The 57671-nt window shown below is 71.4% G+C and carries 46 protein-coding genes, 1 tRNA gene and 1 pseudogene (1 of these 48 running past the window's edge); 9 read left to right on the top strand and 39 right to left on the bottom strand.

Going from position 1 to position 57671, the window contains the following annotated elements; all coding sequences use genetic code 11:
- The 3 genes from RM446_RS15030 to RM446_RS15020 form a co-directional block, all read right to left on the bottom strand.
- Positions 1-83, bottom strand: partial view of a GNAT family N-acetyltransferase gene (locus tag RM446_RS15030; protein WP_311545914.1) — the 5' portion only. 913 nt of this gene lie to the left of the window's left edge; the window shows 83 of its 996 coding nt (coding positions 1-83); it begins with the start codon at positions 81-83; its stop codon lies off the left edge, out of view.
- Positions 84-424: 341 nt separating this feature from the next.
- Complete coding sequence (gene uvrB / locus RM446_RS15025) at positions 425-2521, bottom strand: excinuclease ABC subunit UvrB (RefSeq protein WP_311545913.1); 2097 nt, start codon at positions 2519-2521, stop codon at positions 425-427.
- Positions 2522-2664: 143 nt separating this feature from the next.
- Complete coding sequence (locus RM446_RS15020; RefSeq protein WP_311545912.1) at positions 2665-3291, bottom strand: transposase; 627 nt, start codon at positions 3289-3291, stop codon at positions 2665-2667.
- A 134-nt stretch (positions 3292-3425) separates the two neighbouring features.
- Between RM446_RS15020 and RM446_RS15015 the strand changes: the two genes are divergently transcribed.
- Positions 3426-4340 carry an ABC transporter ATP-binding protein gene (locus tag RM446_RS15015; protein ID WP_311545911.1) on the top strand — a complete coding sequence of 305 codons (915 nt, stop codon included), beginning with the start codon at positions 3426-3428 and terminating at the stop codon, positions 4338-4340.
- A gap of 4 nt (positions 4341-4344) precedes the next feature.
- Positions 4345-5160, top strand: coding sequence for a hypothetical protein (locus tag RM446_RS15010; RefSeq protein ID WP_311545910.1), 816 nt, complete (start codon positions 4345-4347; stop codon positions 5158-5160).
- 69 nt (positions 5161-5229) lie between these two features.
- On the opposite strand, the gene RM446_RS15005 is transcribed toward RM446_RS15010, so the two are convergent.
- The 9 genes from RM446_RS15005 to polA form a co-directional block, all read right to left on the bottom strand.
- The gene (locus RM446_RS15005; protein WP_311545909.1) at positions 5230-7437 is read right to left on the bottom strand and encodes a peptidase domain-containing ABC transporter; all 2208 of its coding nucleotides are present in this window, start codon (positions 7435-7437) and stop codon (positions 5230-5232) included.
- Positions 7437-10217 carry a type 2 lanthipeptide synthetase LanM gene (gene lanM, locus RM446_RS15000; protein ID WP_311545908.1) on the bottom strand — a complete coding sequence of 927 codons (2781 nt, stop codon included), beginning with the start codon at positions 10215-10217 and terminating at the stop codon, positions 7437-7439. Before lanM ends, RM446_RS15005 begins: the two co-directional genes overlap by 1 nt.
- Positions 10218-10632: 415 nt before the next feature.
- Positions 10633-10815 carry a plantaricin C family lantibiotic gene (locus RM446_RS14995; RefSeq protein ID WP_311545906.1) on the bottom strand — a complete coding sequence of 61 codons (183 nt, stop codon included), beginning with the start codon at positions 10813-10815 and terminating at the stop codon, positions 10633-10635.
- A gap of 284 nt (positions 10816-11099) precedes the next feature.
- Positions 11100-11819 (bottom strand): hypothetical protein, encoded by a 720-nt coding sequence (locus RM446_RS14990; protein ID WP_311545905.1) that lies wholly within the window; start codon positions 11817-11819, stop codon positions 11100-11102.
- A gap of 273 nt (positions 11820-12092) precedes the next feature.
- A complete protein-coding gene (gene coaE / locus RM446_RS14985) occupies positions 12093-12686 on the bottom strand; it encodes a dephospho-CoA kinase (RefSeq protein ID WP_311545904.1) in 594 nt (197 codons plus the stop codon).
- Positions 12687-12696: 10 nt separating this feature from the next.
- On the bottom strand, positions 12697-13212 hold the full coding sequence (locus tag RM446_RS14980; protein WP_311545903.1) for a GNAT family N-acetyltransferase: 516 nt from the start codon (positions 13210-13212) through the stop codon (positions 12697-12699).
- A 115-nt stretch (positions 13213-13327) separates the two neighbouring features.
- A complete protein-coding gene (gene rpsA, locus RM446_RS14975) occupies positions 13328-14815 on the bottom strand; it encodes a 30S ribosomal protein S1 (RefSeq protein WP_311545902.1) in 1488 nt (495 codons plus the stop codon).
- Between the two features lie 438 nt (positions 14816-15253).
- Positions 15254-15703: an alternative ribosome rescue aminoacyl-tRNA hydrolase ArfB gene (arfB, locus tag RM446_RS14970; protein WP_311545901.1), complete on the bottom strand. Its 450-nt coding sequence runs from the start codon at positions 15701-15703 to the stop codon at positions 15254-15256.
- A gap of 149 nt (positions 15704-15852) precedes the next feature.
- Positions 15853-18624, bottom strand: a complete 2772-nt coding sequence (polA, locus tag RM446_RS14965) for a DNA polymerase I (RefSeq protein WP_398695232.1) — start codon at positions 18622-18624, stop codon at positions 15853-15855.
- Positions 18625-18815: 191 nt separating this feature from the next.
- Here polA and RM446_RS14960 point away from each other — a divergent pair, with 191 nt between their 5' ends.
- On the top strand, positions 18816-19229 hold the full coding sequence (locus RM446_RS14960; protein ID WP_311545900.1) for a PaaI family thioesterase: 414 nt from the start codon (positions 18816-18818) through the stop codon (positions 19227-19229).
- A gap of 340 nt (positions 19230-19569) precedes the next feature.
- Positions 19570-20808 carry an ABC transporter substrate-binding protein gene (locus tag RM446_RS14955; RefSeq protein ID WP_311545899.1) on the top strand — a complete coding sequence of 413 codons (1239 nt, stop codon included), beginning with the start codon at positions 19570-19572 and terminating at the stop codon, positions 20806-20808.
- A gap of 340 nt (positions 20809-21148) precedes the next feature.
- Here RM446_RS14955 and RM446_RS14950 read toward each other — a convergent pair whose 3' ends face one another.
- The 5 genes from RM446_RS14950 to RM446_RS14930 form a co-directional block, all read right to left on the bottom strand.
- Positions 21149-21967, bottom strand: coding sequence for an ABC transporter ATP-binding protein (locus RM446_RS14950; RefSeq protein WP_311545982.1), 819 nt, complete (start codon positions 21965-21967; stop codon positions 21149-21151).
- A 110-nt stretch (positions 21968-22077) separates the two neighbouring features.
- Positions 22078-22965 (bottom strand): ABC transporter ATP-binding protein, encoded by an 888-nt coding sequence (locus tag RM446_RS14945; protein ID WP_398695230.1) that lies wholly within the window; start codon positions 22963-22965, stop codon positions 22078-22080.
- Complete coding sequence (locus tag RM446_RS14940; protein ID WP_311545898.1) at positions 22955-23941, bottom strand: branched-chain amino acid ABC transporter permease; 987 nt, start codon at positions 23939-23941, stop codon at positions 22955-22957. The genes RM446_RS14945 and RM446_RS14940 overlap by 11 nt, the downstream gene beginning before the upstream one ends.
- Before the next feature lie 12 nt (positions 23942-23953).
- Entirely contained in the window at positions 23954-25399 is a 1446-nt protein-coding gene (locus RM446_RS14935) for a branched-chain amino acid ABC transporter permease (protein ID WP_311545897.1), read from the bottom strand.
- Between the two features lie 463 nt (positions 25400-25862).
- Positions 25863-26435, bottom strand: coding sequence for an ANTAR domain-containing response regulator (locus tag RM446_RS14930; RefSeq protein WP_311545980.1), 573 nt, complete (start codon positions 26433-26435; stop codon positions 25863-25865).
- A 150-nt stretch (positions 26436-26585) separates the two neighbouring features.
- Between RM446_RS14930 and RM446_RS14925 the strand changes: the two genes are divergently transcribed.
- Together RM446_RS14925 and RM446_RS14920 are read left to right on the top strand one after the other, a co-directional pair.
- Positions 26586-26659, top strand: a tRNA-Leu gene (locus tag RM446_RS14925).
- 296 nt (positions 26660-26955) lie between these two features.
- Entirely contained in the window at positions 26956-27894 is a 939-nt protein-coding gene (locus RM446_RS14920) for a DUF1266 domain-containing protein (RefSeq protein ID WP_311545896.1), read from the top strand.
- A 106-nt stretch (positions 27895-28000) separates the two neighbouring features.
- Here RM446_RS14920 and pyk read toward each other — a convergent pair whose 3' ends face one another.
- From pyk to gltB, 6 genes are all read right to left on the bottom strand, one after another.
- Entirely contained in the window at positions 28001-29431 is a 1431-nt protein-coding gene (pyk, locus tag RM446_RS14915) for a pyruvate kinase (RefSeq protein WP_311545895.1), read from the bottom strand.
- Between the two features lie 71 nt (positions 29432-29502).
- A complete protein-coding gene (locus tag RM446_RS14910) occupies positions 29503-30057 on the bottom strand; it encodes a type 1 glutamine amidotransferase domain-containing protein (RefSeq protein ID WP_311545894.1) in 555 nt (184 codons plus the stop codon).
- Between the two features lie 122 nt (positions 30058-30179).
- The gene (locus RM446_RS14905; RefSeq protein ID WP_311545978.1) at positions 30180-31070 is read right to left on the bottom strand and encodes a prenyltransferase; all 891 of its coding nucleotides are present in this window, start codon (positions 31068-31070) and stop codon (positions 30180-30182) included.
- A gap of 150 nt (positions 31071-31220) precedes the next feature.
- Positions 31221-31619 (bottom strand): DUF2784 domain-containing protein, encoded by a 399-nt coding sequence (locus RM446_RS14900; protein WP_311545893.1) that lies wholly within the window; start codon positions 31617-31619, stop codon positions 31221-31223.
- A 139-nt stretch (positions 31620-31758) separates the two neighbouring features.
- Positions 31759-33222, bottom strand: coding sequence for a glutamate synthase subunit beta (locus RM446_RS14895; RefSeq protein WP_311545892.1), 1464 nt, complete (start codon positions 33220-33222; stop codon positions 31759-31761).
- A gap of 33 nt (positions 33223-33255) precedes the next feature.
- Positions 33256-37821: a glutamate synthase large subunit gene (gene gltB / locus RM446_RS14890; RefSeq protein WP_311545891.1), complete on the bottom strand. Its 4566-nt coding sequence runs from the start codon at positions 37819-37821 to the stop codon at positions 33256-33258.
- Between the two features lie 679 nt (positions 37822-38500).
- On the opposite strand from gltB, the gene RM446_RS14885 reads away from it, so the two are divergent.
- Positions 38501-40267 carry a bis-aminopropyl spermidine synthase family protein gene (locus tag RM446_RS14885; protein WP_311545890.1) on the top strand — a complete coding sequence of 589 codons (1767 nt, stop codon included), beginning with the start codon at positions 38501-38503 and terminating at the stop codon, positions 40265-40267.
- A gap of 186 nt (positions 40268-40453) precedes the next feature.
- On the opposite strand, the gene RM446_RS14880 is transcribed toward RM446_RS14885, so the two are convergent.
- From RM446_RS14880 to hisI, 13 genes are all read right to left on the bottom strand, one after another.
- On the bottom strand, positions 40454-41341 hold the full coding sequence (locus RM446_RS14880; protein ID WP_311545889.1) for a hypothetical protein: 888 nt from the start codon (positions 41339-41341) through the stop codon (positions 40454-40456).
- 200 nt (positions 41342-41541) lie between these two features.
- The gene (locus RM446_RS14875; protein WP_311545888.1) at positions 41542-42645 is read right to left on the bottom strand and encodes a hypothetical protein; all 1104 of its coding nucleotides are present in this window, start codon (positions 42643-42645) and stop codon (positions 41542-41544) included.
- A 9-nt stretch (positions 42646-42654) separates the two neighbouring features.
- A complete protein-coding gene (gene lgt / locus RM446_RS14870; RefSeq protein ID WP_311545887.1) occupies positions 42655-43731 on the bottom strand; it encodes a prolipoprotein diacylglyceryl transferase in 1077 nt (358 codons plus the stop codon).
- A 20-nt stretch (positions 43732-43751) separates the two neighbouring features.
- Positions 43752-44768, bottom strand: coding sequence for a DsbA family protein (locus RM446_RS14865; RefSeq protein ID WP_311545886.1), 1017 nt, complete (start codon positions 44766-44768; stop codon positions 43752-43754).
- A 148-nt stretch (positions 44769-44916) separates the two neighbouring features.
- Positions 44917-45432 carry a MauE/DoxX family redox-associated membrane protein gene (locus RM446_RS14860; protein ID WP_311545885.1) on the bottom strand — a complete coding sequence of 172 codons (516 nt, stop codon included), beginning with the start codon at positions 45430-45432 and terminating at the stop codon, positions 44917-44919.
- A 269-nt stretch (positions 45433-45701) separates the two neighbouring features.
- Positions 45702-46520 carry a tryptophan synthase subunit alpha gene (gene trpA, locus RM446_RS14855; RefSeq protein ID WP_311545884.1) on the bottom strand — a complete coding sequence of 273 codons (819 nt, stop codon included), beginning with the start codon at positions 46518-46520 and terminating at the stop codon, positions 45702-45704.
- A 38-nt stretch (positions 46521-46558) separates the two neighbouring features.
- Positions 46559-47794, bottom strand: coding sequence for a tryptophan synthase subunit beta (gene trpB / locus RM446_RS14850; RefSeq protein WP_311545883.1), 1236 nt, complete (start codon positions 47792-47794; stop codon positions 46559-46561).
- A gap of 189 nt (positions 47795-47983) precedes the next feature.
- Entirely contained in the window at positions 47984-48790 is an 807-nt protein-coding gene (gene trpC / locus RM446_RS14845) for an indole-3-glycerol phosphate synthase TrpC (protein WP_311545882.1), read from the bottom strand.
- Positions 48791-49048: 258 nt separating this feature from the next.
- Positions 49049-49489: a DUF2752 domain-containing protein gene (locus RM446_RS14840; protein ID WP_311545880.1), complete on the bottom strand. Its 441-nt coding sequence runs from the start codon at positions 49487-49489 to the stop codon at positions 49049-49051.
- A complete protein-coding gene (locus tag RM446_RS14835) occupies positions 49489-49836 on the bottom strand; it encodes a CD225/dispanin family protein (protein ID WP_311545879.1) in 348 nt (115 codons plus the stop codon). The genes RM446_RS14840 and RM446_RS14835 overlap by 1 nt, the downstream gene beginning before the upstream one ends.
- Positions 49837-49960: 124 nt before the next feature.
- Positions 49961-50317 carry an HGxxPAAW family protein gene (locus RM446_RS14830; RefSeq protein WP_311545878.1) on the bottom strand — a complete coding sequence of 119 codons (357 nt, stop codon included), beginning with the start codon at positions 50315-50317 and terminating at the stop codon, positions 49961-49963.
- Complete coding sequence (locus RM446_RS14825) at positions 50317-50964, bottom strand: Trp biosynthesis-associated membrane protein (protein ID WP_311545877.1); 648 nt, start codon at positions 50962-50964, stop codon at positions 50317-50319. The genes RM446_RS14830 and RM446_RS14825 overlap by 1 nt, the downstream gene beginning before the upstream one ends.
- Positions 50961-51362, bottom strand: a complete 402-nt coding sequence (gene hisI, locus RM446_RS14820) for a phosphoribosyl-AMP cyclohydrolase (RefSeq protein ID WP_311545876.1) — start codon at positions 51360-51362, stop codon at positions 50961-50963. The genes RM446_RS14825 and hisI overlap by 4 nt, the downstream gene beginning before the upstream one ends.
- Before the next feature lie 138 nt (positions 51363-51500).
- Between hisI and RM446_RS14815 the strand changes: the two genes are divergently transcribed.
- Positions 51501-52490, top strand: coding sequence for an SIS domain-containing protein (locus RM446_RS14815; RefSeq protein WP_311545875.1), 990 nt, complete (start codon positions 51501-51503; stop codon positions 52488-52490).
- Positions 52491-52583: 93 nt separating this feature from the next.
- On the opposite strand, the gene RM446_RS14810 is transcribed toward RM446_RS14815, so the two are convergent.
- On the bottom strand, positions 52584-54431 hold the full coding sequence (locus tag RM446_RS14810; protein ID WP_311545874.1) for an ABC transporter ATP-binding protein: 1848 nt from the start codon (positions 54429-54431) through the stop codon (positions 52584-52586).
- Positions 54428-56395 carry an ABC transporter ATP-binding protein gene (locus RM446_RS14805; RefSeq protein WP_311545873.1) on the bottom strand — a complete coding sequence of 656 codons (1968 nt, stop codon included), beginning with the start codon at positions 56393-56395 and terminating at the stop codon, positions 54428-54430. Before RM446_RS14805 ends, RM446_RS14810 begins: the two co-directional genes overlap by 4 nt.
- 233 nt (positions 56396-56628) lie before the next feature.
- Here RM446_RS14805 and RM446_RS14800 point away from each other — a divergent pair, with 233 nt between their 5' ends.
- Positions 56629-57438, top strand: a complete 810-nt coding sequence (locus RM446_RS14800; protein ID WP_311545872.1) for a maleylpyruvate isomerase family mycothiol-dependent enzyme — start codon at positions 56629-56631, stop codon at positions 57436-57438.
- A 29-nt stretch (positions 57439-57467) separates the two neighbouring features.
- Here RM446_RS14800 and RM446_RS14795 read toward each other — a convergent pair.
- Positions 57468-57671: pseudogene (locus RM446_RS14795) on the bottom strand (IS110 family transposase); the annotation flags it as partial.

Genomic DNA, 57671 nt, shown 5'->3' with positions numbered 1-57671 from the left:
GCGGCGGAATCGACGAGCAGGTCGAACTCCGCACCGCTGCCGGGCATCTCGTCGTTCCGCACCCGGGCGACATAACCGCCCATCCCACCTCCCAGGCCGCGCATCCCGCACTCACCCGCCCTCGGCTCTCCGGCGCGGCTGTCGGGAGCCGATCAGTGGTCACGTACCGTCGCAACACGGACACAATGACCGTAGCGCCTCAACAGTCACTTCGCTCGCGATTGCGTCAAGAGTTTCCCCGATCGTTTTGAAATTGACGCCATGCAATTTCACAGAGGCAAGCCCGGTAGGTCCAACGGTAACCGATTCGCGCCGGATCGGGCGTTGCGTTGGGGAGATCCTATGATCATCCGCTTGCCGCAATGCGACGGCATGCGGCGGCCCGCCGCCCCGCTGACGGGCGGCGGGCGCTGTGCGGGTTCGCTCAGCCGACCCCGGCGGCGTCCATCCCGCGCAGCTCGCGCTTGAGCTCCTTGACCTCGTCGCGCAACCGGGCGGCCAGCTCGAACTGCAGGTCGGCGGCCGCCTGGTGCATCTGCTCGCCGAGCTGGTCGATGAGCTGGGCGAGTTCGGCCCGCGGCAGCCGGGAGACCTCCTCGGAGCGCTCCGGGCCAGCCTGCTTGAGGGAGGGCACCGGCGCCTTGGACTGCCGGTAGCCGGAGCCGATCAGCTCCTCGGTGTCGACGTCCTCGCGCGCCAGCGAGTCGAGGATGTCGGCGATCTTCTTGCGCAGCGGCTGCGGGTCGATCCCGTTGGCCTCGTTGTAGGCCAGCTGCTTGGTGCGGCGCCGGTTGGTCTCGTCGATGGCGCTGCGCATCGAGTCGGTGACGTTGTCGGCGTACATGTGCACCTGGCCGGCGACGTTGCGCGCCGCCCGCCCGATGGTCTGGATCAGGGCGCTGGAGGAGCGCAGGAAGCCCTCCTTGTCGGCGTCGAGGATGGCCACCAGCGAGACCTCGGGCAAGTCGAGTCCCTCGCGCAGCAGGTTGATGCCCACCAGCACGTCGAACTCGCCCACCCGCAGCTCACGCAGCAGCTCCACCCGCCGCAGCGTGTCGACCTCGCTGTGCAGGTAGCGCACGCGGATGCCCATCTCGGCGAAGTAGTCGGTGAGGTCCTCGGCCATCTTCTTGGTCAGCGTGGTCACCAGCACGCGCTCCCGGCGCTCGGCGCGCTCGCGGATCTCGTGCACCAGGTCGTCGATCTGGCCCTCGGTGGGCTTGACGACCACCTCGGGGTCGACCAGTCCCGTGGGCCGGATGACCTGCTCGACGACGTCGCCGCCGCTCTGCCGCAGCTCGTAGTTGCCGGGCGTGGCCGAGAGGTAGACCGTCTGCCCGATGCGCTCGACGAACTCCTCCCACTTCAGCGGGCGGTTGTCCAGTGCCGAGGGCAGGCGGAAGCCGTGGTCGACCAGGGTGCGCTTGCGCGAGGCGTCGCCCTCGTACATGCCGCCGATCTGGGGCACCGTCACATGGGACTCGTCGACCACCAGCAGGAAGTCCTCGGGGAAGTAGTCCAGCAGGGTGTTGGGGGCACTGCCGGGATCGCGGCCGTCGAAGTGGCGCGAGTAGTTCTCGATGCCCGAGCAGCTGCCCACCTGCCGCAGCATCTCCAGGTCGTAGGTGGTGCGCATGCGCAGGCGCTGGGCCTCCAGCAGCCGGCCCTGGCCCTCCATCTCGGTGAGGCGCTCGGCGAGCTCGGCCTCGATCTGGGATACGGCGCGCTCCATGCGCTCGGGGCCGGCGACGTAGTGGGAGGCGGGGAACAGGTACACGTGGTCGTCCTCGCCCAGGACCTCACCGGTCAGCGGGTGCAGGGTCAGCAGCCGCTCGACCTCGTCGCCGAACATCTCGATGCGGATGGCCAGTTCCTCGTAGACCGGGATGACCTCGACGGTGTCGCCCCGCACGCGGAAGGTCCCCCGCGTGAAGGCCGTGTCGTTGCGCGAGTACTGCATCTCGACGAGCTTGCGCAGCAGGTCGTCGCGGTCGACCTGCATGCCGACCTCGAGCTCGGCCATGCGGTCGACGTACTCCTGCGGCGTGCCCAGGCCGTAGATGCAGGAGACGGAGGACACCACGATCGTGTCGCGCCGCGTGAGCAGCGAGTTGGTGGCCGAGTGCCGCAGCCGCTCGACCTCGTCGTTGATCGAGGAGTCCTTCTCGATGTAGGTGTCGGTCTGGGGGACGTAGGCCTCGGGCTGGTAGTAGTCGTAGTAGGAGACGAAGTACTCGACCGCGTTGTTGGGCAGCATCTCGCGGAGCTCGTTGGCGAACTGCGCGGCCAGGGTCTTGTTGGGCTGCATGACCAGCGTGGGCCGCTGCAGCTGCTCGACCATCCAGGCCACCGTGGCGGTCTTGCCGGTGCCCGTGGCGCCCAGCAGCACGGTGTCGCGGTCGCCGGCCCCGACCCTGCGGCTCAGCTCGGCGATGGCCGAGGGCTGGTCGCCCGCGGGGGTCATGTCCGACACGACCTCGAACGGCGTCTTCTTGCGCTGGATGTCGCTCACCGGCCGCACGTGGCCTCACTCCCCCGATTCGCCGCAGACTCCCGCCTACGCTCACCACGCTATACGCACCCCCCGACAACATGATTCGGCAGCGGAGGATTCCCACGTCGAAGGGGGCACGATGGACGACCGCGCCGCCGGACCGCCGCGCCTCAGGACGACGGCGCGGAGGTGCCGGCCCGGGTGGCGGCAGCGTTCGCGATCGCGCGGACCCATTCGAGTTCACCGGGGATCTCGACCGCCGCGGTGCGGAGCAGCCGCATCCACAGACCCGCCTTTGTCCATTCGGTGAACCTGCGGTGAGCAGTGGCCGGGGAGACGGCGAACTCCGCGGGCAGCCGGCGCCACACGCATCCGCTGGTCAATACATAAACGACCGCGGTGAACACGGTGCGGTCGTCCAATGGCGCGGTGCCTCCGCCCTGGCGGCGGTTTCCGAATGGAGGGACCAGGGGACCCGCCACGGCCCAGAGGGTGTCGGGCACCAGCCGGCGATACAGCGCCGGACTCCGGTGCGCCTCCTTTTCCGGCCGGTGGCCATCGCGCGACAACCCGCACCCCACGTAGAATAAACAGCATCGGAAACGGCCTCGCTGACCTGCTAATATTCTTCGGCCGACCGATATCCCGCTCTTCTCCCCGTTTTCCGGGCGACTTCCCGGTATATGTCCGCGCGGTCGCGGCACTCGACTGCTCACCCGCACAGGCGACGACTGTATTGGGCGACTGCGAAGCAGACAACATGGTTGGCCGATTTCGGTCAACCAGCTCCTGCGCATCGGACAGGACTAAAGTCGGGCCGCAGCGACCCGGGAATCATCATCCCGGTGGATACCGCACGCCCGCGGCACGTCTAACATGGCCGCGCGGTATTAGTTCGCCGATCGGCGGCCGCAACCCGAAGGAGCGTTGGTTGATCGGGATAGAGAACGTCAGCAAGAGCTACGGCAGCCATACCGCGGTCGACGGTGTTAATTTCCAGGTGCACCCGGGGCGGGTCACGGGGTTCCTCGGCCCGAACGGAGCGGGAAAGTCCACGACGATGCGGCTGATTCTCGGGCTGGACGAACCGTCGTCGGGCAGTATAACCGTCAACGGCCGAACCTACGCTGAGAGCCGCGCACCATTGACGGAGGTCGGGTCCCTGCTGAACGTGCAGGCCGCCCACCCGGGCCGGACGGCCGAAGCCCATCTGCGGGCGCTCGCCCTCACGCACGGTATCCCTCGGGCGCGCGTGCGCGAGGTCGCAGAGCAGACCGGCCTGGACAGCGTCATACGCAAACGTGTCGGCGGGTTCTCGCTGGGCATGAGCCAGCGCCTGGGAATCGCGGCGGCGCTGCTCGGCGATCCCCGCACACTCGTCCTGGACGAGCCCATCAACGGGCTCGACCCCGAAGGCGTGGTCTGGATACGCGAGCTGCTGAAGGATCTGGCCGCGGCCGGCCGGACCGTGTTCCTCTCCTCCCACCTCATGTCGGAGATGGCGCTGACGGCCGACCACCTCGTCATCATCGGCAAGGGGCGCATCATCGCCGACCGGCCGATCGGCGAGGTCCTCAGCGAGGAGGAAGCGCACACCGTGGCGCTGCGGACAGCCGAAACCGACCGGCTGGCCCGCCTGCTCACCGCAGACGGAGCCGAGGTCGAAGCGGAGGGGGGCGACCGGCTCGCGGTCCGCGGAACGGACGGCAGGCGGATCGCGGAGATCGCCCTGGAGAACCGGGTTCTCGTCTACGAACTGACTCCGCAGCGCACCACTCTCGAAGACGCCTACATCGACCTCACGCGGGAGTCGGTCGAATACCAAGCCGCGGGCAGGAACAGGTAAGAGGATGACATCCACAGAACACGGCGCACCTACCGCGCGCAAGGCCCCGGTACTCACGTTCCCCAATGTCGTACGTGCCGAATGGCTGAAGTTGTGGAGCGTTCCGTCGACGCGGATACTGGCGGGTGGCAGCCTGGTCCTGTTCGTTGCCATGGGCGTGCTGACCGCTGCTGGTGGCGTCGCGGGCCTGAACAGCGGCGACCCGATCCCCGAGAACTTCTTCTACGAGTACGCCACCAACGGAATCACCTTCGCCCAGCTTTTCGTAGCAGCATTCAGCGTCCTGTTCGCCACGTCGGAATGGGGATTCGGAACGATCCAGCTTTCCGCTGCCGCGGTGCCCAAGCGACTCCCGCTGTTGTGGAGCAAGGCCCTGGTCGCCGGCGCGGTGTCCTTCACCATCGGTGCGTTCTCCGCCCTGCTGGTCTATACGCTCAGCCGACCGGTCCTCGCGCGGGAGGGACTCGATTACCCGCTGACGACTCCCGGCATACCCATGATCATCGTGAGCACGGGAATCTACCTCGCTCTGGTCTCCTGGCTGTGCCTGGGGCTGGGATTTCTGATCCGACAGGGAGCGGGGGCCATGGTGGCGGCCTTCAGCGTCCTTCTCGTGCTCCCGATCGCCCTTGGAATCATTCCCTGGGAAAGCGTCGACCCGATCGCCGCGATGCTGCCCTCACGCGCCGGTGGGCAGATGCTGCTGATGGAGACGCCGCCGGACAGCCTCACCCGGCTGGAGGGAAGTATCGTCATGGCCGGCTGGGCGGCAGCCGCCCTCGTGCCCGCAGCCGTGCGGCTGCGGCGCCGGGCCGTCTGATCCGCGGCTCGGCCGCCCATGAGGGCGTCCCGCCGGCGGCAGCCGGCGGGACGCCCGGCGCCGCAGGGCTCAGACCCCCGCCTCTCGGGCGGCGACTCCGCCCTGGCGCCGGTGGAGCAGCGCGTACTCCCCTTCCGCGGCGATCAGCTCCCCGTGCGTACCCCGCTCGACGACCTGCCCGTCGCGCAGCACGTAGATGACGTCGGCGTCCTCGATCGTCGAAAGACGGTGGGCGATGACGATCCGCGTGGCGTCCCGCCCGCCGAACTGAGCGGCGACGGCCTGCTCGTTGACCGAGTCGAGCGAGCTGGTCGCCTCGTCGAGAACCACGATCCGCGGGTTCTTCAGCAGGGCGCGGGCGAGCAGAATACGCTGACGCTGGCCGCCCGATATGCCCTCTCCGAACTGGGTGATCAGCGTTTCGTAACCCATCGGCATGGCGACGATCTCGTCATGGATGCACGCACGTCGCGCCGCCTGCTCGACCGCCTGCCAGTCCGCCTCCCCTACGCCCCAGGAGATGTTCTCCCGGATCGTTCTGTTCTGCAGAACGACCTCCTGGTGCACGAAGGCAACCGCATCGAAGAAGGCACTCTTGCGATAGGCGCCTATCCGGTGTCCCGAGTAGCGGACCTCTCCGCCGGTGGGGTGGTACAGCCCCGCCAGCAGCCGGGCCAAGGTGCTCTTTCCCGAACCCGAGGCCCCGACGATTCCGATCTTCTGCCCCGAAGCGATGGTGAGCCCGACCCCCCGAAGCACGGGAGCGCTGTAACTCGAGTAGGAGAACCAGACGTCCCTCAACTCGATGTTCCCGTCCAGGTCGCCGAGCGTTCCCTCGGCGAACGTCGTGTCCTCGGGGGTGTCCAGGATGTCGCCGATGCGGTAAAGCAGAGCTTTGACCTCGAACACTTTGGTGGCCGTGGTGAATGTGGCCGAAGCCTGCGCGAAGAACGACGACGCCGCGACCTGGAAAGCGATGACCTCGCCGAGGGACATCCCCGAGGCGGGGGCGAGCTGCAGGCCCGCGGCGACGACCGCCAGGGGCCCGAACGTCTGGATCGCCTGTATACCCGAACTGGTGGCGCCCTGCCACCAGGCCCTGCTCTGATAGCGGTCGAGGATCCTGCGGTTGGCCGCATTCCAGGACGAGATGAACTCGTCCTCGGCTCCGCTGGTCTTGACCGTGGATATCGAGCCCACGGCCTCGACCTGAACTGCCTGGCCTTTCGCCTGCTCCTCCACTTCGGAAAGCGACGCGCGGGATATCCGGTGTCGAGTCGTGAACAGCAGCGCCAGGGCCATCGAGAACAGCAGGAATGCCATGGCCGCCAAGACGAGCGAGTTCACCAGCATGTAGCCGGCCAGAACGAACGTCAGCACCAGACTCAACACACCGGTGACCAGGTCGTTGGCGAGGAAGTCGCGGAGCTGGGTGACATTGTTCAAGCGGAACAGCAGGTCGCCGGAGGAGCGCATGGCGAAGAACTTGTAGGGCAGGCGGACCAAGTGCTCGAACACCGAGTCCGCCATGAAGCGCCCCATCTGCTTGACCGAGGTGATCGTCAGGAGCACTTTGGCCAGCAGCACCGACAGGTACCCCGCCGCCATGGCGGCGAGCACGACGGGGAGTGTTCCGGGCCCGCCGGCGTCGGAAACGTAGGCGTCAACCAGTAGCTGCGTCAGGATCGGGACCCCGAGGACCATACCGAACGCGGCCAGGGAAACGGCCAGGAGGAGCAGCAGTGGTTTCGCCGCGAAGCGTACATACGGCAGCAGCCGCCACCACTCGTTTCTCGGACGCCGAGAACTTGCGGTAAAATACTGGCCGGGCTCCGCGGTGATAGCGGTTCCGGAGAATTCGGCCGCGAATTCGGATCCGCTGATCCGGAGCCTGCCCCGCCCCGGATCGACGATGCGGACCCGTGCGTCCTCCACCTTTTCGACGACCACGAAGTGGCGCCGTCCCCAGAAGGCGATGAACGGGGTGTCGACCGCGCTCGCTCCTCCGGGCGCCACGCGCAGCGCGCGGACCCGCAGGCCGCTGTCTCGCAGGACGGTGACGATGTCGCGGATGGTCATCCCGTCGCGCCCGACCTCGTACGCCTGGCGAAACCGCGTCATCGAGAAGTTCTTGTCGTGCATCGCGATCAGCATGCCGCAGCAGCACAGCCCGCATTCGGTCTGCACATTCTGGTAGAACGGACGCACTCTCATCGGGCGCACTCGTCGAATCCGGTCGGCGATGCTGCGGAGACGCGCCCGGATCGCTTCCTCCATCACCGCAGAAACCACAGGACCGGCGGCACCGCGTCGGGATTCATCCGCCGCAGCAGAGTGAGGCCGATCCCCGCCCTGCCCGCCATGACGCTCTCGGCCAGCACATGCCGGTTGCCCTCGCTCCGGAGGAGGGCGGGAACCGTCCTGGCGGCGAATTCGTCCATGCGGCGGTCGGCCCGCTCCCGCAGGTCCCGATCGTCGAGCACCTCGGCCGCGAAGCCGACGATCTGGAGATTTCCGAGGTCGCCGTGGCACAGCGTCAGATTGTGGCCGAAGGACTCCCTCAGCACGGTGTCCAGGAGGATGCGGATCTCCGGGAGGAACCGGTCCGACAAGTCCGGCTGGAAAGTCGCGGCCAGGCATTTCGCCAGGAGCATGCCGGGGGCTCCGTGGCACCAGCCGTGCGCGGACTGGTCGGCGCCGCCGCCGATCGCCCACGTTCCCGTGCCGGCGTCGAACAGGCGCCGCTCGCGGTCCAGCAGGGACTCGACCAGATCCGCGCACACCGGGTCGCCGGTCTGCGCTCCGTACCTCAGCAGGTAGGGGTAGACGCCCGACACCCCGTGGGCGAAGCCCGAGTAGTACGTCGCATCCGGCCTGGCCCGCAGATCCTCGACGGCTCGGCGGATGCGTTCGTAGAACGCCGCGGCCGCCGCACGGTAGTGGGACTCGTGCTCCGTTCCCCGGGAGCGTTCCGCCAGAGCCAGGGACGCGCCCAGGAGCCCGCTCGCCCCGCCGAGGACGTCGAACTCGGCCTCGTCCGGGAGCGCGCCGGGGATGAGGTTCCAGATCCGGGCGGCGAGCCCGTGCAGCCCGGTGTCGCCGACCGTGTCCGCCAGGTTGTGCATCGCATAGGCGATACCCCCGGCACCGGTGTACATCCCCGGGAGCAGGTTCGGCACGTCCTGGATCCCGCGCTCGACGAGCTTCCCGCCGAGCCGCGTGAAGTACTGGAGTGCCGATTCCGTCCACTCCTCGCGGCCCAGCGCGGTGCCCGCTTGTCCGAGGAAGTACGCCAGGCCGGGAGAACCTGAATAGAAGTCGGTTCCCAGTTCGTCGACCTGCCAGTACTGGAGCGCGGTCGGCGAGATGCGCGCGCCGATCCAGGTCGGCGGAAGGGTGCCGGAGCCCTCGATGCGCTGGTGGACGATCTCGGACGCGATCCGCCCGACCGTCTCGCGCGCATCGCGCGCATCCGCCGCCCCGGCGCTTGCGCCGGTGCCGGGCTTCGGGTCGAACACGAACCCGGTCCGGTCGCTGGCGTGGCGCAGCTTGGAAACATAGGACAGGCGGATGATTGAGGCGTTCAACCGCCGATCCGCCGCCGAACTCGATTCGATCAGCTCACGGGCCGAGTCGATCGGTGTCTGCTTCAGGTACGACCCGAGCCGGTGCCCGCGGGAGTCGTAGATCTCCGTCCCCCGAGTCGAGAGTGCGAAGTAGGGGACGTCTCCGGCTACGAGGTCCTCGATCTCCGCGCGGAGGACGGGGGCGGGTGTGTGCGGACGCCCTATTCCCACGCGGTGGAAAAGCGTCCGCTTCGCATTGGTTCCGTCCTGGAGACGCGGATGTGTTCCCATCCGCAGCAGTTGGGTGTAGAAGTAGGTGTTCTCCGCGACGAACCTGACGGTGACGTTTCCGAATAGCTCGGACACCCAGCGGGAGAAGTCGTGCCTACGACCGGATATCCAGTCGTAGGCCGCCTCGAACCCGTCCACCACCATGGTGATCTCTTCTTCCGGCGTTTCCAGACGCGGCACCGGTTCGGAGTCGCCCACGGGGAGGTTCCGCAGTTCCAGGCGCATGGTGTCTCGTCCGGAGTCCACCACCACAAGTGATTTAAAGGGCGAGGTCTGCCCCTGAGTGTAGCCGAGCAGGCCGACGTCCATGACGCCCGACTCGTTCCTCGAGTTCTCGATCACCGACGGCAGCAGCCCGACCATCTTCACGGAACGGCTGAGGGCGTCCTTGGCACGGTTGTCCGCGTGCTCGTCCTCATCGGCGGAAGCGTTGACCGCGAGGAGGGTCTCCGCGTCGAGAAGGTAGGGCACCGACCCCCGGCGGACGATGTTCTGAAAATGGACGTCCATCGCGCGGAGAAAGTGCAGGAGGCAGAGGAGGACTCCGGTGTTCCGGTAAAATCCGGCGACCCCCGCGGCATCGTGGACGGCTTCTGGAGCGGCGTACTCCTCCCAGCCGCACCCTCTGCCCGGCACGACCTTCAGCGAGCCCACGGGCAGGCCCGATTCCGCGTGCATCCGGCGCGCCAGTTCGTGATACGCGCGCTCCACTTCCATGGGGCGCGGCTTGTACACGATCCGGGTTCCACCGCTGAATTCGAGGACCGAAACCGACTTCCCGCCCCGATGGGCGTCGCCTTTTCCGGTCTGTACGCCCGTGATCGAGGCGTCAGCGCCGAGACCGAACTCCCGGCGCAGATCGGGGAGCCGCTCCTCCGTGGCTGAAAGCAGGCTTTCCAGGTTGCGCACAAAGCGCTCGGCAGCCCGGTGGAGCTCCGGAAGAAGCCCGGGATACCGCTCTGTGAGCGAGTCCGCGTATGAGCGCGAGGCGATGATCCGTTCGAAGTGCGCATACCGCGCCCGGCTGTCGGCACCCTCCAGCAATGACCGTTCCCGGTACTCGTGCAGGTCGGTCACCAGCGTTCGCACGCAGAGGGCGCGTATCCGCTCCAGCAGTTGACCGGTCAGATCCTCGGCCAGTGCCGCCGCCGCCCCGGCGGTCAGCGGAGATGCGCCTACGATGCGCCCGAGCTCGGCCAACTCGCGTTCCAGGACGTGCGCAAGAAATCCGGCGAACAGACCGTCGACCGCGGGGGCCGCTTCGGTCCCCGCCTCGGAGCGGCTCGGTGCCCCGAGGCCGCTGGTCCCGGTCGCCGAGCCAAACGCCTCATCGACGCCCGAGCCCGAAATCCGACGGATAAGCGACTCCACTTCGTCGGCCGACGAAAGTTCGGGGAAAAAGATTCCCGCGTCGCGGGGGAAACGAAGCAACGTGACATTCTCCTAGCACCTGGAAAGGAGGCCCCTGCTCATGCAGAGGCCTCCCTGCCGCATGGCCGGGCCTCTTTCTCACGTGCGGACGGGTTTCCGGCGCGCACACGGCGCCTAGGATTCCCTGCCCCGCGAGATCAGCGGCCGTTCAGGCAAGCACTTCCTGCCGGCTGCCGAATCCGTCTTACCCGATACCGCAGACGGTTCCGCCGTTGCACTCCCACGACACCGTGCACACGGCGCCGATCGTCGAGGTTCCGGGAATGGTCCAGATGCCGCCAGCCTGGCTTCCTTCCTTTCCCGCGAGGTCCTGGTCGCTGAGTTCCTCGGTCATGCTGCCAGCCGGGTCGATGCCGTTGAGATTCACAGCTTCCTCCAAGCAGACTTCTTCTTACAGCGGCGCTGTCGGCGCCCCCAGGAATTAATCACACTTCTTCAGGCCACACAAGAGCGCAACCGCCGGCGCCGAACCATCGGGCGACTCCGAATCATTTTCCGCCTGACCTGGATAAACGGCGGACATCGAAGCCGCCACGTGAAATAGTCGCCCGATCGCGATCGGGACCCGCCTCCGACGTCGCACACAAGACGGACATTCCTGGACAAGGGCCTCATATGACGACTGTCGGTGACTAAGGGATTTGTCATCACCTAACGTGATCTATTGGTGCTGTCCGGACACCGGTAGTGGAGGGATGCCGTGCCAACAGCACCGCCGACCGTGCGGAGACCGAAGCCGTTGCTTCGTCCGCGGTGTCTCGCGTGGCCGACCGTGGCGCACGATCGCCGCGCCGGTGCGTGCGGTCCTCCGCCTGGTGGCGTGCTGTCGACGTTGCGGCAGTGCAGAACCGCAGACGACCGATCCGGCGGCCGGACGGACCACACGACGGAGCCCCCGGGACGGCGGTCGCGGCGATCCCGTGGCCGGGAGCGGCCATCGCAGGGATCCGAACGGATCGTCGCGACCTCTTCGGCGAACCGTCGTCCGACCACGCGGCGGGGCGGGCTGGAGGCTCCGCGGCGCCTGGTCGCCGACGCCGCGGGGGTCCGGATTCCGAGCGGCCGACCTGAGCCGCTGCTGCGTGCGCTGGCGCTCGGCGCGGCCACCGGTTCGCGGAAGGCGTTGACCTCGTCGGCCTCGACACGGTCGGGCACCTCGCCGTCGTCGCCCCTTTCCAGCTCGTCCCAGGCGTCCTTCTCCTCTTCGCTGAGGCCGTCGTAGCGGATGCCCTCGCGCTGGAACAGCAGCGGCACCGACACGGTCTTGGGCAGCATGACCGGGTAGCCGTCGGCGGCGGCGTCCTGAAGGCTGTAGACGTCGGTGGGCTCGCCCTCCTCCAGATCGAAGAGCCGATAGATGTTGCGGTCCACCTCGTCCCTGTGGGTGGCGGTCAGGCCCAGGAGCAGCGAGTCGAAGCAGGCGAAGATCTCGCCGTACTTGCGGTAGACGGACCGGTGCGCCTCGTCGCTGACTACCCGTTCCCGGAGTGGAGGCGGCCGATGTGATGGCGCGCCTGCCCGCGGTGGCGATCGCGACCGGGGCAGCCTGTATCGGCCCGAGGTGCTCTCGGGTCTCCTCGCTGACTTGCTAGACGGCCGCTCGGCCCACCCGGGAAGCCTCTGGCGGCGCCCGTCACGGGCACCTCACGCCTGCTTGCGCAGCCGCTCCCAGAGCTCGGCGGCCTTGGCGTCCAGCTCCGCGGGGGTGCCGGAGTTGTCGATGACGACGTCGGCGGCGGCCCGGCGCCGCTCGCGGGCGGCCTGGGCCCTGATGCGGGCGCGGACCTGCTCCTCGTCCATGCCGCGGTCGCGCGCGACCCGGGCCACCTGCTCCTGCTCCGGAACGTCGACGACCACGACGACGTCGTAGAGGCCGCCCAGATCGTTCTCCACCAGCAGCGGCACGTCGTAGACCACGACGGCGTCGGAGGAGGCGCCCGCCATCAGCTCCTCGGTGCGCCTGCCGACGCGCGGGTGGACGATGGCGTTGAGTCTGGCGAGCTTGGCGGAGTCGGAGAAGACGATCTCGCCGAGGCGGGGGCGGTCGAGCCTGCCGTCCTCGGTCAGCACGTCTGCGCCGAACTCCGCGACGATCTCCTCCAGCCCCGAGGTGCCCGGCTCGACGACCTCGCGGGCGATCCGGTCGGCGTCGACGACCAGCGCCCCGTGGCGGGCGAGGCGCTCGGCCACGGCGCTCTTGCCGGAGCCGATGCCTCCGGTGAGTCCCACACGCAGCATGGCGGCGACTCTAGACGGTGGCGGGCCGGGGCTCGCGGCCGGGGACCGCTTTGCGCATGTGCACCAGGGCGAGGTGGTCTGACATGCGTTCGCGGCTCGTCTCGGTGTATCCCAGGCTGCGGTAGAGGCGCAGGTTGGCCTCGTTCTGCTGGCCGATGAAGATCGTGAACGCGGCGAGGTGGGGATGGGTGTGGGCCATGCGCTCCTCCAGGGCCCGCATCAACGCACGGCCGATGCCGCGGCGGCGCCGGTCGGGTGCCACGCAGAGCCGGTTGACGAGTCCCGTGGCGTCCTCGGCCCGCCCGCGCACCGCGCCGACGATCCGGTGCCCCTCGACCGCTTTGAGGACGTGGCCGCCGCCCTCGACGGCACGTCGGACGTTGTCGGCGGTCTCGGCCAGCGGCAGGATGAACGGGTCCCCGTAGAGCTGGGCCTCGTCGACGAACGCCGCCCGCTGGAGCGTCCAGATCTCGCCGGCGTCCTCGGCCGCTGCTGCGCCGATGGCGGGCTCGGGCGGGATGGGCATCGCTGCTCCCCTTGAGGGGTCGGTGAAGGCGGCTGCGGTGAGCATAGCGAAGGGCCGCCCCCGTTTCCGGGAGCGGCCCTTGGCGATTCGCGTGCCGACCGTGCGGCCGAGGGCGTCAGCCCTCGGAGCCGCCGGCGAGCTTCTCGCGCAGCGCGGCCAGCGCCTCGTCGGAGGCGAGGGCGCCGCCGGTGTCCGGCTCCGCGGCGGGAGCGCTCGGGGCCGCAGCGGGGGCTTCGCCGCCCTCGTACGGTGCCTCGGTGCCGGCCTCGGCCTCAGCGGCCTGGGCCTCCTCGACCTGCTTGCGGTGCGCCTCGAAGCGGGACTGCGCCATGGCGTACTGGCGCTCCCACTCGTCGCGCTGGGCCTCGTAGCCGTCGAGCCACTCGCCGCTGTCGGGGTCGAAGCCCTCGGGGTACTTGTAGTTGCCCTGCTCGTCGTAGTCGGCCGCCATGCCGTAGAGCGTCGGGTCGAAGTCGACCTGGTCCGGCGAGACGCTCTCGTTGGCCTGCTTCAGCGAAAGGCTGATGCGGCGGCGGTCGAGATCGATGTCGATGATCTTGACGAAGATCTCGGTGCCGACCTGGACGACCTGCTCGGGGATCTCCACGTGGCGCTCGGCCAGCTCGGAGATGTGCACCAGGCCCTCGATGCCCTCCTCGACGCGGACGAACGCGCCGAAGGGAACCAGCTTGGTGACCTTGCCGGGAACGACCTGCCCGATCTGGTGCGTGCGGGCGAACTGCTGCCAGGGGTCTTCCTGCGTGGCCTTGAGGGACAGGGAGACGCGCTCGCGCTCCATGTCGACGTCGAGGACCTCGACGGTGACCTCCTGGCCGACCTCCACGACCTCGCTGGGGTGGTCGATGTGCTTCCAGGACAGCTCCGACACGTGGACGAGGCCGTCGACTCCGCCGAGATCGACGAAGGCGCCGAAGTTGACGATGGAAGACACGACACCCTTGCGGATCTGGCCCTTCTGCAGGGTGTTGAGGAAGGTCTGGCGGACCTCCGACTGGGTCTGCTCCAGCCAGGCGCGGCGCGAGAGCACGACGTTGTTGCGGTTCTTGTCGAGCTCGATGATCTTGGCCTCGAGCTCGCGGCCCACGTAGGGCTGGAGGTCGCGCACGCGGCGCATCTCCACAAGCGAGGCCGGGAGGAAGCCGCGGAGTCCGATGTCGAGGATCAGACCACCCTTGACGACCTCGATCACGGTGCCGGTGACGACGCCGTCCTCTTCCTTGATCTTCTCGATCGTGCCCCAGGCGCGCTCGTACTGCGCGCGCTTCTTGGACAGGATGAGGCGGCCTTCCTTGTCCTCCTTCTGGAGGACGAGGGCCTCGACGTGGTCGCCGACGGTCACGACCTCGCCCGGGTCGACGTCGTGCTTGATCGACAGTTCCCTGGACGGGATAACACCCTCGGTCTTGTAGCCGATGTCGAGCAAGACCTCGTCTCGATCGACCTTCACGATGGTGCCCTCGACAATGTCACCGTCGTTGAAGTACTTGATGGTCTCGTCGATCGCCGCGAGGAAGGCTTCCTCGGACCCGATGTCGTTGACCGCTACCTGGGGTGTCGAGGTTACCTCTGTGCTGCTCGTCATGTGTGGGTGGACTCCGGATACGGACATTGGCAGAATAGGTGCGCCGTGAAATCACACGGCCGGAACAGCACCTCCTGAGACGACCTCGGGATCCGAGCCGAAGCTCGGGTCACTCAGCGAATCCCTGGATGCCGACCAGCCGCCGCGCCCCCGATAGCCCCGGGGGGTCGAGTCGAGTATGCGATCTGGTCTGTCACACCGGCACGATCTCCGAGGTCGAGTTGCGCACGCGAGTCCACAACGCTCTTGCCACAATATGAGACGCGGCCCTCCAGGTCAATCGGAAGCGGCCCGACAAACCGGTCTCCGGGGCGATCTGCGCCTGCTACCCGCGCGGCGCGCTCCGCGCCCCCCCGGGGCCGACGAGCGGCCGGACTCGCCCGGACTCGGCTCCGCCGCCGGTCCGCGGTCCGCCCGAGCGGGCGCCCGTCGGGCGTGTCAGTCCTCGCCGCCGCGACCGCGCATCCGCTTGACCTGCGAGCGGCGCTTCTTCGCGGCGAGTCGGCGCTCAGTCGAGCCGCGGGTGGGGCGGGTGGGGCGCCGCGACCGAGGACCGGGGGCGGCGGCCGCGGCGAGCCGCGCGGCCAGCCGCTCGCGGGCGCGTTCGCGGTTGCGCAGCTGGGAGCGGTGGTCCTCGACGGTGACGGTCAGCACAGTTCCGTTCAGCTGTGCGGAGAGCCGGCTCATCACCCGCTCGCGCTGGACGTCGGTGAGCGACTCGGTGGCAGCGACGTCCAGCGAGACCGTGACGCGGGTGTCCGCGGTGTTGGCATGCTGGCCGCCCGGTCCGCCGGAGCGGGTGAAACGCCAGGCGAGCTCGGCCTCGCGCAGCTCGACGGGCGGCTCGCCGCGCTGCGCGCCGCGTGTACCGCCTCCGGGTGCCGACATCGTGCACGCCTCCTACGATCGGCGTCCCCGCTCGCGCGCCGGTGCGGCGACGGGTTCGCCTGCCTCTCTTCTGCTTCGGTCTTCGCCGCCACTCGGGACGCGCCTTCCCGCCCGCTCGGGGCGATCATGCGCCGGGCGCGGCCGCCGGCTCAGTGCGCGGCATCGTGCCAGTCGCGGCCCACGCCGATCGAGACGGCCAGCGGCACCCGGAGATCATAGGCGCCCGACATCTTCTCCGACACCAGTTTTCGGACGGATTCGAGCTCCTCCCCGGTGACTTCCAGAACAAGCTCGTCGTGCACCTGCAGCAGCGTCCGGGAGCGGTAGCCCTCTTCGCGCAAGCCCGCCTCGACGTCGAGCATGGCCACCTTGATGATGTCGGCGGCCGACCCCTGGATCGGCGCGTTCAGCGCCATGCGCTCGGCCATGTCGCGGCGGTGGCGGTTGTCGCTGGTGAGGTCGGGCAGGTAGCGGCGCCGCCCCAGCATGGTCTCGGTGTAGCCGTCGCGACGCGCGCGATCGACCACGGCGCGCAGGTAGTCGCGGACGCCGCCGAACTGGACGAAGTAGTCGTCCATCAGGCCCTTGGCCTCCTTGGGCGCGATCCCCAGCTGCTGGGAGAGACCGTACTCGCTGAGCCCGTAGGCCAGTCCGTAGTTCATCGCCTTGATGCGGGCCCGGGCCTGGCCGTCGACCTCGTCTACACCGATGCCGAAGACCCGCGAGGCGATCTCGGCGTGGAAGTCGTGGCCGGTCTGGAAGGCCTCGATGAGCGACGCGTCCTCGGAGAGGTGGGCCATGATCCGCAGTTCGATCTGGCTGTAGTCGGCGGTGAGGAGGTCGCTGTAACCGTCGCCGACCACGAAGGCGCGGCGGATCCGGCGTCCCGCGTCGGTGCGCACCGGGATGTTCTGCAGGTTGGGCTCGACCGAGCTGAGCCGGCCGGTGGCCGCGACGGTCTGGTTGTAGGTGGTGTGGATGCGCCCGTCCTCGGCGATGGTCTTGATCAGGCCTTCGACGGTGGTGCGCAGGCGGGTCTGGTCGCGGTGGCGCAGCAGGATGACGGGCAGCTCGTTGTCGGTGCGCTCGGCAAGCCACGCCAGCGCGTCGGCGTCGGTGGTGTAGCCGGTCTTGATCTTCTTCGTCTTCGGCAGGTCCAGCTCCTCGAAGAGGATCTGCTGGAGCTGCTTGGGCGAACCGGGGTTGAACTCGCGGCCGACCGCCCGGTGGGCCTCGTCGACCGCCTGGCGCGCGGCGGCGGCGAACTCCTCCTCCAGCGAGTCGAGGTACTCGCGGTCGGCGGAGATGCCGGTGCGCTCCATGCCCGCCAGTACCCGCAGCAGCGGGAGTTCGAGGTCGCGCAGCAGCGCGGCGCCGCCCCGCTTGTCGAGGTCGAGGTCGAGCCCGTCGGCGAGGTCGAGGGTGGCGCGGGCGCGGACGGCGAGCTCCAGCCGCTCGGCCGCGCGGTGGTCGCCGCCGGCGCCGCCGTCGCCCTCGATGTCGAGGGAGAGCTGGCCGGAGTCGCCCTGCCGCTCGCCGAGCTCGCGGTTGAGGAAGCGCCGGCACAGGTCGGGCAGCTCGAACCGGCGCCCGCCCGGCTGCACGATGTAGGCCGCCAGCGCGGTGTCGCTGGTGAGCCCGCGCAGTTCGAAGCCGTGGGCCCACAGAGCCAGCAGCGGACCCTTGGCGTCGTGCAGGGTCTTGGGGCGGTCGGGGTCGGCCAGCCACTCGGCCAGGGCGGAGGTGTCGTCGGGACCGAGGTCGGCGGGGTCGACGAACACGGCCGGGCCGCCCGCGGTCGCGACGGCCAGACCCGCGACGGTGCCGCTGCCCGCGCCCCAGGTTCCCGAGACGGCCACGCCGCAGCGCGAGCCGTCGGAGGCGTTGGCGGCCAGCCAGGCGCCGAGTCCGCCCGCCTCGGGCGCGGCGAGGTCGACGGTGAACTCCTCGTCGGCGGGCTCGGGTGCGCCCTCGCCGGTGTCGCCGAGCACGGCGAAGAGGCGATCGCGCAGGGTGGTGGCGAACTCCAGGTCATCGAAGAGCGTGTGCACGCCGGCGCGGTCGGACTCGCCCCGCGTGAGCTCGCCGACCCGGCGCTCCAGCTCGACGTCGGGGTCGAGGCGGTTCAGCTGCTGATTGCGCAGCACCTGGTCGAGGTGGTCGCGCAGGTTCTGCCCGGCCTTGCCGGTGAGCTCGTCGGCGCGGGCTACCAGCTCTTCGAGCGAACCGTACTTGGCGATCCACTTGGCGGCGGTCTTGGGACCCACGCCGGGCACGCCCGGGAGGTTGTCGGCCTTCTCGCCGACGAGCGCGGCGAGGTCGCGGTAGCGCTCGGGCGTCACGCTGTACTTCGCCTCGACGGCCTCGGGGGTCATGCGGGTGAGCTCGGAGATGCTGCGGCCCGGGTAGAGCACGGTGCACGCGTCGTCGACCAGCTGGAAGGCGTCGCGGTCGCCCGACGCGATCAGGATCTCCATGCCCTTCTCGCGGCCGCGCGCGGTGAGGGTGGCGATGACGTCGTCGGCCTCATAGCCCGGGGCGGAGACGCTGGTGATGCCGAGCATCTTCAGCAGTTCCTGGACGAACTCCACCTGCGAGGGGAGCTCCGGCGGCGTGTCGGCGCGCCCGGCCTTGTAGTCGGAGTAGGACTCGTGGCGGAACGTGGGGCCGGACAGGTCCCAGGCCACCGCGATGTGGGTGGGCTGCTCGTCGCGGAGCAGCTTGATCAGCATCGAGGTGAAACCGTAGACGGCGTTGGTGGACTGGCCGGTGCTGGTCGTGAACTTCTCGACGGGCAGCGCGAAGAACGCGCGGAAGGCCATGGAGTGGCCGTCGAGCAGCAGCAGGCGCCCGTTGCCGGGCGGGCCCTGCTCAGCCGTTGACGTGCCGTTCTGTCCGGGGGTCTGCTGTGTCGTCGCCACAGCCAAATCCTAGGATGCCGTGCGGACATTTGCGCGTTGCGCCATACAGGCGGGGTACCCGGACCCCGACCTGCGGTGCGCCGCCGGGGTCCGGACAGCACCCCCGGCGCCCGCGGCGCCGGCGGTGACGGCAGAGGGAACGGGGCGGACCGCCCCGGTTCTCGGGGTTCCTATGGAGGGCGGAAGAGAACATGGCGATCGACGCGGACGGGCCGGCCCGTCCGACCGGCGCGAACATGGGCGGCGACCTGGGTGAGCGCATGGGCCTGGAGATTCTGGAGGCGTCCTCCGAGCGGGTGGTCGGCCGGATGCCGGTCGCGGGCAACACGCAGCCTTACGGGCTGCTGCACGGCGGCGCCTCGTGTGTGCTCGCCGAGACCCTGGGCTCGGTGGGGTCGATGATCCACGCGGGCGAGGGGCGCATCGCCATGGGCATCGAGATCAACGCCACCCATCACCGCAGCGCGACGCAGGGCCACATCACCGGCGTGGCCGAGGCTGTGCACCTCGGCCGCACGCTGGCCACCTGGGACATCACCATCACCGACGACCAGGGCCGCCGAGTGTGCACCTCGCGGCTGACCTGCCTCATGCGCGACGCCTGAGCGTCCGCCCGGGGCAGGCCCACGGGGGCGCGGTGCCGACTCGGCGCCGCGCCCCCGCTCCGTGCCCGCCTGCGGCAGAGCCGCGCACACCGCGTGGTCACCGAGCGCGAATGTCACGGCGCAAATCGTGAATAACGCCTCTGAGCAGCGGATTTTCCATCAAGACATGACTACGGAGAGATAACGGCATGAACCCGACTCAGCACCGACATGAGATCCGGCCTACCGCAACGTGAACGGGTGTGATTAAGCTCCGCTAACGCCCGTGGTTAAGCGCGATCACCCTCGCCGCCGCCAGGGCGCACCAGCGCTACCCAGCCGGTTGAACGGAGAGACCTCGATGCCAAGCAAGAAGGCCCTCAGCCTCACCGCGGCGGCCGCGGCCCTCACACTTGGGTTGACCGCCTGCGGCGGCGGAGGCGGAGAAGGAGGCGGCGGCGAAGACCCGCTGCAGTTCGGATACGTCTTCCCCGAGACGGGGGACCTCTCCCACCTGGGCCCGCCGCAGATCCAGGCCGCCAAGTACGCGCTGTCGGAGATCAACGACGCCGGCGGTGTCGCGGGCAGCGAGGTACCCGACATCCTGACCGGCGACGAGGCCAACGACGCCGCTCAGGCCAACGACGCCGCCAAGCGCCTGGTCGACCAGGACGCCGACATCATCCTGGGCGCGGCCGCTTCGGGCATGACCCAGGCCATCATGGACACCGTCACCGGCGCCGAGGTCGTCGAGTGCTCCGGCTCCAACACCGCGCCGGGCCTGGCCGGCGAGGACGAGACGGGCTACTACTGGCGCACCGCGCCCAGCGACACCATGCAGGGCCCGGTCCTCGCGCAGAAGATCGCGGGCGACGGCCACCAGAGCGTCGCGATCACCTACCGCGCCGACGACTACGGCGAGGGCCTGGCCAACGCGACGGCCGAGGCGCTCAAGCAGAACGGCATCGAGGTCGCCTTCAACGAGGGCTACGACCCCAACTCCTCCAACTTCGACTCGATCGTCAGCGACGTCGCCGACGCCGACGCCGACGCGGTGGTGATGGTCTCCTTCGAGGAGGGCGTGCAGATCATCACCGGCCTGATCGAGTCCGGGGTCAAGGCCGACCAGATGTACGGCACCGACGGCCTCAACGACGAGACGCTGGCCGAGAAGGTGGACGCCGAGGACCCGGGCACCCTCGCGGGCTTCCAGGGCACCGCGCCCGACAACGGCGAGGACCAGTTCATCGAGGGCCTCACGGGCTTCTCCTCCGACCTCGAGGTCTTCCAGTTCTCCGGTCAGGTCTACGACTGCGCGATCGTCACCGCGCTCGCCGCCGAGCAGGCCGAGAGCACCGACCCCGCGGTCTTCGTGGACGAGGTCCGCGCGGTCTCCCGCGAGGGCACCGAGTGCAGCGGCTTCAAGGAGTGCAAGGACCTGATCGCCGACGGTGAGGACATCGACTACCAGGGCGTGAGCGGCCCGATCAACTTCGACGAGGACGGCAACGTCACCTCGGCGACCTTCCAGATCTACGGCTTCGACGACCAGGGCGCCCACAGCAAGCAGGACGAGATCACGGTGGACAGCGAGGCCTAGCTCCCCGCGTCCGCGCCTTCCCGCTCCCGCGGGCGTCGGCGCACACGCACACGGCCCCCGGCCGGTCCTCGGACCGCCGGGGGCCTTCGCACGGGCGGGGAGCGGGTCCGTCGTCAACGCGGACCGCGCCAGTCCGGGCCCGCGGGTGCGAGCGGGGGGCGCATGGGGCGAGCGTGCGGTGCGCGCGTCGGCCGCGTCCGAGGACGGGGCCCGCCGGGCCCCGGTCCCTTCCCCGGAGCCTCCCGAGCGCATGCAGAAGGGCGGCGCCTGGGCGCCGCCCTTTCGGATCCGTCGCGTGCGGCTCCCGCCGGTGCCGGGCGGCGTCCGCCCGGCGGGGAACCTAGCCCACCTGCGCCAGGGTGCCCAGGTAGAGCTCGATGACGTTGGGGTCGTCCAGCAGCTCCCGCCCGGTGCCGGTGTAGGCGTTGCGGCCCTGGTCCAGCACGTAGCCGCGGTCGCAGACCTGTAGGCAGCGGCGGGCGTTCTGCTCGACCATGACCACCGAGACGCCGGTCGCATTGATCTCGCGGACGCGCTGGAACACGTCGTCCTGGAAGATCGGCGAGAGCCCGGCGGTGGGCTCGTCCAGCAGCAGGACCGAGGGCTCCATCATCAGCGCGCGCCCCATGGCCACCATCTGGCGTTCGCCGCCGGAGAGCGCCCCCGCCTTCTGCTTGCGGCGCTCGGCCAGCAGCGGGAACAGCTCGGCCACGGACGCCAGGCGCCTCTGGAAGATCTTCGGGCGCAGGAACACGCCCATCTCCAGGTTCTCCTCGACGGTCAGGCTGGGGAAGACGTTCTGCGACTGGGGCACGTAGCCGACGCCGCTGGAGACCAGCTGGTGGGCGCTGCGGTCGACGATGCTCTCGCCGCGGAGCGTGATCGCGCCCCCGCGCACCGGCAGCAGGCCGAAGATCGTCTTGATCAGGGTGGACTTGCCGGCGCCGTTGGGCCCGATGATGCCCACGACCTCGCCTTCGCGCAGGGTCAGCGTGCACCCGTCGAGGATGTTGACCTCGGGGACGTATCCGGCCTTCACCCCGTCGGCGACCAGCAGGTACCGGGAGTAGTCCTCGACGCCTTCGGTCGGTCCGGCCTGTTCGAGCACCTCCTCGCGGTGCTCCTGCAGAACGGTCGCGTCCTCCGGGGGCTCCGGCAGGCGCGTTTCCCGGTCGTGCCGCTCGGCCGCGGAGCCGGCCTCCCGGCCGTCCTGGTCCTCGCGGCGCGGTTCGGCGCCGCCGCCGGACCCGCCGGCCTGCTCGGATGCACTCACGGCCCCTCCTCCTTCGCCTGCGCTCCACTACCCGGATCGTCGTGGCTCGCACCCAGGTAGGCGTCGATCACCTCGTTGTTGGAGCGGATGTCGGCAGGCCGCCCCTCGGCGATCACCCGCCCTTGGGCCAGCACCACGATCCAGTCGCTGATGCCCATGATCACGTCCATGTCGTGCTCGACGAACAGCACGGTGGTGCCCTCGTCGCGCAGCGCGGTGATGTGCTCCAGCAGGGACTGCACCAGCGCGGGGTTCACGCCGGCCATGGGCTCGTCGAGCATCACCATGGACGGGTCGACCATGAGCGAGCGGGCCATCTCCAGCAGCTTGCGCTGGCCGCCGGAGAGGCTTCCGGCGATGTCGTCCCGCTTCGTGTCGAGCTTGAAGCGCGCCAGCAGTTCCAGGGCGCGCTCGCGGTTGGCGGCCTCCTGGCCGGCCCACATCCACCGGGCGAAGGAGCCCGCGAAGCGCTCTCCGGTCTGCCCGGGCGCGGCCAGCAGCATGTTCTCCAGCACGGTCAGGCGGGTCAGCGCCTTGGTGAGCTGGAAGGTGCGCACCATTCCGCGCCGGGCGACCTTGTGGCCGGCGACGCCGTTCAGCTTGCGGCCCTGGAACGACCACCCGCCCGCGTCGGCCCGGTCGAACCCGGTGAGCAGGTTGAACAGGGTGGACTTGCCTGCGCCGTTGGGGCCGATGAGCGCGGTGATGGTGCCCCGCTGGACCTCCAGGTGCTCCACGTCCACGGCGGTCAGGCCGCCGAAGGAGCGGCGGATGCCGTCGGCCCGCAGGATCGGGTCGGCCTTGGCCGATCCGGGCACGGGCTCGGCGCCGGCCATCAGGTCCCGACCCGCCTCGGGCCCGCCGCGCGTCGCGTCACTTGACATTGACCAGCATCTCCTTGCGGTTGCCGACGAGGCCCTGCGGACGGTAGACGATCAGCAGCATCAGGACCACACCGACAAGGGCGTGGCGCAGCGGGCCGGAATCGGAGGTGGCCAGGAAGGGCAGCACCTCGTTGGAGGCCATGCCGCGCAGGGTCTCGTCGAAGAGCGTGAGCAGGAACCACATGATGACCGGGCCTACGACCGGGCCCCAGATCGTGCCGACGCCGCCCAGCAGCAGCATCGCCCACAGGTAGAAGGTGACCTGCGGCATGAACTGGTCGGGGGTGATGTTCTGCTGGTTGAGAGCGATCATCACGCCGGCGAGGCCGCCGAACACGCCGCCGAAGACCAGGCTCTGCAGCTTGTAGTTGAAGGCGTCCTTGCCAAGGCTGCGGACGGCGTCCTCGTCCTCGCGGATGCCCCTGATGACGCGGCCCCAGGGGCTGTGCATGAGCAGCGCAGTCATCACCAGCCCTGCGGCGGCAAGGCCCCAGCAGGCCAGCATCAGCCAGAGTTCGTCGGAGGAGAAGTCGACGTCGCCGATCCCGAAGGAGCCCTGCGGGAGGGGGTTGGCCTCGTAGAAGCCTTCGGCGAAGCTCTGCCGCCCGTAGACGCCGCCGGTGATCGGCCGGGCGAACTCGGCGCGGTAGACCAGTCGCAGCACCTCGGCCACGGCGATGGTGGAGATCGCCAGGTAGTCGGAGCGCAGCCGAAGGGTCGGGATGCCCAGCAGCAGCGCCAGCACCACCGAGCAGCCCAGGCTGGCCAGGAAACCCGCCCACAGCGAGAGCCCGAAGGTCGCGACGCTGATCGCGACGCCGTAGGCGCCCACGAGCATGAACCCGACCTGGCCGAAGTTGAGCAGGCCGGTGTAGCCGAAGTGCATGTTCAGCCCGATGGCCGCGAGCACGTAGATGGCCGCGATGGGCCCGATCGCCGTCTCCAGGGACAAGGAGAGGATCGTCATGATGTCCATCGTCCGTCTCCCCTAGCCGACCCGTTCACGACGGCCCAGGATGCCCTGCGGCCGTACCAACAACACGACGATCATGATGAGCAGCGCCCACACGTTCATCAGCTGCGGCGAGAACCACAGCGTCGAGAGCTGGGCGACCAGGCCGATCGCCAGGCCGCCGACCATCGCGCCGTAAGCGGTGCCGAGCCCGCCGAGGATCACCGCGGCGAACATCAGCAGCAGCAGGTGGAAGCCCATCTGCCAGTACACCGACTGGTTCAGGCCGAGGAGGACCCCGCCCAGGGCCGATAGGGCGCCGCCCATCACCCAGACGTAGACGGTGACGCGGTCGACGTCGATGCCGGACGACTCCGCGAGGTCGCGGTTGTCCGAGACCGCCCGCATCGCCTTCCCGATCCGGGTGAACTGCAGCATGCTCGCGACCAGGACCAGCACCACGACGGACAGCACCATGATCCCGAGGTCGCGGGGCGTGATGGCGACCGGGCCCCACTCGATCATGTCCTGGATGCGGAACTGCACGTACTTGCGCCGGTTGGCCTCGAAGACGACCAGCAGGGCGTGGCGGAGCAGCAGGGCGATGCCGATGGTCACGATGAACATCTGGATCATCGCCACGTGGCGGCGCCGCAGGGGGCGCCACAGGAACCGCTCCAGCAGCCCGCCGAGCAAGCCCCCGCAGACGACGGCGAGCACGGTGCCCACGACGAACGGGTTGGTCGCGAAGTCGAGGACGGGCACCCCCTCGAAGGGCTCGTGCAGCGAGGCCAGGGTCGCGGTCCCGCTGAAGATCATCGCCATGATCGCGCCGAAGGTGACCATGTCGCCGTGGGCGAAGTTGATCAGCCGGGTGGTGCCGAAGATGAGTGAGAGGCCGACCGACGAGATGGCGATGATCAGGCCGAAAAGCAGGCCCGCCATCGTCAGCGAGACGACCTGGCCGAACGCGCCGGAGCCCTCGGGGGCGGGCGGGGCCTCGACGGCACCCTCTTCCTCGCCGCCTCCCGCAGTGCCGTCGCCTTCGCCGTCCCCGGTGCTGTCCTCGGAGGACTCCGATTCGCTGGGCGGGGCAGGCTGGCCCTGCCCCTGCGGGACGAGCTGGTAGACGACGGCGAAGCGCTGGTCGTCGCGGACCTCGACGTCGCGCTCGGCCCCCGCGGGGAGCTGCAGGACGTCGTATTCCCCGGGTACCGACTCCTCGTCGAGCACCACGTGGTAGGTGCCTGCGCCGGGCAGGTCCACTTCCCAATCACCGCTGGAGTCGGTGGTCGCTTCGCCGATCCGCTCGCCGTCCTGGGAGACGGTGATGTCGAGGCCCTCGACACCCTCGTCGCTGTCCGGTTGACGGATCTGGCCGAATAGCGACGCACCGCCCTGGGTGTCTGCTGCCGCCGCACCCGGGATCGCCAAGGTGGCGGCGATCAGGGCGAGCAGCACCGTCACGAGGCGTGTGCGCACGCGCGCTCCTTGCGCATTCGTCAGAGGCCGGAACCGGTCTGTGTCCGCTTCCGACGGATTTGCTGTTCGGTGGCGTGAGTTTAGCCCGCTTTACCCTGTGCATTCAGCACCTCTAAAGCCACGTGATCCAAACGTCACTGCTTTGTGCGCATCCGTGATCGAACCGGGACGTTTCGCCTGTTGACGGGGGCCTCGTCGGAGCACCGGGCCACGAGGAAGCGACCGCGGGCGGGTTCGCCGTCACCCTGCGCAACCACAGGGCAGGGCCGCGGCGTTCGCTCCTGCGCCGCCGTCCGGCTGCCCCCCGAGGGCAATACCACCGTCGATCTTGTAGCCATCGTGAAGGAAAGCGATTTCCATTTGCGATGGCTACAAGATCGACGGGGTTGGGGTCCGCGGATCGGTGATCACCCGGTTGCCCAGCTGTCTGTCAGGCGGCGGGCGGCGGGTACCGCGCGTCGTCTCAGCCGCCGCCCTGCTCGCCCAGGGTCTCGATCACCGTCTCGGCGACCTTGCGCATGGTCAGCCGGCGGTCCATCGAGTTCTTCTGGATCCACCGGAAGGCCTCGGGCTCGCTGAGGCCGTGCCGGCTCTGCAGCAGCCCTTTGGCCCGCTCGACCAGCTTGCGGGTGTCCAACCGCTCCTGCAGGCCGCTGACCTCGGCCTCCAGCGCCGACAGCTCGGCGTAGCGGCTGACGGCCATCTCGATCGCCGGTACCAGGTCGGACTTGCTGAACGGCTTGACCAGGTAGGCCATCGCCCCTGCGTCGCGGGCGCGCTCGACCAGTTCACGTTGGGAGAAGGCGGTCAGGATGACGACGGGCGCGATGCGCTCGGCGGCGATGTGCTCGGCGGCCGACAGCCCGTCGAGGACCGGCATCTTGATATCGAGGATGACGAGGTCGGGCCGGTGCTCCCCGGCGAGGCGTATCGCGGTCTCGCCGTCGCCGGCCTCGCCCACAACGGCATAGCCGTCCTCCTCAAGCATCTCCTTGAGGTCCAGCCTGATCAGGGCCTCGTCTTCCGCGATCACCACGCGGCTCTGCGTCGTCGTCACGTACATGAGGGTACCGAGATCCGCTACGATACTGAGCAGCGGCCGCGGGAACTTAAGCCAAGGCGTGACCTCGCCAGCCGCGCCCCATCCGGGGTCTTCGGCTCGGTTCGCCCCCTTTCCCGCTGCGCAGCCCTGATACGCCAACCGGTAGAGCGAGCGAGCTCAAACCTCGTACAGTGTGGGTTCGAATCCCACTCAGGGCACCCTGTGCCTCTCGCGCCCCCGTCGGCGGCGCGGTCGAGGCGACCGGTCCCCTCACCGGCTTCTCCCGGCTTCCCGCGCCCGCCCACGTCCTCAGCTCGCCGTCCGCGAGGCCGTGACCGCGCGCGGCGCAGCGCCGGTCACATTGCGGCCACAACACGAGCACAACCCGTAGGTTCGGTCGCCACGACCGCCGGGGTTCGCCGATCCTGGAGTACGGGCGTGTTCTACGAGAGCGGCTCGGGCGGCGTCTGCGGCCGCGACGGGCGGTTGTCGGCTGCGAGTGGAGGAGGTCCTGGTGCTGAGCGCGGTGGCCGCGATCGCCGGGGCGCTGACCATCGGCGCCTGGGTCCTGGTGTCGTGGGGGTCCCGGCGCCGTCAGCCCTGGTTGCTGGCCCCCCTGGCCGCAGCGGCGGTGCTGCTGGTCGCGCTGGGCCTGCCGGGCTGGGCGTTCGCGCCCGTCGTGCTGCTGGCTGCGGGCACCTTCGCCGAGCTTGTCGTGGGCTCGCGCGAGCCCCCCGCGCTGCGCACCGCCGCCCCCGAGGCCCCGTTGAGCACCGAGCGCTGGGCCGCCGCCGCGGCGGCCCCCTTCCGCACGGCCCTGGCCGAACCCTGGGACGAGGTCGAGCGCCCGCAGCTTCGGCGCCGCTACCGGCGCGCGCTGGAGCAGGAGTGGGGGGTCGTCGATCGCGCGTCGCTGCTGGCGACCGTCGAGCGGCTGTGGACCGAACTGCACGCCGGCGGTGAAGCCGACGTGCACATCGACTTCGCCGCCGCCACGCTGCGCGGCCGGCCCAGTCCCGACTCCGCGCACGAGCGCGTGGTGCACCTGGCCCCTGAACAGGTCGGACGGCTGCGCGCCGTCACCGGCGCCGAGCAGGGCGCGGACACGGTGGTCGTCGCCGCCCACCAGTGGTGGCGGGCGGCGCAGATCGTCCGCCTGATACTGGGCGGGGCCACCCTGGAATGGCTGAGCCGTGTGGAGACCCAGAGCCTGCTCCGCCGCACGGCGGGCGACCTGCAGCGGCGCTATGCGAGCTGGCAGCAGCTGGCCGAGGCCTTCCACTGCGGGTACCTGCTCACCTACGCCCAGCGGGGGCCGGGGTGGGAGCGCACGTGGACCGCGCTGGAGCTGCTCGCGTTCGACCCGGCGAGCCCGTGGCAGCGCCTGCCGTGGGACATGCCGCTGGAGCGGGCGTCCTACGAGGGCCCACTGCCCAACGCGCTGCCGAACTGAGGCGGGGCCGGACCCCGGTCGGCCCTCCCCGGCGAAGGCCAGTGGGCCTTCCCGGGGCGAGGGCCGGGGTGGGGAGGCGCGTGCCCGCCTCGACCCTGCGGCCGGATCAGCGGCCGTGGGTGATCGCGTCGCCGATGCGGTGTACGCGCAGCGAGTTGGTCGAACCCGGGGTTCCGGGCGGGCTCCCGGAGACGACGACGATCTTGTCGCCCTTCTGGTAGATGCCCATCTCCAGCAGCTCGCCCTCGACCTGGCTCACCATGTCGTCGGTGTGGTCGACCCAGGGCACGCAGTGGGTGTCGACGCCCCAGGTCAGCGCCAGCTGCGCCCGCGTGGAGCCCTGCGTGGTGAACGCCAGCAGCGGGATCGGCGAGCGGTAGCGCGCCAGTCGGCGCGCGGTCTCGCCGGACATGGTGAAGGCGACCAGGGCCTTGGCTCCGACGGTGGCGCCGACTTCGGCGGCGGCGCGGGCGATGGCCCCTCCGGTGGTCTCGGGGACCCGGCTGAGGATGTGCGAGGCCCGCAGGGACTCCTGCTCGGCCGCGGCGACGATGCGGGCCATCGTCTCGACCGTCTCGATCGGGAACGCGCCCACGCTGGTCTCGCCGGAGAGCATGACCGCGTCGGCGCCGTCCAGGACGGCGTTGGCGACGTCGGAGGTCTCGGCGCGGGTGGGCCGCGGCGAGCTGATCATGGACTCCAGCATCTGGGTCGCCACGATCACCGGCTTGGCCTTGTCACGGCACCGCTCGATGGCGCGCTTCTGCACCATCGGGACGTTCTCCAGCGGCAGCTCGACGCCGAGGTCGCCGCGGGCGACCATCACTCCGTCGAAGACCTCGATGATGTCCTGCAAGCGCTCGACGGCCTGCGGCTTCTCGATCTTGGCGATGAGCGGGACCCGAACGCCGACGTCGTCCATGATGCGGTGGACGTCCTCGGCGTCGGCCGGGCTGCGCACGAAGGACAGCGCGACCATGTCGACGCCCTCCTCCAGGGCCCAGCGCAGGTCCTCTTCGTCCTTATCGGTGAGGGCGGGCACGCTGACCGAGACGCCGGGCAGGTTGAGGCCCTTGTGGTTGGAGACGCGGCCGCCGATGAGGACCCGTGTCTGGACCTCGGTGTTGGTGGCCTTCGTGCACTCCAGGACCACGTTGCCGTCGTCGATCAGGACGCGGTCGCCCGGGCGCACGTCCCCGGGCAGGCCCTTGTAGGTGGTGGAGACCCGGTGCCGATCGCCGGGGACGTCCTCGACGGTCACCGTGAACTGGTCGCCGGCGGCCAGTTCGACGGGGCCTTCGGGGAAGGTTCCCAGGCGGATCTTGGGTCCCTGCAGGTCGGCGAGGATCCCTACGCTGCGCCCGGCGGCCTCGGAGGCCTCCCGGACGTTGGTATAGCTGGCGTGGTGGTCCTCATGCGTTCCGTGGCTGAGGTTGAGTCGCGCTACGTCCAGTCCCGCGTCGACGAGCGCGCGGATACTCTCCGGGCTCGATGTCGCGGGACCGAGAGTCGCGACGATTTTTGCTCGACGTGTCACCCTTAACACTCTAAAGCGTCTGGGCAGTGCAGTGGTCTAAACCAGGTTGCGAGTGGGCGTACTCCAGGTCGCTACCCGGCGAACGCGCTCACGAGCGCGCCGTCGAACGCGGGCAGGTCGTCCGGTTTGCGACTGGTGACCAACTTGTTCGGCCCCTGGGAGCAGACCACGGCCTGTTCGTCGACCCATTGCCCGCCGGCGTTCGCGATGTCCGTCCGCAGGCTCGGGAACGAGGTGAGGCGGCGTCCGGCGACCGCCTCGGCCTCGACCAGCAGCCAGGGCGCATGGCAGATCGCCGCGACCGGCTTGGCCTTGTCGAAGAACTCCTTGGTGAACGCGACCGCGCGCGGGACCGTGCGCAGGAAGTCCGGGTTGGCTACGCCGCCGGGCAGCACAAGCCCGGCGAAGTCGTCGGCGCCCACCTCCTCGACCGGGGCGTCGACGGCGAAGGTGTCGCCCTTGTCGAGGTGGTTGAACCCCTGGATCTCCCCGGGCGAGGTCGAAATCAGCTGCGGCGTCCCCCCGGCCTTCTCCACGGCCTGCCAGGGGTCGGTGAGCTCGATCTGCTCGGTGCCTTCGGGAGCGGCGAGGAAGGCGATGATGGATCCGTTGAGGTCGCCGGCCATGGTGGTCGTCCTCCTTCTCGTGCGGCGGCATCCCGGCCCCGCGGCGGACACCGCGGGGCGGGCCTGCAGCGTTGCCGCTGCCCACGATGCGAGGGCTTACGCGCGCGCCGCGCAGCGGCGGCTCAGCCGGTCCGCACGGCGGGGACGTCGGCGGAGAGGCGCCCGTAGTCGCGCAGCGTCTTCAGATGCCGAACGGTGAGCATCCCGCGCCATTCGTTTCGGGCGCTGACGGCCCAGCTGTCCCAGGTGATGTCCCAGCCGCCGTCGGCGCTCCAGCGCCCGAGTAGCCCGTCGAGGTCGCCGGCGACCTCCTCGTCGGTGAAGAGCCGCCGGGCGATGTGGTCGGGGCGGGCGGCCAGGTCCAGCGGCCGGTGCACGTCGCCCGCTGCCGCGGGGTCGGTCTCGATCACGGCGCGCATGGCCGGGGCCAGGCGTTGGAACTCGGCCTCGGCGCGCCGGCGGTCGGGCACGTTCTCCAGGAAGGTGCACAGCGCGACGGCCTCGTCGGGGTCGGTCCAGCGCAGTGAGGCGATGCGCGTCCAGCAGAAGGCGGTGGCGCGGTCGCGCCAGGCGTGGCAGATGCGGTGGCGGTGCATCAGGCCCACCAGGGTCGCCGTGGGCTCGAGCGCGCCCGCGAAGTCGTGGGCCTCGCGGTAGGCGGGCGCGGCCTCGGTGTGGCGCGCCGTGGGCAGCACCGGCGGCACTCCCCCGCTGTCGCGGGTGATGCTGGTGAGGTAGCGGCCGACGCCGTCGGCGATGTCGCGGGGGACGGCGCCGAGCTCGTCGAGGTAGCGCAGGGCCACCACGACGGCGGCAGGCTGGCTGCCGTGGCCCCGCAAGTCGGGGTCGAGGCCGTTGCCGTAGCCCCCGTCGACGTTGCGGTAGGACTCCAGGGCCGAGCGGATGGGCGCGGCCGAGCCGCTGCGGAAATGGTAGGCGAAGCGGTGGCGGTCGATGAGTCGGGCATTGCGCGAGATGAAGTGCTCCGCGGAGCGGAGGGCTTCCGGGGTCACCATGCTCATGCCACGAATGTACGCCCGCACCTGGGCATCCGTTCAAAGGCCCAGGGCCGGACAGGCGACCGCTATGCGCCATTTTTGCACTTCTTTACGCGAATTCCGCCCGCCTCGCGGCTTTCGCGACAGGGAAATCCACACGGATTCTTAACGGGACCCGGTCGCCTCGTCCCGTTCCCTCGGCGTACGCCGCCGCCGCATCGTCAGCAGCAGCGCCCCCAGCCAGGACACCGCCACCACCGCCGCCACGGCGAACTGTACTTCGGTCAGGTAGCGCTCGGGGTAGACCACACCGGTCAGGTAGTGGTCGATGAACCCGCTGGAGGGCAGGCCCTGCAGGCCGGCCCGCAGCCGCGCCCAGTCCTCGATTCCGGTGAGCGGGCAGAGCCACTGGAAGTCGATGATGCCCAGCGCATAAGCGCACACGCCCACGTGCGGCCACAACGCGTGCGGCCAGCGCCACACGAGGAACCCGCCCAGTGCCACATAGCACAGGAAGCCGAAGTGCAGCAGCATGGCCGCGTCGGCGATAAGGCGGTAGCCCATATGGGGGAAGTACCCGCGGGGGCGGTGGAAATGCCCGCCACTACGGCGATTCCGGGGACAGTGCGCCCTCGCGGGGGCGGGACCCGGCCCCTGGCGCCCGGGCGGCGCGGGCACGTGCCCGCGCCGCCCTGACCGCTGGTCAGCTCGCGGTCAGCGGCCGCTCCGTGGGCGGGACGGCCGTCGGCAGGACGGTGTCCGCACCGGTGAGGTACCGGTCCAGGCTCGCCGCCGCCGAGCGTCCCTCGGCGATCGCCCACACGATCAAGGACTGGCCGCGCCCCATGTCGCCGGCGCAGAAGACGCCCTCGACCGTGGTGGCGTAATCGGCGCCGCGCACGACGTTGCCGCGCCCGTCCAGCTCCACGCCCAGCTGCTCGATCATCCCGGCCTTCTCCGGGCCGACGAAGCCCATGGCCAGGGTGACCAGTCCGGCCGGGATCTCGCGCTCGGTCCCGGCGACCGGCTCGAAGCCGTTGGCGGTGCGCTCGACGTCGACCAGCTTGAGCGCGCGCACGCGCCCGTCGTCGCCTCCGAGGAACTCCACGGTGTTGACCGAGTACAGCCGCTCGCCGCCCTCCTCATGAGCGGTGGTGACCTTGTAGACCATGGGCATGGTCGGCCACGGCTGGTTCTCGGGCCGGTCCCCGGGCGGCTTGGGCATGATCTCCAGCTGGGTGACCGACAGGGCGCCCTGGCGGTGCGCCGTGCCCACGCAGTCGGCGCCGGTGTCGCCGCCGCCGATGACGATGACGTGCTTGCCCTCGGCGCTGATGGCGGGCGTGTCGAAGTCGCCCTCCTGCACCCGGTTGGCCAGAGGCAGGTACTCCATGGCCTGGTGGACGCCGTCGAGCTCGCGGCCGGCGGCCGGCAGCTCGCGCCACGCGGTGGCCCCGCCGGCCAGCAGCACGGCGTCGTGCTGGGCGCGCAACTCCTCGACGGTGATGTCGGTGCCCACGTCGACGCCGGTGCGAAAGACCGTGCCCTCGGCCCGCATCTGGCCCAGGCGGCGCTCGATATGCCGCTTCTCCATCTTGAACTCGGGGATGCCGTAGCGCAGCAGCCCGCCGACACGGTCGGCCCGCTCGAAGACCGTGACGTCGTGTCCGGCGCGGGTCAGTTGCTGAGCCGCCGCCAGCCCGGCCGGTCCAGAGCCCACGACCGCGACCTTGCGCCCCGAGCGGGTTTCGGGCGGCTGGGGCCGCACCCAGCCCTCTTCCCAGGCCCGGTCGATGATGGAGTTCTCGACGTTCTTGATGGTCACGGCAGGCTGATTGATGCCCAGCACGCACGCCGACTCGCACGGAGCCGGGCACAGCCGCCCGGTGAACTCCGGGAAGTTGTTGGTCGCGTGCAGCCGCTCGATCGCCTCGCCCCAGTCGTGGCGGTGGACCAGGTCGTTCCACTCGGGGATGAGGTTGCCCAGCGGGCAGCCGTTGTGGCAGAACGGGATTCCGCAGTCCATGCAGCGCGAAGCCTGCCTGACGACGGTGCCGCGGTCGGCCTCGTGGTAGACCTCGTGCCAGTCCTGGATGCGCACGTCGACCGGGCGGCGAGCGGGCAGCTCCCGCTCGGTGATCTTCAGAAACCCCTTCGGGTCAGCCATCGTGTTCCCCTCCTTTCGGATCCGGCCGACGATTCAGGACTGGGCGGCGGCCATGATGGCCTCGCCGACGTCGCGGCCGGCGCGCTCGGCCTCGGCCTGGGCGGCCAGCACCCGCTTGAAGTCGCGCGGCATGACCTTGCCGAACCGGGCGAGCGCGTTGTCGAAGTCGGCCAGCAGCTCGGCTGCGACACCCGATCCGGTGGCCTCGCGGTGGCGGTCCAGCACGTCGCGCAGGAACGTCCGGTCGGCGTCGTCGAGCGGGTCGAGGTCGACCATCTCGCCGTTCACCCGCTCGGGGTCGAGGTCCAGCACGTAGGCGATGCCCCCGGACATGCCCGCGGCGAAGTTGCGCCCCGTGGTGCCCAGGATGACGGCGCGCCCGCCGGTCATGTACTCGCACCCGTGGTCGCCCACGCCCTCGGCGACGGCCAGCGCGCCGGAGTTGCGCACGCAGAACCGCTCGCCCACGACGCCGCGCAGGAACACCTCGCCGGAGGTCGCACCGTAGGCGATGACGTTGCCGGCGATGATGTGTCGCTCCGGCGCGAAGGGCACGTCCTCGGGCGGGCGGACGGCGACCCGGCCACCGGAGAGCCCCTTGCCCACGTAGTCGTTGGCGTCGCCGACGAGCCGCAGGGTGACGCCCCGCGGCACGAACGCGCCGAAGGACTGGCCGGCCGAGCCGGTGAAGGTGACGTCGACGGTGTCGTCGGGCAGGCCCTCGGCGCCGTAGCGCTTGGTGATCTCGTGTCCCAGCATGGTGCCGACGGTGCGGTTGACGTTGCGCACCGGCAGGTCCAGCTTCAGCGGTTCGCCGAACTCCAAGGCGCCCTCGGCCAGCTGGATCAGCGTGTTGTCCAGCGCCTTCTCCAGCCCGTGGTCCTGGCCGCGCACCCGGTGGCGGTGGTCGCCGTCCCAGGAGTCCTCCTCGTGCAGGACGGGCGCGAGATCCAGCCCGGAGGCCTTCCAGTGGTCCACGGCGTCGGCGGTGTCGAGCAGGCCGACGGCGCCGACGGCCTCGTCCAGGCTGCGAAAGCCCAGCGCGGCCAGGTACTCGCGGACCTCCTGGGCGATGAACTCGAAGAAGTTCACAACGAAGTCGGCCTGGCCGGAATAGCGCTTGCGCAGCTCCGGGTTCTGCGTGGCCACGCCCACCGGGCAGGTGTCCAGGTGGCACACGCGCATCATGACGCAACCCGAGACCACCAGGGGCGCGGTGGCGAAGCCGTACTCCTCGGCACCCAGCAGGGCCGCGACGACGACGTCCCGGCCGGTCTTCATCTGCCCGTCGGCCTGCACGACGATGCGGTCGCGCAGCCCGTTGCGCAGCAGGGTCTGCTGGGTCTCGGCCAGCCCCAGCTCCCAGGGCGTGCCCGCGTGCTTGAGCGAGGTCAGCGGCGAGGCGCCGGTGCCGCCGTCGTGGCCGGAGATCAGCACGACGTCGGCGTGGGCCTTGGACACGCCCGCGGCCACGGTGCCCACTCCGGCCTCGGAGACCAGCTTGACGTGGACCCGCGCGCCGGGGTTGGCGTTCTTGAGGTCGTGGATCAGCTGGGCGAGGTCCTCGATGGAGTAGATGTCGTGGTGGGGCGGCGGCGAGATCAGCCCGACGCCGGGGGTGGAGTGCCGGGTGCCGGCGATCCACGGGTAGACCTTGTGGCCGGGCAGTTGGCCGCCTTCGCCGGGCTTGGCGCCCTGGGCCATCTTGATCTGGATGTCGTCGGCGTTGCTGAGGTAGTGCGAGGTCACCCCGAAGCGGCCCGACGCGACCTGTTTGATGGCGCTGCGCCGCAGGTCGCCGTTCTCGTCGGGCGTGAAGCGGTCGGCGTCCTCGCCGCCCTCACCGGTGTTGGACTTGCCGCCCAGCCGGTTCATGGCCACGGCCAGGGTCTCGTGCGCCTCGGCCGAGATGGAGCCGTAGGACATGGCTCCGGTGGAGAAACGCTTGACGATCTCGGAGACCGGCTCGACCTCCTCCACCGGAACGGGCTCGCGCACGCCCTCCTTGAGGCGGAACAGCCCGCGCAGCGTCATCAGCGTGCTCGCCTGGTCGTCGATCGCGGAGGTGTACTCCTTGAAGATCTCGTAGCGCCGGGAGCGCGTGGCGTGCTGCAGCTTGAAGACGGTCTCGGGATTGAACAGGTGCGGCTCGCCCTCGCGGCGCCACTGGTACTCGCCGCCGATCGCCAGCCGCCGGTGGTCGGCGGGGTTGGCGGCGAACGCGGTTGCGTGGCGGACGCCGACCTCCTCGGCCAGGACGCCGAAGCCGACGCCGCCCAGCGGGGAGGGCGTGCCGGTGAAGCACCGGTCGATGACCTCGGGGCCGAGGCCCAGCGCCTCGAAGATCTGGGCTCCGGTGTAGGAGCTGACCGTGGAGACGCCCATCTTGGACATGATCTTCAGGACGCCCTTGCCGAAGGCCTTGACGGTGTTGCCCACGGCCTCGTCGGCGCCGATGCCGCCGATGACGCCGCGCTCGACCATGTCGCGCACCGTGCCCAGCGCCATGTAGGGCGCGACCGCCGAGGCGCCGTAGCCGAGCAGGAGCGCGATGTGGTGGCACTCGCGGGCGTCGCCGGACTCGACCACCAGGCCGACCTCGGTGCGGGTCTTCTCCCGCACCAGGTGGTGGTGGACGGCGCCGGTCAGCAGCAGCGAGGGCACCGGCGCGCGGTCGGGGCCGGCGCCGCGGTCGGAGAGCACGACGATGTGCGCGCCGGCGGCGATGGCCGCCGACACCTCGGCGCAGATCTCGTCCAGGCGGACCGACATCGCCGCGCCGCCGCCGGCGGCGGCGTAGGTGCCGTTGGCGACGAAGGTGCGGAAGGCGGGGTCGGCGTCCGCGGCCGTCCCGGCGCGAACGATCCGGGCCAGGCCGGCCTCGTCGAGGACCGGGGTGGGCAGCACGATGCGCCGGCAGTCCTCGGGGTCGGGCGAGAGGACGTTCTCCTCGGCGCCCAGCGCGGTGTGCAGGCTGGTGACCAGCTCCTCGCGGATGGCGTCCAGCGGCGGGTTGGTCACCTGCGCGAAGCCCTGCGAGAAGTAGTCGAAGAGCTGTCGGGAGCGGGCCGACAGCGCCGCCACCGGCGTGTCGGTGCCCATGGAGCCGATCGGCTCGGCGCCCGTGCGCGCCATGGGCTCGAGGATGATGCGCAGCTCCTCCTCGGTGTAGCCGAAGACCTGCTGCTGGCAGACGAGGTCGCCCACGGGCTCGGGCTCACCCGGCTCCAGGTCGGAAAGGGCCACCACGCCGCGCTCCAGCCACTCGGCGTAGGGGTGCTCGGCCGCGAGCTCGGACTTGATCTCCTCGTCCTCGATGATGCGGCCCTGCTCGGTGTCGACGACGAAGATGCGGCCGGGCTGCAGCCGCCCCTTGCGTACGATGCGCGAGGACTCGACGTCGAGCACGCCGGCCTCGCTGGCCAGCACGACGGTGCCGTCGTCGGTGACCCAGTAGCGGCCGGGGCGCAGGCCGTTGCGGTCCAGGACGGCGCCGATGAGCGAGCCGTCCGTGAAGGACACCGACGCGGGGCCGTCCCAGGGCTCCATGAGCATGGAGTGGAACTCGTAGAAGGCCCGCACGTGCGGGTCCATCTCCGTGTGGTTCTCCCAGGGCTCGGGGATCATCATCAGCACCGCGTGCGGCAGCGACCGCCCGCCCAGGTGCAGCAGCTCCAGAGCGGCGTCGAAGGACGCGGTGTCGGAGTCGTCGGGGTCGACGATGGGGCACACGCGCGAGATGTCGCCGGGCAGCAGGTCGCTGTCGAGCGTGGCCTCGCGGGCCCGCATCATGTTCCGGTTGCCTTTGACGGTGTTGATCTCGCCGTTGTGGGCGACGTAGCGGAAGGGGTGCGCCAGCGGCCACGACGGGAAGGTGTTGGTGGAGAACCGCGAGTGCACCAGTGCCAGGCCGCTGGAGTAGCGCCGGTCGGACAGGTCGGCGTAGAACGGCTCCAGCTGAGGCGTGGTGAGCATGCCCTTGTAGGTGATCGTGCGCGGGGAAAGGCTGGGGAAGTACACGCCGGTCTCATGCTCGGCGCGTTTGCGCAGGCAGTAGGCGTAACGCTCCAGCTCGATGCCGCCGAGGCCCTCGGCGGCGGTGCCCTGCGCGCCCGCGACGAACAGTTGGGCGAAGTGCGGCATGGCCTCGCGCGCCGCGGGTCCGCAGAAGTGCGGGTCGACCGGAACCTCGCGCCAGCCCAGCACGCGCAGGCTCTCCTCGGCGGCGACGGCCTCGATCGCGGCAACGGCGGAGGCGCGCTCGCCGCTGTCGGCGGGCAGGAAGGCGATGCCGGCGGCGTAGCGGCCCCCCCCGGGCAGCTCGAAGCCGCAGACCTCGCGGTAGAGGGCGTCGGGGACCTGGGTGATGATCCCGGCGCCGTCACCGTCCTCGGGATCGGCGCCGGCGGCGCCCCGGTGGTCGAGGTTGCGCAGCACCGTCAGCGCCTTCTCGACGATCTCGTGGCTGCGACGGCCGGAGAGGTCGGCTACGAACCCGACGCCGCAGGCGTCGTGCTCGTAGGCGCTGTCGTACAGGCCCTCGCGGGTGGAATCGGCGTTCGGTCGGACGGACGAACGCTGCACCTGGCCAGCAGGCATCTACCCTCCTGTCGTCGTACGTATGGGCTTTCGGACAAAGCGCATCCGGGACGACATTGGCCCTGCTGCGTCAGCATGCGAAGGCGGCCCCTCCTGGCACCGGTTTCCACGGTCGGCGCCCAGCGCCGAATCCGCGTCACGTCCTCGTAGTAACCGGTGTCGCCCCAGGTCGGCGGCCACACTCGCGAGTAGTCAGTTATACAGCGGTCCAGCCCCGACGTGAAATCGAAGGTCTAGACCGCGCACCGCCACAGTGCGGTCAGGCCCGAGGGCCCGCTCGGTGCGGGGTGGGTCGGCGTCGACCCGCCCTTCGGGGTTAGCCGGGATCCTTCCAGGCCCGACTCTTGCTCAAACATCCCTTTCGCCCCGATCTTCACAGAACGCGGCAAAGCGAAGCGCTAGAACCGTACCCCGCCCCGATCCGGCGGTGTGCGGCGGGGTGAGCCTCGGTTCACAGTCAGCGTACCCGCAGGCAACAGACAGGACATAAAGCCGCGGTGAGATTCGGCTGCGACCCGCGCCACACCCGACCGAGCGCCTGTGAGCCCGGTGACACCCGCCTCCCCCGGACCCGCCGCGCACCCCCGGGACCGGCGCGGTGCGGACGCTCCGCCCCGCGGGAGCGCAGGCGCCCGGACGGGCGGCGGCGAACGCGCCGCGGGTACGCGATGATCGGAGGGTGCACGACGACACCGCCGCCGCCCCCTCCGGCCGCCCCGAACCGCACCCCTCCCCTGCTCCGTTCCCGGCGCGCCCCGAACCGCCCTCCGGGCCGCACGCGCTCCTGGCCGCCCGCGGCGGCGGTGCGGCGCGCGTGTACCGGGTACCGGCCGCCCTCGCCGAAGGGGGCTGGTGGACGCCGCGTGAGCTGGTGCGCCGCACGGCTGCGGCCCACCGGACGGTCGAGGGCGTGATCGACGCCCTCGCCGACGAGGTCGAGTGGGACGCCGACGGCGCCCGGGTGCGGCTCGTGCGCCCCGAGGACTTCGCCGGATACGGCCGACCCGAGACGGCCGACCCCGTGGCACACCTGCGCAGCGATCACGAGGCGGCCGCCGCCGAACTCCGCCGCCTCGTCGACGGTGCCCCAGACCCCCGTACGGACCTGGACCACGTCGCCGCCACCGCCGACACCGCTCTGCGCCGCGGCCTGATGCTGCGGGCGCGCTTTCCCGCGGCCGGCACCCGCCTGCTGTGCGTGGGCGACCACGACCTCACCGCGCTCGCAGCCGCCCTCGTCTGCCCCGGGCTGCAGGCCGTCGTGGTCGACATCGACGAGCGGATGCTCGCCTACATCGACGGGGCCGCCGCCCGGCTCGGCCTGCCCGTGCGCTGCCACTTCGCCGACCTGCGGCTGGGCCTGCCCGACGCGGTGCGCGGCGGTGCGGACGCGGTCTTCACCGACCCGCCCTACACACCCGAGGGGGTGGAGCTGTTCGTGCGCCGCGGCGTGGAGGGCCTCGCCGACCACCGGGACGGCCGGGTGCTGCTGGCCTACGGCGCCAGCGAGACCACACCCGCGCTGACCGCCGGGACACAGGGGCGGCTGGGCGGGTTGGGCCTGGTCACCGAGGCGCTGTGGCCCGACTTCAACCGCTATCTGGGCGCCGAGGCCATCGGCGCGGCCAGCGACCTGTACGTGCTGCGCCCCACTGGCCGCACACCTCAGACGGCCCGCGGCACGGGAGCCAGAGCCCGGGTTTACAGCCGCGGCGCCAACGCCGCCGAGGCGGCGGGGGCGCTCGGGGAGGCGGAGGCGCGCGCAGTGGTGGAGCGCGTCGCCGCCGAGGCCGCCGTGGGCGAGTGGCCCGACGGCGCACTGGATCCCGTGCCCGCGCCCGGCGGTGGGCAACCGCGTGCACCGCGCCGGGTCCGGCTCGGTACGTGGCTGGAGAGCCCGGGCGAGGCCGGGCGCGCCGCAGTGAACCTCACCGGAGGATGGGAGGACCTGCTGGCACGGGTACTGCTGGCCGCGCCCGGCCCCCAAGCGGCCGCCGTCGTGCCCGCCTCCCATCCGCAGGTGCGCGACCGGGCGGGGCAGCAGGAGCTGGCCGGCCTGCTGGAGCCGCGCTGGAGCGTGCGCTTCCTGCGCGGGACTCCGGGACCGCGGCTGACCACGGTGCACGCCGTGGAGCTCCCGGGCGGCGGCGACCCGGCCGAACGGCTGCTGCTGCACTGCCAGCGCCGCGCGCACGGCAGGCTGGCCGCCACCCTGCGCGAGGGGCTGGTGCGGGTGGCCGCCGAGGCCGGAACCCCGGTCAACAAACGCACGGCCCGCCGCGCGGTGCCCGAGGCAGCGCCCTGGCTCAGCGGACACACGCTGCTCGACCTGCCGGCCCACCGCATGCCCCTGCTGCGCGAGGCGGCCGCGGAGCTGGCCGCCCGGGCGGCAGCGGCGGCCGCCGGGGCGTCCTCCGGCAACCCTCGGGGCGACCGGCGGGCGTGACCGCGGCACCCCGGAGGGCCGCTCCGGCGGCGGCCCGGGCGACCCGCGGTGCGGTGGGAGCCGGGGAAGACGCGCTTGGCCGGTGCGCGCCCCGCCGCCGCGGCCTCCGAAGCGCCCGGCTACTCCCCGGCCGCCCGGGCCCGCCTTCCGAGTACCGGCGAAGCCGGCGGGGCACGGGACCGCGCGTCAGGACGCCGCGGCGGCGCCCTGCTGGTTCTCCTGGAAGTTCTCCAGCTGGACCTCGCGGTTGTAGAGGGGGTCGCGGAAGCTGTTCAGCGCGATCAGCGGGGAGACGAGGCTCTCACGGACCGCCGGGTCGTCCGACTCGATCGACTGCACCCACAGCACGGTCAGGTAGTGGCCGCTGACGGTGGCCTCCGCGGCGCTGTAGCCGGCGCCCAGGCTGGAGAACGGGTCCTGCTCGGGGGTGGGCACGGAGATGAACCCGGACTGCTCGGACTGGGCGTCCTTGGGGGGCTGCAGCGCCGTCGCCACGGCCTGCGCGGCCTCGGCGTCCTTGAGGTTGAACATCGCGACCGCGCCGACGTAGTCCTCGGAGGTGTAGCCCGCCCGCGCCGCCTGGGTGCAGTCGGCCTCGGCCAGCGCGCTGCGCACCGCCTCGCCCCACACCGCCGAGGCGCAGTCCTCGGCCAGCGACGAGGTCTGCAGCTCGAAGGAGATCCCCTGGCTCTCGCTCTCGATCGTCTTGGCGTCCTCGCCGAACAGTTCGCGCTTGTTCAGGGGCCGCGAGTCGACCTCCCGCGTGGCCAGCACCTCGCTGCCCGAGTCGTGGATCTCGAACGCGGCGGGCACCGGGTCCTCTGGCGCCTGGGCGCCGCCGCCGACGAACTGCAGGACGAGCACCACGGCCAGCGCCACCACGGCGACTCCGAGGGCGCCGAGCAGGAGAGGGAGCAGTTTCGTGCCGGGCGCCTTGGCGCGGGAGGAGCGCCGGCGCCGGCGCCGGGCTCCCTTGCGGCGATCGGGAGGTGCGGCCAGACCCTCGATGGAGTCGGCTTCGTCGGGTTTCCTCCGCCGGCCGGGGGTACCGGAAACAGACGACTTAGAAGACACCAGAACCTCTCGGACGGTCGCGGGGGCTGTGATTCATGTAGCGGGAGGGAGCGGCGGAGCCGCGTGTGACCATGCCGCCGGTCCGCAAATCCTAGCTTGCGGGCGGAACCGGGCCGTCCCGCCCGCCCGGGAGCCGCCGGCGCCTCCGCGTCCCGCAACGGGCGCGGCGGAGCGCGCGGTGCGGCGCCCGGGCCCCGGTCCTACTGCTCGGCGTCGCCGACCTGCCGGTAGACCCACGTCGAGGCGTTCATTGCCGCCACGTTCAGGGTGGAGAGGGTGTCGCCGTCGCCGGGCTGCTCTCCGTCGGTCCGCGCCACCCAGTACACCGCCAGGTAGTGTCCCATCACCTGTGCGGTGGCCTGGCTGTAGCCCTTGTGCAGGCCGTCCATGCCGTCCTTCTGGGGCAGGAGGAACCCGGGGGCCGTCGAGGAGTCGTTGGGGTCGAGCGCCGTGGAGACGGCGTCGGCCGAATCGGAGTCCGCCAGGTCGAACAGCGTGAACTGGGCGACGTACTTGCCGCCGCCGTCCAGGTAGACGGCGCTGGCAGCGGAGGTGCACTCGCCGTCGACCAGGGCCTGGGCGGCCTCATCGCCCCAGACGAGGGACGTGCAGGTGTCGGTGACCCCGGTCTCGTCCCGGACGAGCTTGTGGCCGTCCAGGGCCAGCTTCTCGGTGTCGGAGCCGAAGACCTTGTCCTCGGGGATCCCGCCCGAGTCGTCGCCACGCTCGGCGATAGGGTCGAACGCCTCATCCTGGGGCTGCGCCTGGTACAGGGCCGGAACCAGCGTGGAGTGCCCTTCGGGCGGCGCCACGATGGCGCTGCCGTCGCCACCGCTCGGGAGGTCGGCGGATTCAGTCGCCAGCTGATAGCCGAGAACGCCGAGCAGCGCCACCAGCGCGACGACGCACAGTACGAGCAGCGTGGCCAGGAACGCGGTGCCGCGCCTGCGCATGCTCTGCTCGGCGAGGGTGTAGACGACCTGGCTGGGCCGGTCGCCCAGGACACTCACCCGCCGCAGCGCGGAGGCGGAGAACTTGGAGACGGGGTCGACGGAGGGCGCCGAGCGGCCCGGGCGGCGGCCGCGGGCGGTGCGGCGACCGCCGCGCTCGCTCTGGCCGGAGTCCTCGGCGCCGCGCGGAGCGGTGGCGGTGCGGCCGCCGCGGCGCGAGCCGCCCGTGTCAGCGGTGTCGCCGCGGTCGGTGTGAACGTCGTCGGCCGCGTAGCGCTCCCGGGGCGCGCGGGCCGGCGCGCCCCGGCGCGAGCGCCTTCGGGCTGCTCCTCCGGTGGAGTCGGATCTGCTCACGTGGTCAACTCATCCATCCTCGGACGGCGCGGTGCCCCTGCCCTTCGGCCGTCCGGCTTTTCCTGTCTCCGGGTCTGCGGCCTCGGAACCGCCATCGGATCCGGTGTCGCCGCTGTCCTGGGACGTGGCGGGGTCGGTGTCGAAGACCTCGGTCCCGACGTCGTGGCCCGCGGGGACCACCCGGCTGGAGAATGCGTCCAGGCGCCGCCCGGCCCACACGAAGTAGGCGAGTGCGGCGGCGAGCACCAGTACCGAGGTCCAATTGTTCAGCCGCAGGCCCAGAATCTCGTGCGCAGGATCGACGCGCAGGTACTCGATCCAGAACCGTCCCACACAGTAGCCGATGATATAGACCGCGAACAGCCGCCCGCCGTCCAGCCGGTCGCCGTAACGCCTGCCCAGCCAGGCGAGCAGCACCGCGAGTGCAAGGCACCACAGCGACTCGTAGAGGAACGTCGGGTGGTAGGTGCTGTAGTACTCCGTACTGCTGCCCGGCAGCGGCTGCATGCCCGGCCGCGGGGCGCCTTCGGAGTTGTAGGTGTAGTCCAGGGAGATGTGCACGGCCCACGGGACGTCGGTGGGCTTGCCGAACAGCTCCTGGTTGAAGTAGTTGCCCCAGCGGCCGAAGGCCTGGGCCAGCGGAATCGTCGGGGCGATGGCGAAGGACAGCTTGGACAGCGAGATCCCGCGGCGCCGGGCGACCCACCACACGCCCACCGCTCCCAGCGGGACGGCGCCCCAGATGCCCAGCCCGCCGTTCCAGATGTAGAGCGCCTCGACCGGGTTGCGGCCGGGGCCGAAGTACAGCTGGTAGTCGCTGATGACGTGGTAGAGGCGGCCGCCGACCAGCCCCAGCAGCACCGCGGGCACCGCGAGGTCGACGATGGTCCCCTTCTCGCCCCCCATAGCCGCCCAGCGGCGCTCGCTCCAGAACACCGCGGCCACGACCCCGGCGAGGATGCACAGTGCGTAGAAGTGGATGGTCACCGGGCCGAGCGAGATCGAACTCACATCGGGGCTGGGGATGGCCGCGAGGGCGCGGCCGGTCGCGGCCGCGCCCTCGGGGGCGATCAGCGAATTCGTCATCGCGCGGATCTGTCCTTGGGTCAGGGGGAGGCTTCTGGCTCGGGCGAGGCTCCTGGGGACGGGCCGGCGGCCGCGGCGAGCGGTTCCGTGCTCACCTCGCCGGGCCCGGCCTGCTCCACCGCTTCGCGGACGCCGTCGCCGGAGAAGGCGGCGTCGCCCATCTTGTCGCCGTTGACGTAGACCGACGGGGTCCCGTTGAACGCGTTCGCTCCGGAAGAGTACCGGCCCTTGACCGCCGATGTGGCATCGAGGACCTCCTGGACGTAGGTGTCCTGGAGGAACGAGCTGTCCACGCCGTGCTCGTCGCCCCACTCCATGAGGCCGCCCACGCCCATCTTCTGGATCTGGTCGCCGCTCAGCCCTTCCTGGGCCTTGCGGGTCAGCTCGGGGAGGTACTCGCCGGTGAAGGTGTCGACGACCTTGCTCTCGGCCTCGACCCGCTTGGCGAAGTCGGGGTCGTCGATGCCGAGGCCGGTCCCCCACTGCTTGAGGTCCGCGGTGGAGAAGCCCTGCGCCCCCTCTGCGGGCTGGTTCTCGAACAGCTTGTCGTTGTATTGGACGAACTTGCCGTAGTCGGCGGCCGCCCGTGCGGCGGCCGAGCCGCGCAGCGAGTTGTCGCTGATCGGGGACTTCGCCTGGGCGAAGATGCTGACCGGGCGGTAGTGCACGACGGCGTCGCCCTCGGCGGCCAACTGCTGCAGGGTCGGGCCGCTGGCGTCCTCGAACTGCTTGCAGGCCGGGCACTGGAAGTCGGCGTAGACCTCGACCACGGGAGCCTCGGTGCCCTTGTCGCCCAGCACGACGCTGCCGTCCTCCTGCAAAGTCTGGGCGGGCAGGTCGTCGTAGCGCTGCGCGAACGCCTGCTCCTCCGCCCGCTGCTGGGTGAAGAAGAAGTAGCCGCCGCCGACCACGACCAGCACCACCGCGAGCGCGGCGCCGACGACGCCGAGGATCTTGTTCCGCGCGGCGCGCTTCCTCGCCTGCTCCCGTTCCCGCTTCAGTCGTTCGCGGGACGCCTCCCGCGCAGCCTTGCCCATCAGCCGATCACCGTGATCCGTAGTCTGTTCTGTCTCTTCGCAGGTGTGGCCGCCGTCGCCCGACAAGCGGCCGGTTCGTGAGCGCGCCCGACGCACAGCGCAACCGCCCGAGAGGGGCAGCCCCCGCCGCGGCTCCCCGGCGGCCTGTTCAGCGGTAGAGGCCGAACAGGCGGTCCAGCGCCAGGGGCGAGCGCGGCCAGATCGCGGCGACCGCGGCCAGCGCGAGGAAGCCGACGTCGCGCGCGATGTCGAGCCCGTAGCGGGTCTCGCCCTCGGCGACCTGGCCGCCGGTGCCGAAGCATCCGCAGTCGATGTTCAGTCCGCGCGCCCACGCCGAGGCGATGCCCGCGATGAACACCAGCATCAGCAGTCCCGATGCGGCACCGACGTAGCGCGTGGCCATGCCGACGACCAGCAGCAGCGCCAGAGCGAGCTCCAACAGCGGCAGCGTGAAGCCGATGAAGCGGCTCAGCTCGGAGGAGAAGAGCTGGTAGGCCTCGACGGACTGAACCGACAGCGCCGGCGGCAGCTTGCTCACGGCCGCGAACGTCAGCACTCCGGCGAGCCCGAGGCGCGCCAGGAGGGTCGCCCAAGGCTGGATCGCCGACCAGCGGCGAGCCGCGGCGGAGGCGGTCGCCGCCGCCGAATCGTGTGTTGTGTCCAATGAAGGGTTCCAGGGGGCGAGGCGGTCACTTCGGCGAGGGCACCGGGCTTTCCGGTACGCACCGTGCGTACACTACTCTAAGTCAGGGCGCCGGTACGCGCGGTCCGCTGCGACCGCGGCGGGCGTCCTCGCCGCACTGTAACCGCGCCGCACCGCCCGGGCATGCCCGCGCACGGCGCCGGAGGGTGCAATCTCACGGAACTCTTACTTGTCTTACCCGGCTCTACCGGACCGCCGCCCGGCGGCGGTCCGGTCGTCCGCCGTGCGGCTCAGGAGCGGCCGGCGCGCACGCCCAGCGCCAACTCCTCGGCGAAGGCGCGCACCGCGCCCTTGCCGGTCTCCAGATCGGGTGCGTCCAGCACCCGCTGGCAGAACCCGGCTCCGGCGATGACGCCGTCGGCGTAGGCGGCCACCTCGGCGGCCTGGGACCGGTTGGAGATGCCCAGGCCCACGCACACGGAGGGCCCGGCGTCGCCGATCGCGGCGCGGGTGCGGGCGACCAGCTTCTCCGCAGTGCCCGAGACCTGCGCTCGCGTTCCGGTGACCCCCATCAGCGAGGCGGCGTAGACGAAACCGCGCGAGGCCCGGGCGGTCAGCCGGAGCCGCTCGTCGGTCGAGGAGGGCGCGACCAGGAAGACCCGGTCCAAGCCCGCGGCGTCGGTGGCCGCGAACCACTCGTCGGCCTCCTCGGGGATGAGGTCCGGGGTGATCACTCCGGCGCCGCCCGCCGCGGCCAGGTCGGCGCAGAAGCGCTCCGGGCCGTAGCGCTCGACGGGGTTCCAGTAGGTCATGACCAGCGCCGCGGCCCCGGTGGCCGCGGTGGCCTCGACGACGCGCAGCACGTCGGGCGGCGTGGTACCCGCCGCCAGGGCGGTGTCGGCGGCCCGCTGGATGGTGGGGCCGTCCATGGTCGGGTCGGAGTAGGGCAGCCCGACTTCGACGACGTCGCAGCCGCCCTGGACCATGGCCTGGATGATCCCGATGGAGGAGTCCGGGTCGGGGAACCCCGCCGGCAGGTAGCCGATGAGGGCGGCCCGCCCTTCGTCGGCGGCCCGGGCCAGCGCGGCCTGAAGTGTGGTCTGGCTCATCGTTCCTCGCTCGTCTCGCCCGCCGCTCGTCCGCCCGTTCACGCCGACTCCCCGCCGTCGACGAGGCCGAAGTAGGACGCGGCGGTGTCGACGTCCTTGTCGCCGCGGCCGGAGAGGTTGACCACGATGACGCCCTCGGGTCCCAGCTCGGTGCCGACCCGCCGAACGCCGGCGAGTGCGTGGGCGCTCTCGATCGCCGGGATGATGCCCTCGGTGCGGCTCAGCAGCCGGAACGCCTCCATCGCCTCGGCGTCGGTGACGGCCCGGTAGGTGACCCGCCCGGCGTCGGCCAGCCACGCGTGCTCGGGGCCCACGGCCGGGTAGTCCAGGCCGGCCGAGATCGAGTGGCTGGGCAGGGTCTGTCCGTAGTCGTCCTGGAGCACGTAGGTGCGGGCGCCGTGGAACACGCCCGGGGCGCCGCCGGAGATCGCTGCGGCGTGGCGATCCGTGGCGACGCCGTCCCCGCCGGCCTCGAAACCGTACAGGGCCACCTCGGTGTCGGGGAGGAACGCGGCGAAGATGCCCATCGCGTTGGAGCCGCCGCCCACGCAGGCCGCCACCGCGTCGGGCAGCCGCCCGGTCGACTCGAGCACCTGGGAGCGGGCCTCCTCGCCGATGACGTAGTGCAGGTCGCGCACCAGCGCCGGGAACGGGTGCGGGCCGGCCACGGTGCCGAAGAGGTAGTGGGTGGTGTCGACGTTGGCCACCCAGTCGCGGAACGCCTCGTTGATGGCGTCCTTGAGGGTGCGGCTGCCCACGGTGACCGGGACGACCTCGGCACCCAGCAGCCGCATGCGGGCGACGTTGAGCGCCTGGCGGCGGGTGTCCTCCTCGCCCATGTAGATGACGCAGTCGAGGCCCATCAGGGCGCATGCGGTGGCGGTGGCCACGCCGTGCTGGCCCGCCCCGGTCTCGGCGATCACCCTGGTCTTGCCCATGCGCTTGGTCAGCAGCGCCTGGCCGAGCACGTTGTTGATCTTGTGGGAACCGGTGTGGTTCAGGTCCTCGCGCTTGAGCAGCACGCGGGCTCCGCCGCAGTGCCGGGCGAAGCGCGGCGCCTCGGTCAGCAGGCTGGGGCGTCCGGTGTAGTCGCGCAGCAGGGCGTCCAGCTCTCCGCGGAAACCCGGGTCGTTCTTGGCCTTCTCCCACTCCTGGGCGACCTGGTCGAGCGCGGCGATCAGGGCCTCGGGGCTGAAGCGGCCGCCGTAGCGGCCGTAGTGCCCGCGCTCGTCGGGCTGCCGGGAGCTGCTGTGGTCCGGTGTCGCGGATGGCATGTGGTTCTCCATGTCGGCGCGCGGCGCGCGCCCTCGGCTGTCGGAAGCCGACGCGCCGGGCGGACAGCCCCGGTCGCCGGCCGGCTGGAGGTCAGCGCGGCTGCGGGGGCGTCGCGCGGCTGCGCGAGGCCCCCTAGGGCCATCGCGCGCAGGCGGCCGGCAGTGCCGGCGACCGCGGCGCCTGCACGATCAGCCCCGGTCCCGCAGCGCGGGGTGCGCGCCCGCCGTCACGAGGTCGGCGACGGCGTCGCGCGGGTGGCGGCCGCGGACCAGGCTCTCGCCCACGAGCACTGCGTCGGCGCCGTGGCCCGCGTAGGCGAGCAGGTCGTGGGGCCCGCGCACGCCGGACTCGGCGACGCGAACGCGGTCGGAGGGGATCAGCGGCGCCAGGCGGGCGAAGGTGTCGCGGTCGACCTGAAGTGTCTTCAGGTCGCGGGCGTTGACGCCGACGACGGTGGCTCCGGCGTCCAGCGCGCGCTCGACCTCGTCCTCGGTGTGCACCTCCACAAGCGGCGTCAGGCCCAGCGAATGCGCCCGCTCCACCAGGGAGACCAGCGCCTCCTGCTCCAGGGCGGCGACGATCAGCAGCACGGCGTCGGCCCCGTGCACTCGCGCCTCCCACAGCTGGTAGGAGCTGACGATGAAGTCCTTGCGCAGCAGCGGGGTCGGCACCGCGGCGCGGACCGCGTCGAGATCGGCCAGGCTCCCGTTGAAGCGCCTCTGCTCGGTCAGCACGCTGATGAGCGCGGCGCCGCCGTCGGCGTAGTCGCGGGCGAGGGCGGCGGGGTCGGTGATGGTGGCGAGCTCGCCTTTCGAGGGACTGGAGCGCTTGACCTCGGCGACGACCTGCACACCGGGGCGGCGCAGCGCGGCGGCCGCGTCCTGGGGCCGCGGCGCGGACTCGGCCAGCTTCTTGAGCCGCTCCAGGGGTGTGGCCGCCTGCCGATCGGCGAGATCGGCGCGCACTCCCCCGACAATCTCGTCGAGCACGCTCACGTGGGACTGCCCCCTCATATCGCCGGTGGTGCGGATCCGGACCATCCCCGCGCGTACGGGTAGCACCGGGCTCGTCGGGTTCCCGCGGCCGAGGCGGGCGCGGAGTAGCCGGGTCGGGCGCGCCCGCCGCGTAGCGCGCCGGGGCCGGGCACCGGACCGCGGGGACCGCCTCGCGTTCGGGTACTACCGATCGTATCGAGTCCGGGCGGGGCCGTGGCCACGTCCCCCGGTTTGGCGCGCCGGAACCGGACCGGTCCGCTAACCCGGGGCGAGGAACTGGCCGAAGGGCAGGTTGCGCACCAGCCAGAAAGCCAGCAGCACGCCCAGGAACAGGTACAGCCAGCCGGGGTGCACGGCCTTCCCGGGAGTCGTGCGCGGGGGCGCCGGCCTGAAGGACCGGTACAGCCAGCGGAGGTAGCTGTAGACGATGAACGGCGCGACCGCCAGCAGCAGAGCGTTCATCTGCAGGGCGCCGGCGACGTCCAGGTCGGTCAGCGCGTGAACCGCCCGCATGGCACCGCACCCGGGGCACCAGGTCCCGGTGACCAGCAGCCACGGGCAGGTGGGATAGTGCCCGGCCTCGTTGGGGTCGACGAAGTGCAGCAGCGTGGCGCCGGCGAGCCCGGCCGCGCCCAGCAGCAGCGGCGCCGCCCCGGGATGCAGGCGGCGCCGCGGCGCTCCGGTGGTACCGCGGGCCATCAGTAGGTGGTGGTGGGCATGCTGCTGAGGGCGGTGGCCATGATGCCGACGTAGCCCACGGTCGAGAGCACGTAGACGATCACGCCGACAACCACGGCGATGATCGTGAACTTCTTGGCCTTGGCGGCGCGCTCCTGGGCTCCGGTGTAGTCGCCGAGGTTCCACTGGGCGTTGACCTTGGCCGCCGACAGGATGGCCGGGATGGCAAGGGGCCAGCAGCAGAACATCGACAGGATGGCGGGTACCAGGAAGTCGTTGGGCGGGTCGGCGCGGGCGCCGGGGGGATAGCCGCCGGGCGGCGGGGTGTGGTTGCCGGGGGGCGGGCCGGGCGGGGTACCGTAGCTCATTTCGGGGGCTTCCTGCGTTCGGTGTTCCAGAGGCGGCGCCGCAGCTCCTGCGCGGCGCCCGTGCGAGCAGTGTGCCATGGCAACCCGCTCGGCGGCGCGGACGCCGCGTCGGCGCCCTTTACGATCAGCGGGCCGCGGCCTTCTCTCCGGACGCCCGCTCGGACTCGTCGGACTCCTCGTCCGGCTCCTCCGCCTCCGCCGCCGCGGTGCCGGCGTCCGCGCCGGAGCGCTGCGCCTCCCACTCCTGGCGGGTCGGCGGCGTGGGGCGCGGATGCTTGCGGCCCAGGCCGGCCTTCTTCATGATGCCGGCGACGGCGGCGCAGGCGACGCTCAGGCCAAGGGCGGCGACGGACCACAGCACCACGTCCTGGTCGACCAGGATGATCATCAGCCCGGCCGCGGTCCACACGACGATCCAGGACATGGTCAGAAACCACCCGGCGAGGGTGTGGCCGTGGTCCTCGTGGTGTTCGTCGGCCATCAAGGCTCCTTCGGGTTCTCGTGGTCGGTGCGGCCGCTTACGGCCGCCGCCCCGGGCTCCTCGGCCGATCCGGGGTCGACAGTGGGGTCGGCACCGGTGTCGAGCGACTTCCACAGCTCGGCGGGGTCACTGGAGCGGGCCGCGCCGGGGGCGCTGTGGCGATCGTACCTGCCGCCCATGGCGGGCCAGGCGGCACCCCGGACCAGTGTGCAGGCCCCGGCGGCCGCCAGCAGGAGGGCACCCGCCGCCGCCAGCGCGGGCCACTGGGCGAGCAGGTGCAGGTTGTCGACGGCGCCGCCGGCGGTGGCGCGGTCGGCGGCGGCCTCCTGCAGGGACGCCGCGCGTGTGCCGCGCCACACTCCGACCAGCGCAGCGAGGCCGAAGAGGGCGACGACCCCGCCCAGCGCACGCCGCACGGGGCCGCGCGTCGCCAGCACGGCGGCCAGCGCCGCGAGCCCCGCCAGGCCCATCGCGAAGGCGGTGGGCGCGAGATCGTCGCCGGTCAGCTCGACGGGTGCGGCGGCGACCGGCCCGCCGACGTTCACCTGGGCGCGGGCCCACGTGCGCCCGGAGGCCCCGGCGAGGGTTCCTGCACCCGCCGCCACGGCGCACAGGGCGACCGTGAACTCGACGCGGCGCACGGTCACCGCGCCTCCCGGTGGCGGGCGCCGCCGCCGAGGGGCAGTTCGCGCTCGTCGAAGCACGTGCGGGTGCCGGTGTGGCAGGCGGCGCCGGTCTGGTCCACCCTGATCAGAAGGGTGTCGCCGTCGCAGTCCAGCGCGGCGCCCATGACCCGCTGGACGTTGCCCGAGGTGGCGCCCTTGACCCAGTACTCGCGACGGCTGCGCGACCAGTAGGTGGCGCTTCCGGTCTGCAGGGTGCGGCGCAGCGCCTCGTCGTCCATCCAGGCCAGCATGAGCACCTCGCCGGTGTCGTACTGCTGGACGACGGCGGGCAGCAGGCCGTCGGCGTTGCGCGTGAGCCGCGCGGCGATCTCCGGCGCGAGCCGCTGCTCGTCGGCGCCTGCGGGAGGGGTGGTGCTCATGGTCCAAGCCTAGGGGCCCGGCGGGGGAGGTCGCGGCGGGGTCGGCCCTGCTCCGCCGCTCCCCGCGCTCGTGCCGGTCCGGTGACCCCGTAGGGTTTCTGGCGCCGCACCCGCCCCGCGCAGAGACCCAGGAGTGCTGTGTCCGCCGAGCTGCTCACCGCCGATCTGGCCGGCAAGCCCGACGCGCTCGCCGCGCTCGCCGACCGCCTCTCCCGCCGTGACCCCTACCGGGCGCTTCCGGCCCTGCTGGACGACGAGCCGGCGGGCATCCTCCTGCTCGGGGTGGGGGCGGCGCGCCATGCGTGTGCGACGGCGGCCGCGCGGATGCGGACGGCCGGGCTCGGCGCGGTCGCCGAGTACGCCTCGGCGCAGCGCTCTCTGCCGCCGGGCCCGGACACGCTGGTGGTCGCCGTCGAGGCGGGCAGCGGCGCGCGGGAGCTGTGCACGGCTCTGGACGCCTATGTCGAGCAGTCGGCGGTGGTCGTCCTCACCGACGCACCGGACGGGCCGGTGGCGCGCTACGCCGACATCCTGGTGCCGCTGTCGGCGGGCGAGGAGCGCAGCGGGCTCGCCTGCCGCGCCTTCCAGCACGCCCTGGCACTGCTGCTGCTGCTGGGCTACCGGCTGGGCGCGCCGGCTGTCGGCGGCGACGTGACCGTGAGCCTGCGGCGCTGCGCCAACGCCACGGCGGGGCTGCTGGAGCAGGCGCGGGAGTGGGTGCCGCGCGCGGCCGAGGCGCTGAGCTCGCCCGACGGGCTGCATCTGGCGGCGCCGGCGGAGCGGCTGTGCTCGGCACAGCAGGGTGCGCTGGCACTGCGCCGGGGGCCGGTCGTGCCCGCCCACGCGGTGGAGTCGGGCGAGTGGTCGCACACCGACCGCTACCTGGCGGCGGTCTGCGACTACCGCGCGCTGCTGTTCGCGGGCTCGCACTACGACGAGCGCACCATGGACCACCTGCTCCAGCTGCGCGGCCGGGCGGTGGCCGTGGGCGGCGACGTGCCGGGCGCGGAGATGGCGGTGCGCTATCCCGGCGACGGCGACCCCGACGTCAGCCTGCTGACCGAACCGGTGGTCGCCGAGCTGCTGGCCGCACACTGGTGGGCCGAGCGCGAGCGCTATCACCGTTGATCTTGTAGCTATCGTGAGTCTGAATCGTTTTCCCTCACGATAGCTACAAGATCAACGGGGGTTGGGCCCACGCCCCGACTCCCCGACTGTCGTTCAGGCGGAACTGCGCACCCAGGAGGCGTACAGGTCGGCGTAGACACCGGGGCGGGCGACCAGGTCGTCGTGGCCGCCCCGCTGGACGACGCGGCCGGCGTCGAAGACGAGGACCTCGTCGGCGGCCTCGGCGGTGGAGAGGCGGTGGGCGATGGCCACCGACGTCCGCCCGCGGGTGAGCCGGTCCAGCGCCCGTTGTATGCGCACCTCGGTGTCGGGGTCGACAGCCGAGGTGGCCTCGTCCAGCACCAGCAGGTCGGGGTCGGCGACGTAGGCGCGCACCAGCGCCACCAGCTGGCGCTCGCCGGCCGAGAGCGACTCGCCGCGCTGGCCGACGGGGGTGTCCAGGCCGTGGGCCAGGCCGCGCAGCCACTCGGACAGGCCCAGCTCGCCGACGGCCGCTTCCAGCTCGGCGTCGGTGGCCTCGGGCCGGGCGAAGCGGATGTTGGCGCCCAGCGAGCTGTCGAAGAGGAAGCCCTCCTGGGGCACCATCACCATCCGAGCGCGCAGCGACGAGAAGGCGACCTCGCGCAGGTCGGTGCCGTCGACGAGGACCCGGCCCTCGGCCGGGTCCATCAGCCGGGTGAGCAGCTTGACGAACGTCGTCTTGCCCGATCCGGTCTCGCCCACCACGGCCAGGCGGGTGCCGGGCGCGATCCGCTCGTCGACGGAGTCGAGGACGGTGGGGCCGCCGGGGTAGGCGTAGGACACGCCTTCGAAGGCCACCGCCACGGGGCCGCGCGGCAGCTCGGCGCCGGCCTCGCCGGGGTCGGCGATGTCGGGCACCGTGTCGAGGATGCCCAGGACGCGGCGCCAGCCCGCGATGGCGTTCTGCGCCTCGTTGAAGATCTCGGTGGCCATCATCATCGGCTGGATGAACAGCGTCATCAGGAACAGGAACGCCACCAGCTCGCCCGCGGAGATCCCCCCGCCGATGCCCAGCACCACGCCGGCCACCACCACGGCGGCGTTGCCTATGGCCGCGATGATCTCGGCGAAGGGCGAGACGGCCATCGACAGCCGCTGGGCCTTCACCTGGGCGGTGCGGGTGGCCAGGACGGTGGTGTCGACGCGGCGGGCGGTGCGCTCCTCGGTGGCGTGGGCGCGGATGACCGAGGCGCCCATGACGGTCTCGCCGACGGCGCCGAGCATGTCGCCGGTGCGTTCGCGGACCGCGAGATAGGCGCGCGAAAGCCGCTTCTGCAGCCAGCGCGCGCCCAGCAGCAGCGGAATGAAGCACACCCACACCAGCAGGGTGAGCTCCCAGGAGTAGACGGCCATGAGCGCGGTGGCCACGACCAGTTGGCCGATGCTGACGATCAGCTGGAGGCCGCCCCACTGCATGAAGGTGCTGATCTGGTCGACGTCGGCGGTGACGCGGGCGACCAGCGCTCCCTTGCGCTCGCTGTTCTGGGTGAGCACGGACAGGTCGTGGACGTGCCGGAAGGCCTTGCGGCGCAGGGTTGCCAGCGCGGACTCGGTGGCGCGGTAGAGCCGCACGTTCATCACGTAGGCGCTGGACATCGTGGCGAGGAGGGTGAGCGCACACAGCGCCACGGTCGTGGTCACGAAGTCCATGTCGGGGCGGCCGGTGCCGGTGTCCATGCCGCGGTCGATGATCTGCTGGACCGCGATGGGCACGATGACCTTGCCCGCAGTGGCCACAACGGCCAGCAGCAGAGTCAGCCACAGGCCTTGGGCGAACTCCGGCGACAGCTGCAGGCCGCGCCGGACGGTGGCCACGGCGCCGTCGCCGCTGCGCTGCAGCCCGCCCTGGGGCGGGGCTTCGCCGGGCGCGTCCTCGTCGGCGGGTGCGCGGCTCCCGGAATCTGCGGCGGGGGCTGTCAACGTACGGTCTCCCTGGTCTCGTCGGTCTGCCCGTCGCCGCCGGCCGAGCCCGGGGACGGCGCGGGGCGCAGGCCGCGGGGCTCGGGGCCCCCCTCGTCCGGTTCGGGCTCGCCGGCCCGCTCCGCGGCGGCGCGCTCGTAGGCGGTGACGAGGCTCCGGTAGCCGGCGGAGCTCTCCAGCAGCTCGGTGTGGGTGCCGCGATCGCGCACGGTCCCCTGCTCCAGGTAGACGACCTCGTCGGCGAGCTCGATCGTGGCGCGGCGGTAGGCGACCACCAGCACCGTCGCGGCCAGGTCGGTCTCGCGCAGCCCGGCGAGGATCTGCGCCTCGACCTGCGGGTCCACCGCGGAGGTGGCGTCGTCCATGATGAGCAGCCGGGGCTTGCGCACCACCGCGCGGGCGAGCGCGAGCCGCTGGCGCTGGCCGCCGGAGAGGCTGGTTCCGCGCTCGCCCAGGCGGGTGTCGAGGCCCTCGGGCAGGGCCGCGATGAAGGAGTCGGCGCGGGCCAGCCGCAGGGCGGCCCACACGTCTGCGTCGTCGATGTCGGCGCCCAGGGTGATGTTGCCGCGCACGGTGTCCTCGAAGACGAACGTCGACTGCGGCACGAGCGCGGCGGCGCGTGCGATCTCGCCCCGGTCCAGCTCGCGCACATCGGCGCCGTCGAGGGCGACGGTTCCGGTGTCGGGGTCGACCAGGCGCATGAGCACGGTGGTCAGCGTGGACTTGCCCGCGCCGGTGGGGCCCACGAGCGCTACGGTGCGTCCGGGCTCGATGTCGAGGTCGACGCCGTGCAGCACGATGCTGCGCTGGGCGGCGACGGTGTCGGGGTCGTCGGAGAGGTCGCGCGCGCCGCCGGTGAAGGCGTCCTCGTAGGAGAAGCCGACGCCGCGGGCGGTGAGGCCGACCCCGCCGCTGCCCCGGGGGACCCGCCGCTCTCCGTAGGGCATCGAGCCCTCCGCGGTGAGGACGGCCTGGACGCGGTCCCAGGCCACCACGGTGCGGGGCAGGTCGCCCAGCAGCCAGCCGAAGGAGCGGATGGGCATGCTGAGCAGGGTGAACAGGTAGGCGACCTGCACCAGCTCGCCCGCCGTGATGGCACCGGCGGACAGCCGCCACATGCCGACCAGGAGCACGGCCAGGATGCCGAAGTTGGGCAGGTGTTCCATGACGGGGTCGAAGGCGGCGCGCATCCGGCCGACGCGGATCTGGGCGTCGCGCAGCCGGTGCGCGGCCTGGGTGAAGCGCTCGGTCTCGGTGTCCTCGCGGCCCAGGCTCTTGACCACGAGGGCGCCGTCGAAGGACTCGTGGGCGACCTCGCTGACTTCGGCCCGCAGTGCCTGGGCGCGGGTGGCGGCCGGTGATACGCGCCGCTGGAAGACGACGTTGGCCACGGCCAGCGCCGGGAAGACCACGAAGGCGATCGTCGCCAGTACCGGGTCGGTGACCACCATCGCGACGGCGGCGATGAGCAGCATGGCGACGCTGCCGATCGCCATGGGCAGCGGGGCCAGCGGCCGCCAGGCCTCCTCGACGTCGGCGTTTGCGTTGGACAGCAGTTGGCCGGTGGCGTGGCGGTGGTGCCAGGCCAGCGGCAGGCGCAGGTAGGTGCGCGAGACGCTGCGCCGGTAGCGGGCCTGCATGCGGAACTGCATCAGCCCGGCGAACAGCCGCCGGGCGGCCAGGCCGATCGCCTTGGCGAGGCCGACGCCCAGCAGCAGCGCCGCGGCCGCCGCCAGGGCGGAGGACGTGGTAGAGCGGCTCTCGAAGGCGGGCAGCACGACACGGTCGGTGATCCCGCCCATGACCTCGGCCGAGGCCACGCTGACGGCGGCGTGCAGACCGGCCCCGGCGACCGCGACGAGGAAGACGGCGGGCTCGGTGCGGATGGCGACCCACAGCACGTGCAATCCGCGTCTGAACACCGCCCGGTGCTGCGTGCGGCTGCTCGTACCGTCGTCCGGCATAGGTCCCCCTGCCCGTAGGCCCGAAATCGCAGCGGTCGCGGGGTACCGTCCGATGACCCGACGGCACCGCCGCTCCAACCTACTCCGGCGTACCGGAAAGGCCGTAGCCGAATAGGTTCAGCGGACGGCGCACACGGACTATTCCGCCGGGCACCGCCGCGTCGTGTCCGCATCCGGACGCGCACCGCGCGGCCGCGCCCGGATGTCTCACCCCCGGTCTAGCGTCGGCTTCCATGACTATGGACCACGACCGCCTCTGCGGCCACCTGGCCGAGCAGAGCCGGCTCCTCGCGGCGCACCTCGACGGCGCCGACCTCGATCTCCCCGTTCCCGCCTGCCCCGGCTGGACGCTGCGCAATCTGGTGCGCCACCTCTGGGGCGGGCACCGCTGGGCCGACGAGACCGTGCGTACCCGCGCGGCCGAGCCCCTGCCCGCTGGTCTCATGCGCGATGTGGACGACGACTCCGCCGATCCCTCCCCCGCCGGCGCCGGCGAGGGAGCGGCGGCGGGCGCCTGGCTGGTCGCGGGGGCCGAGCGCCTGGCGGCGACCCTGCGCGCGGCCGGGCCCGATGCCCGGGTGTGGACTCCGGTCCCGGGCGCCCTGTCCGGCTTCTACGCCCGCAGGTTCGCCCACGAGACCGCGGTGCACCGGGCCGACGCGGCCCGCGCGCTGGGGACCGGCTTCGCGCTGGACAGGGCCGCGGCCGTCGACGCCGTCGACGAGTGGATGGACCTGGAGTCGCTGCCGATGATGCTCGACGTCCATCCGCACAAGCGCGAACTGCGGGGCCCGGGGCGCCTGCTGGCCTTCGAGGCCGACGGCACGGCGTCGGCGGAGCGCCCGCGCTGGCTGGTGGACCTGACAGGCGACGCGATCGTGTGCGGCCGCGGTACGGGGCCGGCTGCGGTGACCGTGACCGGACCCCCCGCAGAGCTGCTGCTGGTGCTGATGCGGCGGCGCCCCGCCGAGGGGGCGGATGTGGCGGTCGAGGGCGACCGCGCGCTTCTTGACTTCTGGCTGGAGCGCGTCGCCTGGTCCTGACCCCCGGGGGGGTGCCTCTATGTTCTTTGTCAAGCCGGGCGTGGTGCTCGGGGTTCGTAGAAGGTTCCGTCGCGGAGCATGGCGAACAGGACGCTGATGCGGTGGTGGGCCAGGCGCAGCAGAGCTTGTGTGTGGGTCTTGCCGCGGGCCCGGCACTTGTCGTAGTAGCCGCGGGAGGCCGGATCATGCAAGGCCGCGAACGCCGAGAGGAACATGGCCCGTTTGAGCTGCCG

It is taken from the genome of Streptomonospora wellingtoniae, assembly GCF_031845375.1.
GTDB classification, from domain to species: domain Bacteria; phylum Actinomycetota; class Actinomycetes; order Streptosporangiales; family Streptosporangiaceae; genus Streptomonospora; species Streptomonospora wellingtoniae.
The sequence above is the reverse complement of the archived record's forward strand: the minus strand, read 5'-3'. Positions and strand labels throughout refer to the sequence as shown.

Bases quoted from the DNA above. Each gene is read 5' to 3' on its own strand.
- RM446_RS14800 (WP_311545872.1), top strand. From the start codon at position 56,629: ATGACTATGGACCACGACCGCCTCTGCGGCCACCTGGCCGAGCAGAGC.
- arfB (WP_311545901.1), bottom strand. From the start codon at position 15,703: ATGTCGGCACCCGGAGGCGGTACACGCGGCGCGCAGCGCGGCGAGCCG.
- trpB (WP_311545883.1), bottom strand. From the start codon at position 47,794: ATGCCATCCGCGACACCGGACCACAGCAGCTCCCGGCAGCCCGACGAG.
- gltB (WP_311545891.1), bottom strand. From the start codon at position 37,821: ATGCCTGCTGGCCAGGTGCAGCGTTCGTCCGTCCGACCGAACGCCGAT.
- RM446_RS14835 (WP_311545879.1), bottom strand. From the start codon at position 49,836: ATGAGCTACGGTACCCCGCCCGGCCCGCCCCCCGGCAACCACACCCCG.
- RM446_RS14960 (WP_311545900.1), top strand. From the start codon at position 18,816: ATGGCGATCGACGCGGACGGGCCGGCCCGTCCGACCGGCGCGAACATG.
- RM446_RS14940 (WP_311545898.1), bottom strand. From the start codon at position 23,941: ATGGACATCATGACGATCCTCTCCTTGTCCCTGGAGACGGCGATCGGG.
- RM446_RS15005 (WP_311545909.1), bottom strand. From the start codon at position 7,437: ATGGAGGAAGCGATCCGGGCGCGTCTCCGCAGCATCGCCGACCGGATT.
- RM446_RS14895 (WP_311545892.1), bottom strand. From the start codon at position 33,222: ATGGCTGACCCGAAGGGGTTTCTGAAGATCACCGAGCGGGAGCTGCCC.
- RM446_RS14980 (WP_311545903.1), bottom strand. From the start codon at position 13,212: ATGCCCATCCCGCCCGAGCCCGCCATCGGCGCAGCAGCGGCCGAGGAC.
- RM446_RS14840 (WP_311545880.1), bottom strand. From the start codon at position 49,489: ATGGCCCGCGGTACCACCGGAGCGCCGCGGCGCCGCCTGCATCCCGGG.
- hisI (WP_311545876.1), bottom strand. From the start codon at position 51,362: ATGAGCACCACCCCTCCCGCAGGCGCCGACGAGCAGCGGCTCGCGCCG.
- rpsA (WP_311545902.1), bottom strand. From the start codon at position 14,815: ATGACGAGCAGCACAGAGGTAACCTCGACACCCCAGGTAGCGGTCAAC.
- RM446_RS14955 (WP_311545899.1), top strand. From the start codon at position 19,570: ATGCCAAGCAAGAAGGCCCTCAGCCTCACCGCGGCGGCCGCGGCCCTC.
- RM446_RS15010 (WP_311545910.1), top strand. From the start codon at position 4,345: ATGACATCCACAGAACACGGCGCACCTACCGCGCGCAAGGCCCCGGTA.
- RM446_RS14945 (WP_398695230.1), bottom strand. From the start codon at position 22,965: ATGTCAAGTGACGCGACGCGCGGCGGGCCCGAGGCGGGTCGGGACCTG.
- trpA (WP_311545884.1), bottom strand. From the start codon at position 46,520: ATGAGCCAGACCACACTTCAGGCCGCGCTGGCCCGGGCCGCCGACGAA.
- coaE (WP_311545904.1), bottom strand. From the start codon at position 12,686: ATGCTGCGTGTGGGACTCACCGGAGGCATCGGCTCCGGCAAGAGCGCC.
- RM446_RS14900 (WP_311545893.1), bottom strand. From the start codon at position 31,619: ATGGGCTACCGCCTTATCGCCGACGCGGCCATGCTGCTGCACTTCGGC.
- RM446_RS15020 (WP_311545912.1), bottom strand. From the start codon at position 3,291: ATGCGCAGGAGCTGGTTGACCGAAATCGGCCAACCATGTTGTCTGCTT.
- RM446_RS14910 (WP_311545894.1), bottom strand. From the start codon at position 30,057: ATGGCCGGCGACCTCAACGGATCCATCATCGCCTTCCTCGCCGCTCCC.
- RM446_RS14865 (WP_311545886.1), bottom strand. From the start codon at position 44,768: ATGGGCAAGGCTGCGCGGGAGGCGTCCCGCGAACGACTGAAGCGGGAA.
- RM446_RS14830 (WP_311545878.1), bottom strand. From the start codon at position 50,317: ATGGCCGACGAACACCACGAGGACCACGGCCACACCCTCGCCGGGTGG.
- lgt (WP_311545887.1), bottom strand. From the start codon at position 43,731: ATGACGAATTCGCTGATCGCCCCCGAGGGCGCGGCCGCGACCGGCCGC.
- RM446_RS14805 (WP_311545873.1), bottom strand. From the start codon at position 56,395: ATGCCGGACGACGGTACGAGCAGCCGCACGCAGCACCGGGCGGTGTTC.